This window comes from Delftia sp. SD018 (assembly GCF_017355445.1).
Lineage (GTDB): Bacteria > Pseudomonadota > Gammaproteobacteria > Burkholderiales > Burkholderiaceae_C > Comamonas > Comamonas acidovorans.
The window spans coordinates 1-55688 of the sequence record NZ_JADDRN010000021.1 but is presented as its reverse complement, the minus strand read 5'-3'; the positions used below and the strand labels follow the sequence as shown (position 1 = coordinate 55688).

At 64.7% G+C, this 55688-nt stretch carries 57 protein-coding genes (1 of these 57 running past the window's edge); 35 read left to right on the top strand and 22 right to left on the bottom strand.

Features of this window, described 5'->3' with window-relative positions:
- From INR38_RS20105 to INR38_RS20080, 6 genes are all read left to right on the top strand, one after another.
- On the top strand, positions 1 to 911 hold the 3' portion of the coding sequence (locus INR38_RS20105) for an aromatic ring-hydroxylating dioxygenase subunit alpha (protein ID WP_207443540.1). It extends 196 nt beyond the left edge of the window; 911 of the gene's 1107 nt are visible here — the last part of the coding sequence; the start codon falls outside the window, past its left edge; the stop codon is at positions 909 to 911.
- Positions 912 to 931: 20 nt separating this feature from the next.
- A complete protein-coding gene (locus INR38_RS20100) occupies positions 932 to 1552 on the top strand; it encodes a DapH/DapD/GlmU-related protein (protein ID WP_207443541.1) in 621 nt (206 codons plus the stop codon).
- A gap of 61 nt (positions 1553 to 1613) precedes the next feature.
- Positions 1614 to 2297 (top strand): inositol monophosphatase family protein, encoded by a 684-nt coding sequence (locus INR38_RS20095; RefSeq protein WP_185070676.1) that lies wholly within the window; start codon positions 1614 to 1616, stop codon positions 2295 to 2297.
- Entirely contained in the window at positions 2245 to 3777 is a 1533-nt protein-coding gene (locus INR38_RS20090; protein ID WP_207443542.1) for an N-acetylneuraminate synthase family protein, read from the top strand. Before INR38_RS20095 ends, INR38_RS20090 begins: the two co-directional genes overlap by 53 nt.
- A gap of 22 nt (positions 3778 to 3799) precedes the next feature.
- A complete protein-coding gene (locus INR38_RS20085; RefSeq protein WP_207443543.1) occupies positions 3800 to 4537 on the top strand; it encodes a hypothetical protein in 738 nt (245 codons plus the stop codon).
- A gap of 48 nt (positions 4538 to 4585) precedes the next feature.
- Positions 4586 to 5845, top strand: coding sequence for a WavE lipopolysaccharide synthesis family protein (locus INR38_RS20080; protein WP_123695330.1), 1260 nt, complete (start codon positions 4586 to 4588; stop codon positions 5843 to 5845).
- Positions 5846 to 5899: 54 nt separating this feature from the next.
- Here the strand turns inward: INR38_RS20080 and INR38_RS20075 are convergent, their stop codons facing one another.
- From INR38_RS20075 to INR38_RS20050, 6 genes are all read right to left on the bottom strand, one after another.
- Positions 5900 to 6424, bottom strand: coding sequence for a UDP-3-O-(3-hydroxymyristoyl)glucosamine N-acyltransferase (locus tag INR38_RS20075; RefSeq protein WP_347566764.1), 525 nt, complete (start codon positions 6422 to 6424; stop codon positions 5900 to 5902).
- A gap of 88 nt (positions 6425 to 6512) precedes the next feature.
- Positions 6513 to 7658 carry an aromatic ring-hydroxylating dioxygenase subunit alpha gene (locus INR38_RS20070; RefSeq protein ID WP_123695326.1) on the bottom strand — a complete coding sequence of 382 codons (1146 nt, stop codon included), beginning with the start codon at positions 7656 to 7658 and terminating at the stop codon, positions 6513 to 6515.
- A 29-nt stretch (positions 7659 to 7687) separates the two neighbouring features.
- Positions 7688 to 8434: an SDR family oxidoreductase gene (locus INR38_RS20065; RefSeq protein ID WP_123695324.1), complete on the bottom strand. Its 747-nt coding sequence runs from the start codon at positions 8432 to 8434 to the stop codon at positions 7688 to 7690.
- On the bottom strand, positions 8431 to 9192 hold the full coding sequence (locus INR38_RS20060) for an SDR family oxidoreductase (RefSeq protein ID WP_123695322.1): 762 nt from the start codon (positions 9190 to 9192) through the stop codon (positions 8431 to 8433). The genes INR38_RS20065 and INR38_RS20060 overlap by 4 nt, the downstream gene beginning before the upstream one ends.
- Positions 9189 to 10226: a ketoacyl-ACP synthase III gene (locus INR38_RS20055; protein WP_123695320.1), complete on the bottom strand. Its 1038-nt coding sequence runs from the start codon at positions 10224 to 10226 to the stop codon at positions 9189 to 9191. Before INR38_RS20055 ends, INR38_RS20060 begins: the two co-directional genes overlap by 4 nt.
- A gap of 5 nt (positions 10227 to 10231) precedes the next feature.
- The gene (locus tag INR38_RS20050; RefSeq protein WP_034366508.1) at positions 10232 to 10456 is read right to left on the bottom strand and encodes an acyl carrier protein; all 225 of its coding nucleotides are present in this window, start codon (positions 10454 to 10456) and stop codon (positions 10232 to 10234) included.
- Positions 10457 to 10823: 367 nt separating this feature from the next.
- On the opposite strand from INR38_RS20050, the gene INR38_RS20045 reads away from it, so the two are divergent.
- From INR38_RS20045 to INR38_RS20020, 6 genes are all read left to right on the top strand, one after another.
- Positions 10824 to 13607, top strand: a complete 2784-nt coding sequence (locus INR38_RS20045) for a tetratricopeptide repeat protein (protein ID WP_242699137.1) — start codon at positions 10824 to 10826, stop codon at positions 13605 to 13607.
- Positions 13608 to 13856: 249 nt separating this feature from the next.
- The gene (locus tag INR38_RS20040) at positions 13857 to 14708 is read left to right on the top strand and encodes a flagellin domain-containing protein (RefSeq protein WP_071953708.1); all 852 of its coding nucleotides are present in this window, start codon (positions 13857 to 13859) and stop codon (positions 14706 to 14708) included.
- Between the two features lie 292 nt (positions 14709 to 15000).
- Complete coding sequence (locus INR38_RS20035; RefSeq protein WP_071953707.1) at positions 15001 to 15873, top strand: flagellin domain-containing protein; 873 nt, start codon at positions 15001 to 15003, stop codon at positions 15871 to 15873.
- A 174-nt stretch (positions 15874 to 16047) separates the two neighbouring features.
- Positions 16048 to 17475: a flagellar filament capping protein FliD gene (gene fliD, locus INR38_RS20030; RefSeq protein ID WP_313238516.1), complete on the top strand. Its 1428-nt coding sequence runs from the start codon at positions 16048 to 16050 to the stop codon at positions 17473 to 17475.
- Positions 17476 to 17579: 104 nt separating this feature from the next.
- Positions 17580 to 17993, top strand: a complete 414-nt coding sequence (fliS, locus tag INR38_RS20025) for a flagellar export chaperone FliS (protein ID WP_071953706.1) — start codon at positions 17580 to 17582, stop codon at positions 17991 to 17993.
- 2 nt (positions 17994 to 17995) lie between these two features.
- Positions 17996 to 18295, top strand: a complete 300-nt coding sequence (locus INR38_RS20020) for a flagellar protein FliT (RefSeq protein WP_012202553.1) — start codon at positions 17996 to 17998, stop codon at positions 18293 to 18295.
- Positions 18296 to 18439: 144 nt separating this feature from the next.
- On the opposite strand, the gene INR38_RS20015 is transcribed toward INR38_RS20020, so the two are convergent.
- The 12 genes from INR38_RS20015 to flgB all read right to left on the bottom strand — a co-directional run bounded on the left by INR38_RS20015 (position 18440) and on the right by flgB (position 30554).
- Positions 18440 to 19732, bottom strand: a complete 1293-nt coding sequence (locus INR38_RS20015) for an HDOD domain-containing protein (RefSeq protein ID WP_207443545.1) — start codon at positions 19730 to 19732, stop codon at positions 18440 to 18442.
- A gap of 21 nt (positions 19733 to 19753) precedes the next feature.
- Complete coding sequence (flgL, locus tag INR38_RS20010) at positions 19754 to 20953, bottom strand: flagellar hook-associated protein FlgL (RefSeq protein WP_071953705.1); 1200 nt, start codon at positions 20951 to 20953, stop codon at positions 19754 to 19756.
- 23 nt (positions 20954 to 20976) lie between these two features.
- A complete protein-coding gene (gene flgK, locus INR38_RS20005) occupies positions 20977 to 22941 on the bottom strand; it encodes a flagellar hook-associated protein FlgK (protein ID WP_063327632.1) in 1965 nt (654 codons plus the stop codon).
- Positions 22942 to 22955: 14 nt separating this feature from the next.
- Positions 22956 to 23918, bottom strand: a complete 963-nt coding sequence (flgJ, locus tag INR38_RS20000) for a flagellar assembly peptidoglycan hydrolase FlgJ (protein WP_034398047.1) — start codon at positions 23916 to 23918, stop codon at positions 22956 to 22958.
- On the bottom strand, positions 23915 to 25063 hold the full coding sequence (locus tag INR38_RS19995) for a flagellar basal body P-ring protein FlgI (RefSeq protein ID WP_012202558.1): 1149 nt from the start codon (positions 25061 to 25063) through the stop codon (positions 23915 to 23917). Before INR38_RS19995 ends, flgJ begins: the two co-directional genes overlap by 4 nt.
- Positions 25064 to 25083: 20 nt before the next feature.
- The gene (locus tag INR38_RS19990; protein ID WP_207443546.1) at positions 25084 to 25791 is read right to left on the bottom strand and encodes a flagellar basal body L-ring protein FlgH; all 708 of its coding nucleotides are present in this window, start codon (positions 25789 to 25791) and stop codon (positions 25084 to 25086) included.
- Between the two features lie 175 nt (positions 25792 to 25966).
- A complete protein-coding gene (gene flgG / locus INR38_RS19985; protein WP_013800362.1) occupies positions 25967 to 26749 on the bottom strand; it encodes a flagellar basal-body rod protein FlgG in 783 nt (260 codons plus the stop codon).
- A 177-nt stretch (positions 26750 to 26926) separates the two neighbouring features.
- The gene (locus INR38_RS19980; RefSeq protein WP_013800363.1) at positions 26927 to 27667 is read right to left on the bottom strand and encodes a flagellar basal body rod protein FlgF; all 741 of its coding nucleotides are present in this window, start codon (positions 27665 to 27667) and stop codon (positions 26927 to 26929) included.
- A 29-nt stretch (positions 27668 to 27696) separates the two neighbouring features.
- Positions 27697 to 28968, bottom strand: coding sequence for a flagellar hook protein FlgE (gene flgE / locus INR38_RS19975; protein ID WP_013800364.1), 1272 nt, complete (start codon positions 28966 to 28968; stop codon positions 27697 to 27699).
- Between the two features lie 40 nt (positions 28969 to 29008).
- Positions 29009 to 29671 (bottom strand): flagellar hook capping FlgD N-terminal domain-containing protein, encoded by a 663-nt coding sequence (locus tag INR38_RS19970; RefSeq protein WP_012202563.1) that lies wholly within the window; start codon positions 29669 to 29671, stop codon positions 29009 to 29011.
- A gap of 34 nt (positions 29672 to 29705) precedes the next feature.
- Positions 29706 to 30110: a flagellar basal body rod protein FlgC gene (gene flgC, locus INR38_RS19965; RefSeq protein ID WP_012202564.1), complete on the bottom strand. Its 405-nt coding sequence runs from the start codon at positions 30108 to 30110 to the stop codon at positions 29706 to 29708.
- 30 nt (positions 30111 to 30140) lie between these two features.
- Complete coding sequence (gene flgB / locus INR38_RS19960) at positions 30141 to 30554, bottom strand: flagellar basal body rod protein FlgB (RefSeq protein ID WP_013800365.1); 414 nt, start codon at positions 30552 to 30554, stop codon at positions 30141 to 30143.
- 234 nt (positions 30555 to 30788) lie between these two features.
- Here flgB and flgA point away from each other — a divergent pair, with 234 nt between their 5' ends.
- The 3 genes from flgA to INR38_RS19945 all read left to right on the top strand — a co-directional run bounded on the left by flgA (position 30789) and on the right by INR38_RS19945 (position 32400).
- Positions 30789 to 31553, top strand: coding sequence for a flagellar basal body P-ring formation chaperone FlgA (gene flgA / locus INR38_RS19955; protein WP_013800366.1), 765 nt, complete (start codon positions 30789 to 30791; stop codon positions 31551 to 31553).
- 78 nt (positions 31554 to 31631) lie between these two features.
- On the top strand, positions 31632 to 31952 hold the full coding sequence (flgM, locus tag INR38_RS19950; RefSeq protein ID WP_012202567.1) for a flagellar biosynthesis anti-sigma factor FlgM: 321 nt from the start codon (positions 31632 to 31634) through the stop codon (positions 31950 to 31952).
- 76 nt (positions 31953 to 32028) lie between these two features.
- Complete coding sequence (locus INR38_RS19945; RefSeq protein ID WP_207443547.1) at positions 32029 to 32400, top strand: hypothetical protein; 372 nt, start codon at positions 32029 to 32031, stop codon at positions 32398 to 32400.
- Positions 32401 to 32858: 458 nt separating this feature from the next.
- On the opposite strand, the gene fliE is transcribed toward INR38_RS19945, so the two are convergent.
- A complete protein-coding gene (gene fliE, locus INR38_RS19940; protein WP_013800367.1) occupies positions 32859 to 33176 on the bottom strand; it encodes a flagellar hook-basal body complex protein FliE in 318 nt (105 codons plus the stop codon).
- A 177-nt stretch (positions 33177 to 33353) separates the two neighbouring features.
- Between fliE and fliF the strand changes: the two genes are divergently transcribed.
- The 13 genes from fliF (at position 33354) to fliR (ending at position 44960) form a co-directional block, all read left to right on the top strand.
- Positions 33354 to 35063 (top strand): flagellar basal-body MS-ring/collar protein FliF, encoded by a 1710-nt coding sequence (fliF, locus tag INR38_RS19935; protein WP_207443548.1) that lies wholly within the window; start codon positions 33354 to 33356, stop codon positions 35061 to 35063.
- A gap of 27 nt (positions 35064 to 35090) precedes the next feature.
- Positions 35091 to 36086, top strand: coding sequence for a flagellar motor switch protein FliG (gene fliG / locus INR38_RS19930; protein WP_012202571.1), 996 nt, complete (start codon positions 35091 to 35093; stop codon positions 36084 to 36086).
- Positions 36079 to 36990 carry a FliH/SctL family protein gene (locus tag INR38_RS19925; protein ID WP_123695308.1) on the top strand — a complete coding sequence of 304 codons (912 nt, stop codon included), beginning with the start codon at positions 36079 to 36081 and terminating at the stop codon, positions 36988 to 36990. Before fliG ends, INR38_RS19925 begins: the two co-directional genes overlap by 8 nt.
- On the top strand, positions 36980 to 38422 hold the full coding sequence (gene fliI / locus INR38_RS19920; protein ID WP_099732396.1) for a flagellar protein export ATPase FliI: 1443 nt from the start codon (positions 36980 to 36982) through the stop codon (positions 38420 to 38422). The genes INR38_RS19925 and fliI overlap by 11 nt, the downstream gene beginning before the upstream one ends.
- A 65-nt stretch (positions 38423 to 38487) precedes the next feature.
- Positions 38488 to 38952, top strand: coding sequence for a flagellar export protein FliJ (fliJ, locus tag INR38_RS19915; RefSeq protein WP_012202574.1), 465 nt, complete (start codon positions 38488 to 38490; stop codon positions 38950 to 38952).
- 3 nt (positions 38953 to 38955) lie between these two features.
- Complete coding sequence (locus tag INR38_RS19910) at positions 38956 to 40467, top strand: flagellar hook-length control protein FliK (protein WP_207443549.1); 1512 nt, start codon at positions 38956 to 38958, stop codon at positions 40465 to 40467.
- A 253-nt stretch (positions 40468 to 40720) separates the two neighbouring features.
- Positions 40721 to 41296 carry a flagellar basal body-associated FliL family protein gene (locus INR38_RS19905; RefSeq protein ID WP_012202576.1) on the top strand — a complete coding sequence of 192 codons (576 nt, stop codon included), beginning with the start codon at positions 40721 to 40723 and terminating at the stop codon, positions 41294 to 41296.
- Between the two features lie 18 nt (positions 41297 to 41314).
- A complete protein-coding gene (fliM, locus tag INR38_RS19900) occupies positions 41315 to 42319 on the top strand; it encodes a flagellar motor switch protein FliM (RefSeq protein ID WP_012202577.1) in 1005 nt (334 codons plus the stop codon).
- A complete protein-coding gene (gene fliN / locus INR38_RS19895) occupies positions 42309 to 42740 on the top strand; it encodes a flagellar motor switch protein FliN (RefSeq protein WP_013800372.1) in 432 nt (143 codons plus the stop codon). Before fliM ends, fliN begins: the two co-directional genes overlap by 11 nt.
- Positions 42741 to 42750: 10 nt before the next feature.
- Complete coding sequence (locus tag INR38_RS19890; protein ID WP_012202579.1) at positions 42751 to 43086, top strand: flagellar biosynthetic protein FliO; 336 nt, start codon at positions 42751 to 42753, stop codon at positions 43084 to 43086.
- The gene (fliP, locus tag INR38_RS19885) at positions 43079 to 43864 is read left to right on the top strand and encodes a flagellar type III secretion system pore protein FliP (RefSeq protein ID WP_012202580.1); all 786 of its coding nucleotides are present in this window, start codon (positions 43079 to 43081) and stop codon (positions 43862 to 43864) included. The genes INR38_RS19890 and fliP overlap by 8 nt, the downstream gene beginning before the upstream one ends.
- Before the next feature lie 26 nt (positions 43865 to 43890).
- Positions 43891 to 44160, top strand: coding sequence for a flagellar biosynthesis protein FliQ (gene fliQ, locus INR38_RS19880; RefSeq protein ID WP_012202581.1), 270 nt, complete (start codon positions 43891 to 43893; stop codon positions 44158 to 44160).
- Between the two features lie 29 nt (positions 44161 to 44189).
- Positions 44190 to 44960, top strand: coding sequence for a flagellar biosynthetic protein FliR (gene fliR / locus INR38_RS19875; RefSeq protein WP_012202582.1), 771 nt, complete (start codon positions 44190 to 44192; stop codon positions 44958 to 44960).
- A 48-nt stretch (positions 44961 to 45008) separates the two neighbouring features.
- Here fliR and INR38_RS19870 read toward each other — a convergent pair whose 3' ends face one another.
- Positions 45009 to 45638: a response regulator transcription factor gene (locus tag INR38_RS19870; protein ID WP_012202583.1), complete on the bottom strand. Its 630-nt coding sequence runs from the start codon at positions 45636 to 45638 to the stop codon at positions 45009 to 45011.
- A 39-nt stretch (positions 45639 to 45677) separates the two neighbouring features.
- A complete protein-coding gene (locus tag INR38_RS19865; RefSeq protein ID WP_207443550.1) occupies positions 45678 to 46826 on the bottom strand; it encodes a response regulator in 1149 nt (382 codons plus the stop codon).
- 119 nt (positions 46827 to 46945) lie between these two features.
- Between INR38_RS19865 and INR38_RS19860 the strand changes: the two genes are divergently transcribed.
- The 7 genes from INR38_RS19860 (at position 46946) to INR38_RS19830 (ending at position 53486) form a co-directional block, all read left to right on the top strand.
- Positions 46946 to 47392, top strand: a complete 447-nt coding sequence (locus INR38_RS19860) for a hypothetical protein (RefSeq protein ID WP_012202585.1) — start codon at positions 46946 to 46948, stop codon at positions 47390 to 47392.
- 52 nt (positions 47393 to 47444) lie between these two features.
- On the top strand, positions 47445 to 47807 hold the full coding sequence (locus INR38_RS19855) for a response regulator (protein ID WP_012202586.1): 363 nt from the start codon (positions 47445 to 47447) through the stop codon (positions 47805 to 47807).
- Between the two features lie 39 nt (positions 47808 to 47846).
- Positions 47847 to 50045, top strand: coding sequence for a chemotaxis protein CheW (locus INR38_RS19850; protein ID WP_202759432.1), 2199 nt, complete (start codon positions 47847 to 47849; stop codon positions 50043 to 50045).
- A 115-nt stretch (positions 50046 to 50160) separates the two neighbouring features.
- Entirely contained in the window at positions 50161 to 50649 is a 489-nt protein-coding gene (locus tag INR38_RS19845) for a chemotaxis protein CheW (RefSeq protein ID WP_012202588.1), read from the top strand.
- A gap of 26 nt (positions 50650 to 50675) precedes the next feature.
- Positions 50676 to 51566, top strand: a complete 891-nt coding sequence (locus INR38_RS19840; RefSeq protein WP_013800375.1) for a CheR family methyltransferase — start codon at positions 50676 to 50678, stop codon at positions 51564 to 51566.
- Between the two features lie 33 nt (positions 51567 to 51599).
- On the top strand, positions 51600 to 52337 hold the full coding sequence (gene cheD / locus INR38_RS19835; RefSeq protein ID WP_012202590.1) for a chemoreceptor glutamine deamidase CheD: 738 nt from the start codon (positions 51600 to 51602) through the stop codon (positions 52335 to 52337).
- A 15-nt stretch (positions 52338 to 52352) separates the two neighbouring features.
- A complete protein-coding gene (locus INR38_RS19830; protein ID WP_013800377.1) occupies positions 52353 to 53486 on the top strand; it encodes a chemotaxis response regulator protein-glutamate methylesterase in 1134 nt (377 codons plus the stop codon).
- A gap of 80 nt (positions 53487 to 53566) precedes the next feature.
- On the opposite strand, the gene INR38_RS19825 is transcribed toward INR38_RS19830, so the two are convergent.
- Entirely contained in the window at positions 53567 to 55444 is a 1878-nt protein-coding gene (locus tag INR38_RS19825) for an ATP-binding cassette domain-containing protein (RefSeq protein WP_043822552.1), read from the bottom strand.
- Between the last annotated feature and the right edge of the window lie 244 nt (positions 55445 to 55688).

Sequence of the window (55688 nt, the reverse complement as noted above, 5' to 3'; positions counted from 1 at the left end):
GCAACCAGTGCGCCCACCGGCAAGCTCCTTTGCAGATGGAGGAATATGGCTGCCGCCGCCTGGTCTGCCGCTACCACGGCTGGAGTTACGACAATACGGGCCACGTTCATGGCCTGCCGGGTGAGCATCGCCTCTACCACTACGACGATGCACGGCGTGGGCAGTTATGCCTCGATGAATTCGCTGTCCACTGCATCGGCAATCTGTTGTTCGTCAATCTCGATGCAGACCCACTGCCGATAGAGCGTCAATTTGGACCGGCATTGCTGCAATCCCTTGCCGACAGCAGCGGGCATCTGTGCGGGCAGGCCATCCATTGCGCGATGCCGGCGGCCTACAACTGGAAGCTCAACTTTGAAAATGTCCTGGACTACAACCACGTGCCCTTCGTCCATCCGCAGTCTTTCCGGCCGCTGATGGAAAAGGGCGCGTTGCACGAACTCAGTGTCGCATCCGAGGCTGACCCGGCGCAGGAGTTCGATCTGCAGGACCTGAGTTTCCTGCGAGAGACCTCACTGAAGCTGCCTCGCAGCGCTTGGCATGGATCGGTGGACCGCTTTGGGGACAAGGATGTCTACTACAACTACTTTCTCTACCCCAACACCAACTTCATCTCGGTCGGGGGCTACTTCTTTCTGATCCAGCAGTTCGACCCCGTGGCGCCAGCGCGCACGGATGTGCGCTTCACTCTTGCCACCGCGCGGCCGCACCAGCGTATGGCAGCGATGCCGGCCATTCTCTGGGAGCACATGAAGATCGAAAAGCGTGTGCTGGACGAAGACAGGGTGATCCTGGAGACACTGCAGCGCGGGCTGCATGCAGCAGGTCCGGTGGCCCGGCATGGCGCCTACGAAGTGCAACTGCACCGAGTGGCCATGGCCTACCGCCAACTCATGGGGCGCTCGCAATGACGCAGGCACCACCTTTCGCAATGGCCCTCATGGGTCACGGCGCCTTGTTCGATGACATTGCCGCCTGTGCGCCGGCACTGACGGCGGGCGGCCTGCTGCGCTTGATGCCTTTGTCGCCCGAGGGAGCGGTCGCCGACCAGGCCATGGCACTGCTGGAGGGACAGGATCCTGAGGGGCTGCGCATCTTCACCGCCATCGACGAGCAGGCCCTGAACCATGAGCGCCTGGATGCCTACGCAAGGCTTCGCCTCAGGGGCTTTCGCGCGCTGAGTCTGCGCCATCCTTCGGCAACGGTGGCCGATGGCGTGCGCATCGGGGAAAACTGCTGGATCGGGGCGCGCGCCGTCATCGCCCATGGCGTGCAGATTGGCAACAACACCGTCATCGGCGATGCCGCGCGCATCGAGGCAGGCGCGCGGCTGGGCTCCAACGCATGGGTCGGCCCGGGTGCCAGCATCGGCCGAGGTACCGCGCTGGGCCCGCACAGTGTGGTTGCGAGCGATGTGCACATCGCTGCGGGGCTGCAGATAGGTCGCCACTGTGTCATCGGCATTGCCGGCGCGTACACCCAATCTCTGCCCGATGGCAGTTTCATCGATCCGCTGTTTCCTTCGCCGGTCAGGATCTATGGCGCCGCCTGAAGCCGTGGAGCAAACCTGTTCTGTGGGCGCGGCACTGAACTCCCACGAGGGAAAGATGCGTATGAATATGCGAGCCTTGCTCGAAGACGCTTGCGATGTGATCCAGTCGGCCCTGCCGGCCATCTTCGAAAGGCGCTACAGCATCCGGTACAAGGAAGATGGCAGCCCGGTGACCGAGGCCGACATCTTCATTGAACGATTGATCGGAGACTGGCTTCGGCAGCGGCTGCACGGGGTGGTTTTTGTCGGCGAGGAATCGCATGACCACCGCGCCGTGGACATGGGTGGCTACGTGGTGTTGATGGACCCCATCGATGGGACCGAGAATTTTTGCTCCGGCCTCAAGGAATGGGGCTCCTGCCTGAGCGTCTGGGCAGGCGGGCAGCACCTGGGCAGCGCCCTGATGCTGCCAGAGCTGGGTGAGCGCCTGATCACGGGCGACAAGGTGATTGCGCGCCAGTCACGGATCACGGGGTTTTCCTCGTCATTCGACGAATCCATTCTCCAGGGCATCCGGGAGGCTGGCGAGTACAGAGTGACCGGATGCGCGGTATACAACCTTCACAGCGTCATCACGGGGTCGTTCAAGAGATTCATCAATCCGAAAGGCGCCTGTGCCTGGGATTTGATGCCCGGGCTCATGCTGGCCTTGGAAAATGGTTGCACAGTGTTCGTAGACGATGAGGTATTCGATGGGAAATTTCTCCAGCCAGATAGAAAATATCGTATCGACATACAGCGATGACAATATATTCATTCTGGGAAAAGGCTCCTCGGCCGATCTGGTGGATACCGGGCTGCTCAAAAAATCGCTGATCATCGCCGTGAATGATGCGGAGCAGATATGCCCGGCAGATATCACGGTATTCAGGGAAGAATGGGCGGGTGATGCCATCGTGGCCCAGGGATGCCGTTCGCATGCCTATGTGACTTCATTGCCGGGGTTTGCACCGGCGGGGCGAAAGGTCATCCATGTTCCGCATGTGCCGTTGACGCAGGAATCTTCGGAACTCCTCATGCAGCGGTTCATGAGTGTTCCCGTGGTGATCGAGGATATATTGCTGCTGACCGCGTTGAAGATCGCCCGTGAAGTGGCGGGTATCCGGCGGCGTCGGCAGAATGTCTACTTTGTCGGTTTTGATTTCGACGCCTCGGCTGGATACAGCAAATCGATTGCGCATGATTATTCTCCTCAGGGCGAAGAGCAAAAATCCATTCGTATTTCTGTTCAGGAGTTCTATTTCATCAATGCGCTGTATTTCCTGAGGGATTCCAATGTGCGCATGTTGCATGTGGGAAGCCGGCCTTTCAGTGCGCTGACCCCGCAGGATCTCAACCAGAGCCTGGGAAAGGCGGGTTCTGGGCGCAATGGCTACGAAGTGGCGATCGTGGCGGAGCTGACCACCAATCACTTCGGGGACCGCGGCCGGCTGGAGCGCATGGTGCGGGCCAGCAAGGCGGCGGGCGCCGACCTGGTCAAGGTGCAAAAAAGGGATGTGCAGAGTTTTTATACCCGTGAGCAGCTGTCATCCCCTTATGTCTCTCCCTTTGGCAAGACCTTTGCGGACTACCGCCATCAGATCGAGTTGGGCAGGGAGGATTTTTGCTATCTGGACCAGCTCTGCCGCAGCCTCGACATGGGATGGTTTGCTTCCGTGCTGGATGAGAAATCCTTCCACTTCATGCTGGAGATGGATTCGGAAATGCCCATGGTGAAGCTGCCATCCACGATTTCAGAGCACCATGATTACCTGAAATATGTGGCGAAAAACTACCGTGGCGCGGTGGTTCTTTCCACGGGCATGACCGGTGCAGATTATGAGCAGTTTGTGCTAGAAACATTCAAGAGTTGCGAGCGACTGTACCTGCTGCAATGCAATTCGGCATATCCCACGCCACTGGAAGATTGCAATGTGGCCGTGGTGCAGCGGTACCGTGAAATGGCACGAGCTGACCCCAGAATCATCCCCGGCTACTCCAGCCATGACATGGGATGGAAGGCCTCAGCCCTCGCGGTAGCGGCGGGCGCCAGGATGGTGGAGAAGCACGTCAAGATGGGGAACACGGAGTGGGCGCATTTTGATGCTGTGGCGGTCGATCTGTCCACGCCCGCATTCAAGGATTACGTGGATCATATCCGGGAAGCCGAGATGATTCTGGGCTCTGGTGTGAAGAAAATCAACCAGAGTGAGCACCATAAATATTTCACAAAAAACACTGCCTGATCGCGCTTTTAGGAGATCGAAATTGAACAGCACCCATGAATTATGGGCCGTGGTGCCTGCCAGAAGTGGTTCCAAGGGCTTTCCTGGAAAGAATATCGCACAACTCAATGGCCTGCCTTTGCTTGCGCATTCCATACTCTTTGCAAAGAGCCTGCCCTTTGTCAGCAAGGTCGTTCTCTCCACGGACAGCCAGGAGTACGCCGAAATTGGCGAAAAATATGGGGCCTATGTTCCGTTTCTGCGCTCTGAAAGTGCATCCGCAGACCTGTCCATGGAGGAAGACATCCTGCTGGACCTGTCAGTGCAGGCGAAGTCGAGAGATATCGAACTGCCTCGCAGCATGCTCTGGCTGAGGCCTACGCATCCCTTGCGCGAACAGGCGGCATTTGTGGAGGCATACGGGAAATTCATGTCGGGAAATTACAGTTCGGTTTGCGTGGTGACGCCAGAAGATCCGCGAATATTCAATGTGCGCAATGAATGTATTCACCCTATAACCTCTGATTTTCAGGGAAGATCCATGATCCGGCGACAGGATTGTGCGCCTGCATACCGGATATTTTCGGGTGAGTTCTTCAATATGCCCGATGGATTCGATCCCCATTTTCTGGGGGACAGGATCGGCTATGCCGCACAGACACGTCAGTGCAGGTTTGATATAGACTATCAAGAGGATCTCGATTATCTGAACTATTTGCTGTCCACGCAGGCCGGGCGCCAGCGTTATGGACATCTGGTTCAGCGGGGCGATGGGGTATGACAGTTTTTGCTGTGGAGAATATATTGGAAATGCATGGGGTGAAACCGCATGGCTGAAATAATTGGTTCATTGGAAAGAGTTCTGCTCAGATATCCGGATCTGGACATCGCCAATCTGCGTGTCGTGGGCTGGGGTGCGGGAGAATTCTTCAAGAAATACTATCCGCTGATCAGCAGTCGTATACAGCTTGAATATACGGTTTGCCCCTGGCAGGAAAATCAGGGCAAGGTTTTCAATGGCGTGGAGGTCAGATCTCCCGAAGCCTTGATGAATGAGGATCCAGAGAACACCCTGATTCTGGTGTTTTCATACGATTTTTCGGAGCGATTGAGCGAGATCACCTACGGGGAGTTCCGGAAGTTCAAGGTAATGCGTGCGGTGGAGCTGGATGTGGGAGATGTGCCCCTGATGGACGAGCTGCAGGAACGGCAGCGCCTGATGGACGGTCTCAGCATGGCGCGAAGCCTCAAGGGCACGCCGAAAGCCGGTATTTTTGTACAGGGTCTGGCCTTTGACTTCACGCCCCAGGTGCTGGCGTGGAACCGCATGCGATTTCCTTCGGCCTACCAGTGCATGGTGACCTGGGACCATCAGCCCAGGGAACTGCTCGATCGCTGCCGTCCATGGCTGGATGCGCTGATTCTGGTGGGACAGCCGGTAAACAAGGGACGGCACAACACCAACTATATTGCGCGGTCCGCCCGCCTCGGCGTGGAGCATCTGGCGCAAAAAGGCATCGAGTACGCCGTGCGTTGCCGCAGTGACAATCTCCTGACGGGCTCCAGCATCCATGAGGCCATCCAGCATTTTTTTGCTGGTGGACGCAACAAGGGAAAAATAGCCATCGATCTGCGCTCAGGCTGGCGCCACGTGCCTTTCCATTTTTCCGAAAAGACCATGCTGGCGCGCACGGAAGATATGGTGAGGCTGTGGTCCGTGCCGGAAGACCGCCTGTCCGAGGCGGATATCGAGCATTCGGCCGGCATGCATTTCCAGAAGCTGGCCGATGTCACCATGGAAAGCTATCTGTGGAAGTCCTATGCAAGGAGCCTGGGATTTGCCGCCGAGACGCTGAAGGATTCCTATCGTTTTGCACATGACCGTCTGCTGCCGATCAACTCCCGGCTGGACTGGTTTTCGTACAAGTTCATACCCCTGTTCAACGTGAAGATGGCCAGCGAGATGTGCTTTCGGCAAAGCGATTGGGACGAGATGATGCAGGATCAGGAATTTGCCTTGCAGCGCGCCAGCGACATCAGTGCCCTTGATGTGTCGGTACGGGAATTCTGGCAACGCAAAATCGACTGACGCAACAGGCGCGCGGCCGGACACGGCAGGCCGGCCCTGCGCAGGGCCTGTCCTTCACGATCCGTAGGTGCGGATTGGTTCGTCGTAGCGGGGATCGAAAACGGTTTTGCCGGCGATGTCCGTGTCATAGCGCCGGGGCCAGCCCAGTTCGCACTCGCTGCCGATGTGGATGCGCGGTGCGATCAAGGCCCCGCTGCGCAGGGTGCACCGCGCCGAGATCCGTGCGCCATCTCCCACCATCACGCCAGGCTCCAGCCAGCAAGATGACTGGACGTCCACACCGTTGCCGATATTCGTGGCAGGCAGCAGGACGCAGTTGGAGTCGATGCGGCTGCCGGACCCGATGATGACGCCATCCGCCACGAAGGTGTTGGCTCCCACGCTGACGTCGGCGGCCAGCATGGCGCGTGGGCTGATATAGGGGTCAAGCCGCAGCCCCCGTACCTGGGCGGCTGCCATGAGTTCCATGCGCTTGAAGTTGCCAAAGCGCTCGTCGAAAGCAATGAAGGCCGTCCCCTTTTCCGGTGAAAGCGCGTCCAGAACGCCCAGATCGAACTCGTAGAGGGCGTCTTGCTGCACATGGATCCTTTCCACCTGCAGTCCGGGGCAGGCCTGACGCCAGGCCTCACAGGCCACGTCCAGGAAGGCGCTGGCGCCAATGATCCATTTACAGGCCATTGCCATCCTCCATCAGGTGGCTGTACCAGCGTTCCACCAGGCGGTTGTCGCCTTCGTAGGCGCCTTGCGTCGCAATGGGGGCGTCGGGGTGCAGGGAAGCCTGGACTTTTTCCATGATGTCCACATCCTCTGCAAGCACCAGTTTGCTGGCATGCATTTCCGCCAGAAGCACGGCATGGGAATACGTGAAAGCCTGCTTCTTGCGGGCCGAGAAGCGATAGACCTCCATGCTGGTGGTGTCCGGTGTCAGGGGCGTGTGGTATTCCAGAATGAAGGAGTGGCCCCCGTTGGCGCTGGCGATGTGAAGGTTGGGGTAGGCCAGCCAGTTGTAGTAGGCGTCCTCTGCGCCCCAGCGTTGCACCAGGTCATGCCAGCCGAATCGCTGCATGCGGCTGATGTGCGCATCCATGCCGCCTTTGCTGAGGCGGCGCAATTGCTGGCGCAATCCCTGCTGGCTGGTGTCCTGCAGCGGCTTCGCTGTCTCGGCAAGCAGCGACTCGTTCACCTGGGGGGCGAAGGTCACGGTCTTGGCCAATGTCCCCGGATGAACGAATCGGGCGTGGTTGGCGTCGCGCAGGTTCTCGTAGGCGAGCTTCCAGTTGTACTTCCCGTGCCATGTGGTCACCATGACTTCGCTGTCATAGGCTTCGGAGCTGCTCTCCAGTGAAGCGATGAATTCCGGGGAAAACTGTTCTTCCAGTGGAAAGGGGTTGGGGTCCAGGTTGACGAACAGCAGGTTACCGACCGTGCGCAGTGCAAACTGGCGAAGCTTCAGTCCGCATCGTTCCTCACTGCTGAAGCGATAAAGGGTATCGCCGTCAGGAATATGCTCCACCTGGCCCTGTTCCCCATAGCGCCACGCGTGGTAGGCGCAGACCAGGGGACGCCGGCCCACGGGCCCGGTCTGCAGGGGAGCGCTGCGATGCAGGCAGACGTTCTCGAAGGCCCGCAGTTCACCGTGGAAGTTCTGGATGACCACCGGAATGCCGGCAATCTTGCGGGTGAGAAAGGCGTTGTGCTCCGACACCAGCATTTTGAGCCCCGCAAACATCCAGACCTTGCGGAATATCTTGCGTTGCTCACGTTGGAAGATGTTCTCGTCCAGGTAGCAACCGGGATACATGCGTGAGCGCATGGCTCCTCCTTCAACGGGGTGCTGATATGTCAAAGAACGACGCCGCCGTCCATGACCAGGCTGGTGCCGGTGACCCAGCGGCTGGCATCGGACAGCAGATAAATGGCGGCATTGGCCACATCCTCAGGCTTGCCAAGACCCAGGGGGTGCCGGGCCTCCTGCGCCTGAAGCTGTTCGTTCTGCCCCGCATCGCCCCACATGGGCGTTGGTACGACCGAGGGAGAGATTCCGTTGACCCGCATGCGATGCCGGGCCTGCTCCACAGCCAGACAACGGATGATGCCCAGCAGCCCCGACTTCATCGCGGAGTAGGGTCCCACGCCACGCGTGCCGATGTGGGCCGACGTCGAGAGCATGAAGATGATGGAGGCTGCGGGCGCCAGCTTGTTCGTGATCAGAAGCTGCTGGGTCAGCATGACGGGTGCCAGGAAATGTATGGCATACATCTCCGTCATGAGGGACTCCTGCAGCTGGCGTATGGGGCTGAGCATCTGGCGGCCTGCGCAGTGCACCAGGCCGTCGATCCGCGGCGTTGCCTGGACCAGGGCCGTCCTGTCCTGCGCATCGGTCAGGTTGGCTTCGATCTGCTGGTGGCCGCTGCCTTCGAGCAGGTCGAAGGTGCCCTGCAGGCGCTGGCGGTCACGCCCCGTGGCGATGATGCGGGCACCGCGCCGGGCGCAGGAAATGGCAATCTGCCTGCCCAGGCCCGATGAAGCGCCGGTGACCAGCACGGTCTTGCCCTGCAGGGAAAATGGGTCGTGCGCAGCTTGGGTCATGCAAAGACATCCATGGGAACCGTCAGGCCGCCGTCAATAGTGAAGTAGTTCCGGGTGATCCATCGGCTGGCGTCGGACAGATAGAAGACCGCTGCGAGTGCGACGTCCTGCGGCTCTCCCATGCCAAGCGGGGCGAGCTTGGCGTATTCCTCGGTATCCACGCCTCCTGCGGACAGTCCGTCCAGCATGGGGGTACGCACATATCCCGGTGCAAGGCAATTGGCGCGGATGCCTTGTTTGGCAACCTCCAGGCCCAACGAACGCATGGCGCCGAGCAGGGCTGCCTTGCTGGCCGAGTACCCGCTGCTGGCCAGTGGCCCGATGTGGGATGCCACGGCGCTGATGAACACAATGGAGCCGTGGGGCCGGATCAGACGCTTGGCCAGCAATTCCTTGGTCAGCAGGATCGGGGCGTATGTGTTGTGCGCGAACATCTCTTCCAGATGGGCTTGCTTGACCATGCGCAACGGCACCAGCTTAGAGATGCCGGCTGCGTGGACCACGCCATCGATCGAGCCTGCCTGGGCAGCAAGCGCACTGATGTCCTGTGCCTGGGTGAGATCGGCGACCACGCTGACATGGCCATCGCCTGCGAGCAGGCCTGCCGTGTGGGCAAGGCGCTCTGCATTGCGGCCCGTGATGATCAGCGTGGCGCCCTGGCTGGCGCAGGAGATCGCTGTTTGGTGGCCAATGCCCGACGATGCACCCGTCACGAGGATGCGCTTGCCTGCCAGGGAGAAGGGATCGTTGGCGGTCATGCTTCGGTCATTGCAGGAAAGCGTGCCTTGTCCACGTCCACGATGGCGGTTCCCCAGGACAGGCCCACGCCGAAGCCACTCAGCAGCAGCCGCGCCTTGGCGCCATCCAGCTGTTCATGCAGCCGTGCGGTGAGGGTGACAGGCAGCGAGGCGCCGCTGGTGTTTCCCAGGTCATGCAGGGTGCTTGGAACCTTCTCCGCGGGTAGGCGCAGCTTCTTGCGAATGGTCTCGTTGATCAGCCGGTTGGCCTGGTGGAATATGAAGTGGTCGATCTGCTCCTTGTCCACCTGGGAGTACTCCAGCAGGCGTTCTACGGCAGGCGGCACACGCTGGGTGGAGAAGCTCAGCACCGCCGGCCCGTCAAGCACCAGGTCGGCGGGCAGGCGCAGGAAGCCATGCTCATCGCGCTTGGGAATCACGTGTTCGATTCCGTAGGGCTCGCGGTGGCCGCCAGCGGGCAGCATGATGGCCTTGTAGCCGCTGCCATCGCTGTTGAGGTCGAAATACATGGGAGGCGCACTGGCGTCGAACTCCAGCGCCGTGGCCGTGCCGGCGTCCGAGAACAAGGGGTCCATGATGGTCGCGGATTTGTCTCCCACCAGCACCAGGCCTTTTTTAAGGCCTCCTGCCGAGATCATGCTGCCCAGCATGTGCAGCCCGAACGGGTAGCCAGAACAACCCAGATTCACGTCGAAGGCGATCGTGCCGTGCGCCAGTCCCAGCCGGTCCTGCAGGATGATGGCCGTGGCGGGGATCAGATAGTCGGGCGATTGCGTGACGACGATCAGGACGTCGATTTCGTCGCGCTGCCACTGCAGTTCATCGAGCAGCTTTTCCGCGGCCACGAAGGCCAGGTCCGAGAAACACTGCCACTCCGGGCAGATGCGCCGGGTATGGATGCCGATGTTGCGTACCAGCCGTTCGCGTTCGGAGCGCTGCGAGGGCGGGCAATCCTCCAGATTGGAGATCTCGCGCCGGGGTATGCAGCTGGCCATGCCCGCAAAGCGGACGTTGTGCAGAGTGGACAGCGCCATGGTGTTTATCCCAGCAGCTTGTAGAGATCGGTGATGGTCGAGCAGTTCTTGAGATCGTCGCCCGTGATGGTCTTACCGTAGTCGACGTCGAACATGACGATCACGCCCAGCGCGGCCAGCGAGTCCCACTCGGGCAGGCTCCTGAGTTCGGTGTCAGGGGTGACTGCTACGGCTTCCTGGAAGTCCACGGCGGTCAGAAAGCTTTCGATGAATTGGTCAATGGAGGGCATGGGATATGTTCCTGAAAAAGAGCTGCGCACCTGCCTATGAGGGCAAACGCTTCGATGAATTTTCGCAGAGCCCTCCTGCGCCGGAAGGTTGGAACTGTAGGTAAAAGCGGGGCCTGTTCCGATGCTGCGAGAGGCGATTGTGTCCGTGCGAAGCCGGGGATGATGGCATACAGCCACGTGGCGTGCTTCCTGTTTTGTAGCAGCTGGTGACCGGTCCGTCTGGCAAAGGTGGAAGAAATGCGGTTTGCGCCCGCTTATCCGGGGGCCGTGGCTGCCGGCTTGCCTGCACGATGGCGGCATTTGTGCGGGTGTCGGCCTGGGTGCCGGGCCTGTGGTGGGGCGCCTGCCCGCAACCTTGATGACCAAAATGAATACAACCGAGCTTTTGCAGCATGCCCGCCAGTTGCACGACCAGTGGAATTTCGAGCAGGCACAGGAGGCCTATGCCCAGGTTCTCGAACAGGCTCCCGGCCATGCCGAGGCCCTGCATGGCATGGGGCTGCTGCTGGGGCTGCACCAACTGCGCAGTGCCGAGGCGCTTCCGTATCTGGAGGCGGCCATCGGTGTGCGGCCTGCAGACTTCAGCTATTGGCGCCTGTACATCCACATGCTGATCCGCGAGAGCCTGCTGGACATGGCCATCTCGCTGATCGACGTTGCCCGGGCCAACGGCATGCAGGAGATCGCTCTGGAGCAGCTGGAAAAGGATGTGGCCCTGGTGCAGGGCGCGCAGGCCGCGGCTTTTTTGGAAGAGCAGGCCGCGCGTTGGCCGCTGGGGCCGGCCGAGCCCGAGATGGCACCTGCTGCCGGCGATGGCCGAGGCCGTGTGCCCGAGGCGCAGCTGCGCCTGCTGATGCAGCTGTTTGCCCAACGCGAGCATGCCGAGGTCAGCCAGCTGGCGGGTTCGCTGGTGCGCCAATATCCCAAAAGCGGCCTGGTCTGGAAACTCAAGGCGGCGGCCGATCACGCGGGGGGCCGCATCGAGGCCGCCCTGCAGGCAGCGCGTCAGGCGGCCAGCCTGCTGCCGCGCGATGCCGAGGCGCAGTTCAACCTGGGGGGCATCTGCCTGCAGGCAGGCTACGCGGCCGAGGCCGAGCGGGCAATGCGTGCGGCGTTGGCGCTGCGGCCGCATTGGACCCAGGCCTTCGCACATCTGGGGGATGCCTTGTGCGCCCAGGACCGCATCGAAGACAGTCTGCCTTGCTATGTGAACGCACTGCTGCTCGATCCTGAGGATGTGGACACCTTGTCCCGGCTGACTGGCGCATTGCAGAACACCGGCAGGCTGCAGGAGTGCGCACAGTTCCTGGTGCTGCTCATGCAGCAGCGGCCCGAGGATCTGCGCCTGTGCCTGGCCAGTGCCCGTGTGCTGGGACAGGCGGGTTGGGCATTGCAGGCTGAAACCGCGTATCGCATGGCCCTTCAGATCAAGCCTGAGAGCCTGGAGTTGCTGTTGCAGCTTGCGCTGCTGCTGTGTGCGGGCGGTCGGCTGGAAGAAGCCGAAACCTGCCTGAGCAAAGCACTGCAACTTCGCCCCGACAATGTGGTGCTCCACTGCGAGACCGCCTTCACGTTGTTCGCCCAGAAGAAATGGGCACAGGCGCTGGAACTGCTTGAGCAGGCACTGCGAATCGAGCCCGGCAGTGCCCGCGCCCACATGCTTCGCTGCCAGGTGCTGCTGGAAACACATGACCTGCCCCGGCTCGATCAGGCCCTGTGCGAGGCGTTGGAACGCCTTCCCGGTGACCGCGAACTGATGTTTCAGCGCGCTGCCTACTGGGACCGCTGCGGTGATGCCCTGCGCCATAGGCAGCAACTCGACGATCTGGTGAGGCTGCACCCGGACTACAAGCCCGCCTACAGCGCAAGGCTGTTCGCCATGCTCCATTCGCCTGATGCCAGTGCAGACTCGGTGGGGCGTGCCAACCGGGAATATGGCGCGCTCATGCGGCAGCGCATGGCGGGGCGGCATGAAAACGCCCGTGATCCAGGCAAGACATTGCGCGTGGGTTTTGTATCCGGTGATCTGCGCAGCCACGCGGCGGCCAAGTTCTTTCTGCCGGTAATGCGGGAGCTGTCGCGGCGTGATGATTTGGTGTGCGTTGCCTATTGCAACAACGAGATCCACGACGGGGTCACCAAGGAATTCCAGGGACTGTTCCAGCTATGGCGCGGTATCCGGGATATGAATGTGCAGTCGATGGTCAATCTGGTGCAGGCCGACGGTATTGACATCCTATTTGACCTCAGCGGCCATACGCGGGGGCACAGGCTGGATGTATTCGCAGCCCGGCCCGCGCCGCTGCAAGTGACCTGGATAGGCAACCCCGGCAGCACTGGGCTGGAAACCATGGACTACATCGTGCTCAGCGACCTGATCCTGGAAGATGGGCTGCTCAAGACCCAGCTGACGGAGCGGCTGATGCGTGTTCCGCTGGCCTATGTCTTCGACGGAGGCATCCACCAGGAGCCCGTGGCACCACTGCCGGCGCTGCGCAACGGGCATCTGACGTTTGGCTCCTTCAACCGTTTGTCCAAGATCAACCGCAAGGTGGTTTCTGTCTGGGGTGAGGTGCTGCGCGCCCTGCCCACGGCGCGGCTGAAGATCGCGGCCTGTCCCCGTTCCGGTCCTCCGCAGCACCTGCGCGACTGGCTGGCCCAAGAGGGCGTGGCCGCGCAGCGCGTCGATTTTGTGGAGCAGATGGGATTCGAGCACTATCTGCAGGCCCACCATGACATAGACATCTGCCTGGATACCTTGCCTTTTACGGGCGGAGTGGTCACCAACCACGCCCTGTGGATGGGCGTGCCCACGCTGACGCTGATGGGGGAGCTGCTGGCGGGGCGGCAGTCAGCCGAAGTGATGGCTCGTGTGGGCCTGGACCAGGGCTTTGCAGCGCGGGACCTGGCGCAATTGCTGGACCAGGCTACGTTCTGGCAGGCACATTTGCCGCAGCTGCAGCAGATACGCCAGGGGCTGCGCGCACGCCTGCAGGACCTGGAGCCGCAACAGGCGGACATCGTGGCGCGCTCGGTGGCGATGGGGATGCGCCAGGCCTGGGCCCGCTGGTGCCAGGGACAGGAGCCTGTGGATCTGCGTGTCTCCTATGAGGATCTGGGTCTGGCCGCTCCCGTGGCGCCCGTTTTGTAACAGCGAATCAGGCACGGCGCGGATGGGCCATGCCGCGCGGTGCAAAAAATCTTGTGAAGTCCCCCTAAAGTTCGCCGGGGCAGCTCCGAAAACCAACTCAGCAGAGGGACAAAAAGTCCTGAGCCCACCAAAAGCCGCGTAATTCGATGTGAAAGCGGCCGATGGTCGGATTGGGCCGCCGCCGCCCGCCTTGCGATAAGCGAGGGCACCGTGGCGGCGACGTAACTGACTTTACTAGGAGTTGTCACCATGGCCATGTCTATCAACACCAACGTGCAATCGCTGAACGCCCAGCGCAACCTGGCTACTTCGCAAAGCTCGCTGTCCACCACCATGCAGCGCCTGTCCTCCGGCCTGCGCGTCAACAGCGCCAAGGATGACGCCGCTGGCCTGGCCATCGCAGAACGCATGAATGCCCAGGTCCGCGGCATGAACGTGGCAGTGCGCAACGCCAACGATGGCGTGTCGATGGCGCAGACTGCTGAAGGCGCCCTGTCCAAGGTGACCGACGCTCTGCAGCGTATGCGTGAACTGGCTGTGCAGGCCCGTAACGGCACCAACGGCGCCAAGGACCAGGTTTCGCTGAACAAGGAATTCGTCGAGCTGGGCAAGGAAATCGACCGCGTGATCAAGGGCGCTGATTTCAACGGCAAGAAGATCCTGAGCACCGATGCCGGCGCCATCAACTTCCAAGTGGGCGCCAACACTTCGGCCAACGATTCGATCACCGTCACCACGAGCAATCTGGGCACGAACACCGATATCGGCAACATCACCAGCGCTTCGATCGGCTCCGACGCCACCACGGCCCTGACCGCGACGGCCCTGGCCACCGTGATCAGCAACCTGGACACGGCCCTGGACACGGTCAACTCCGAGCGCGCCGTGCTGGGTGCCACGCAGAACCGCTTCGAGGCCGTGGTCTCGAACCTGCAAGTGGCTTCCGAGAACACCGCTTCGGCCCGTAGCCGCATCATGGATGCCGACTTCGCTTCGGAAACCGCCAACCTGAGCCGCTCGCAGATCCTGCAGCAAGCCGGCACGGCGATGGTGGCCCAGGCCAACCAGCTGCCCCAGGGCGTTCTGGCCCTGCTGCGCTGATCGTAGTACGAGTCCGGCTGCCTTCCCAAGCAGGAGGCGGCCGGAATTCTCCAGACCCCAGGCATCTGCCTGGGGTTTTTTATATGGCCGAAAGAGTGGGCGAAGAGGGTGTTCGAAGGGTGAATTGGCGTCCGATCATGGGCTTTATCGGCGCTTTGGCGCAGGGGCTTTTCCGCACAATCGTTGGCATCAGATAGGCAGAGCTGGAAGTCCTGGCGTGCTTTCTGGCGTTCTGGCGGCTTGGGGTCGTCGAACGGTTGGCCATTGTTCATGCCTAACGAGGAGCTGCCCCATGGCATCCATCATCAACACCAATCTTGTTTCGCTTAACGCCCAGCGCAATCTCAGCACATCCCAGTCGTCGCTGAGCACGACCATGCAGCGCCTGTCTTCGGGTCTGCGTGTCAACAGTGCAAAGGACGACGCGGCGGGTCTGGCCATTGCCGAGCGCATGAACGCTCAGGTACGCGGCATGAATGTGGCCATGCGCAATGCCAATGACGGCATTTCCATGGCGCAGACGGCCGAAGGCGCGCTGGGCAAGCTCAGCGACAACCTGCAGCGCATGCGTGAGCTGGCCGTGCAGGCCGCCAACGACACCAACGGCACGACGGACCGTGGTTCGCTGGACAAGGAGTTCAAGCAACTGGCCCAGGAAATCGCCCGTATCGTCGGCAGCACCAGCTTCAACGGCCGCCAGCTGCTGGACAACAACAATGCCACCGTGTTCCAGGTGGGTGCCAATACCGGCGCCGACAACCAGATCACGATCATGGCCGTCAACCTGACGGGCACAACGCCCGGCGGCCTGGCCATTACCGGCGGCACGCCGCCCTCCCTGGGTGGAGCCCTGGGCTCGCTGCTCGGCGCGGGCAGCTCGGCCCCTGATGCCCGCCTGTCCATGGCTGCCATCGACACCGCCCTGGATCTGGTCAACAACACACGCGCCACCTTCGGTGCCGCACAGAACCGCTTCGAGGCCGTGATCTCCAACCTGCAGGTGGCTGCAGAGAACACCGCATCCGCACGCTCGCGCATCATGGATGCCGACTTCGCTGCCGAAACCGCCAACCTGAGCCGCACGCAGATCCTGCAGCAGGCCGGCACAGCCATGGTGGCCCAGGCCAACCAACTGCCCCAGTCGGTGCTCAAGCTGATCCAGTAAGAGGGAGCCAGGGGGGCTTTTGAGCCTGGCTGCGCGGGGCGTGGCCAAAAAAGCCTCAGGTTCCAGAAAAACCGGTCGATAAGATACCGGGGAATGCCCTCGGGCATTTGGTGTGCGTGTTCGCAAGGACGCGCTCTGCGCCATGGCGCGGAGGTGTTCTGCACTTAGAAAGGGATGGTCATGGCCACCTTGAGTTCAGCTGGCATCAGCGGCAGCGGCCTGGACGAGACGATGATCGCCAAACTGGTGGCCCTGCAAAGGCAGTCACTGGTTCCGCTTCAGCAAAAAGCGTCTGTCCTGGATTCCAAGATATCCACGTTCGGGCAGATCAAGTCCCTGATGTCCACGCTTCAGGACGCGGCCACTTCCTTGGCCGACGCTGATACGTGGCGTTTATCCAATGCCACCTCGACCAATACAGCCGTGACTGCCACGGTGACGGATGCCAATGCACTGCCCGGATCTTCGGTGATCTCGGTGACGCAACTGGCGCGCAGCCAGTCTGTGGCGACCGGTGTCATGCCGACGGCCACCCAGTTCGGGGCTGGCAAGCTCACCATCACCATGGGCAGCTGGGACAAGACTGGCGACCAGTTCAGCAATCCCGGCACTCCCGTGGAGATCGATATCGCGGCCGGTGCCAAGCTGGAAGACGTGGTCCAGGCCATCAATAGCAAGGGCACGGGCGTGGTGGCGTCGGTGCTCAAGGATGCCCAGGGTGAACGCCTGGTGCTGCGCTCGCGTGCCACGGGTGCCGATGCCGGCTTCACGGTCGGTGCCAGCGGCGATTCCAGCCTGTCGGCCCTGGCCTTCAACGGCAAGGCAACCACGGGCTCCGTGGCGCAGTACGCCCAGAATGCCGAGATCAATGTCAACGGCATCACGGTGCAATCGACCACCAACGAGTTCAAGCAGACCGTGCCTGGCCTGAACATCACCGTGAACCAGGTGACGGCGGCGGCCACCCCGGTGACGGTGACGGTGTCCTCGGACACTGAGGGCATGAAGAAGAAGATCCAGGCCTTCATGGATGCCTACAACGGGCTCAATGACGCGCTGGCGAGTTCGACCAAGTACGACGCCGAAAGCAAGGCGGCCGGCGTGCTGCAGGGGGACTCCACCACGGTGGGCATGACCAACAGCCTGCGCAGCGTGGTCTCGGGTACGGTTGCTGGCGGCGCGGACACGCTCAAGCGCCTGTCGGACATGGGCATACAGATCCAGAAGGGCGGCAAGCTGGCCTTCGGTACGACGGCCAGCGACAAGACCAAGCTGGACGCAGCGCTGAAGGACCCCGAGTCCATGAGCAAGATGTTTGCCGCGGTGGGAACGGACGGGCAGCCTGATACACAGGGCCTGGCCGCGCGCATGAAGGATTTCACGCGCAAGGCGCTGGAATTCGATGGCACCTTCGACACCAAGAGCAAGAGCCTGCAGGAGCTCAAGAAGAGCAACGGCAAGTCCCAGGACCGGATCAACGACCAGGCCGATTCGCTGGAAAAGCGCCTGCGTGAGCAGTACGCGTCGCTGGACAAGAAGATGAGCGGCTACTCGGCGCTCAGTGCCTACATGAATCAGCAGGTTTCCCAGTGGAATAAATAAATAGGAGCCATGCGGAGCGGCGGTCGTGTTTTCTGTAACCAATGCCCGGTGCCTCTAAATTTTCAGGCATTGCAGCCGAAGAACAAGACATCAAGGAAACGAACATGTACACATCGCTCAACCGCCGTGCTGCAAGTGCCTACGCCCAGGTCGGCGTCCAGTCGTCCGTGGACGGCGCATCGCCCCACCAGCTGATCCAGCTGCTGTTCGATGCGCTCGAAAAAGCGCTGAACGCGGCCAAGGGAGCCATGCAGCGTGGCGACATCGGCGAGAAGGGTGTGCAGATCGGCAAGGCCGTGCGCATTCTGGAAGAAGGCCTGAAGGCCTCCGTCAATCCCGATGAAGGTGGCGAGCTGGCCCAGAACCTGATTTCCGTCTACGACTACAGCATCACCCAGCTGACGCTGGCCAATCTGCGCAACGACACGGCGCTGCTGCAAAGCGCGCAGGATGTGCTGGCTCCGATTGCCCATGGTTGGCGCGACATCGCCAACACGCCAGCCGTTGCCGGGACCTAGAAATGGAGCTGACATTGATTGACTTTTACCGTGCCATAGAAGACAGCAGCGCCAAGATGCTGCAGGCCGCACAGAACAAGGATTGGGAGGGGGTGACGCGCTACGAGGGCACCTGTGCCGTGCTGATCGAGCAGCTGCGGCTCAAGTCGCATGACGAGCCGCTGGCGCCCGATCAGCGCAAGGAGAAGGCCCGCATCATGCAGCGCATCCTGCGCAACGATGCCCAGATCCGCACGCTGGCCGAGCCCTGGCTGGCGCAGTTCGAGCACATGTTCGACGGCCAGCCCCACGCCATGCATTGAGCAGGGCAGATCGGCAGGAGCTGCATCCGCAGCCTTCCTGCCGGACACAAAAAAAACCGCCTGATGTTCAGGCGGTTTTTTTATGGGCGGAATCTGCGGATGCCAGCGGCGGCTGAGGCTTCCCACCCGGCCGCTGTGGACTGATCAGGCCGCAGGCGCAGGCTGCACCTGCAGTTCGCTGAGCATGCGCAGCAGGATGCGGTTCACGTCCTCGATCTCGAAGGCGTGTTCTTCGCGCAGCTGGCGAATCGGTGCGGGATCGTCTGACTCCAGCGCAATGGCCATGAGCAGGGCCGGCGCGTAGGGGCCGGTGCGCGTCACTGCGGCGTCGAAGACGCGCTCGGATACGGGAATGCGGCGCAGCGCGGTGGGCAGGGGCTCGCCCAGCAGCTGGTCCAGCTGCGAGAGCAGGCCCAGCAGATAGACCTCGCGCTGCAGGTCGTGGCTGATGCCGGCCTCGATCAGTCGCTCGGTCAGGCTGGCGCGCAGCCGGATGGCGGTGCGCACGGGCACCAGGCTGGGCTCGGTGCAGGCGTGGGGCAGCTGGTCGGACAGCCAGCGCTGCAGCGTGCCGTATCCCAGCATCACCAGGCCGCGGCGCAGAGAGTCCACATTGCCCCGCAGGCCCAGGGCTGCGGAGTTGGTGTAGAGCATGAAGCGATAGGCCAGGATGGGGTCCTCGCCCAGGATCTGCTCGAAGGCCTCGATCGATTGCTCGGCATCGACGGCGCGCATCAGTGCGAGCACGGTGTCGCGGCTGGGCAGGGCGGCGTGATGGCGCTGGGCATGCAGCGTATCGGCCACGGGCCAGCCGGCGATGGCGCCCGCATGGAAGCTGTCCAGGCACAGATCGGTCAGGGCCAGGCTGTCCAGCCCCTCGTACATCTGGCCGCCCAGCAGTTGCAGGGGCGGCAGGGTGGGTGTGGGCCTGGAGGCCTGCTTCAGGGCCTGGAGCTTGGTCGGTGCCTGGGCTGCCTGGGCGGCCTGTTGCAGCGCAAGCGCTGTCTGGTTTTGCATGCCCGAAGCGCCTTCGGGCGGCAGGTGCAGCAGGCTGCTGGCAAACCAGTGGGCGGCCTGGGCGTCGGGCACATCGGACAGCGGCCCGCGCCACACCAGCATCAGGCCGCGCGCATGCGCCTGGCGCACCAGGTCGTAGATGGCGGAGTCCTGCAGCCAGTCGCCGCGCACCTCGATCCAGGGGCTGCCCTTGGAGGCGTTTTCCAGCAGGTCGCACAGCACCTGGCGCGACTGGGGCGACAGCAGTACCGGCGGCGACTGCGTGCCCCAGGTTTCGCGCAGTATGCGCAGCAGGTGGGCCACGTCGGCCTGGACGCCGGGTTCCTCGTGAAGATAAAGCTGCACGCCCGCCAGACGGCGGGCCTGGTTCCAGAGCGGCCTATAGCCGAGGGTCAGAGAGCTCAGGACGGACTGGACCATGGATGCATGCGCGGGTGGCTATCAGTTGATGAAGTTGAACAGTGACAGTTTCTGGATCGAGGCATAGGACTGCAAGGCAGCCTGCATGCCCACCTTCTGCATGTCCACATCGGAGAGGGCCTTGATCATATCGATGTCTTCGGCCCGCGAACGCGCTGCTTCCTGCTGGTCCGCCTGGTTCTTCATGTCGTCTTCAAGGCGGTCGGCGCGGTTGAGCTGGTCGCCGGCGAAGCTGCGCATGGCCTGGACACGGCTCATGCCGGCATCGAGTTCATTGAGGCCGCGGCCCAGCGCCTGCTGCATGGCGCCGGCATCGGTGGCGCCGTTCTTCACGCCCGCGATCACGTTGTCCAGCACGCTGAACAGGTCGGTGCGCTGGCTGGGGCCCAGCGTGAAGCTGTCGCCCGTGGCCAGGTTGCCCGAAATCTTCATCGACATGCCGCCCACGGTGATGCTGTCGCCGGCCGTGTAGGGAACGGCCGCACCGGTCGTGCCACCGGAGGTGACGGTGTAGCTCAGGGCGCCCGTCGTGGCGTCCTTGGTGAAATTCAGGGTGTAGCTGGCGCCCGTGATGGCGCTGGGGTCCGACACCGTGCCCAGGTCGGCATAGGCCGAGCTGCCCGTGGGCGACTGGCGCGACACGGCGAAGACGCCGTTGCCCGTGGGCACGTTCATCCAGGTCGCAAAGCCGTCCAGCGCCAGCGGCAGGCCGTTCTCGCTGCCCGTGGCCTGGCCTGGCTGCAACTGGGAGTTGGCGCCGGGGGTGTTGTTGACAAGAGGATCTTCCTTGCTGCCCAGCCCGCGGAAGATGGGCAGGCCGTTGGAGTCCTTGGCATTGGCGTAGCTCAGCACCTGGTTGCGCAGGCTCTCGAGCTGCTGCACCAGCGCATCGCGCGCCTTCTGGTCATAGGAGCCATTGCCGGATTGCAGGATCAGGTCGCGGAAGTCCTTGAGCGCGTCCTGGGCCGTGCCCAGCTTGGATTCGCCCTGGGCCATCACATCGCGCTGCAGGCCCAGCACGCGCTGGTCGTTTTCCGAGCGGGAGATGCGCGTGAGTGCGCGTTCGGCCTGTGCGGCGGCCACGGGGTCGTCGCTGGCGCGCACCACGCGCTTGCCGGAGGTGGTCTTTTCCATCAGGTCCACCAGACTCGTGTTGCGCGAGTTCAGGTTGTTGATGGTGCTTTCGTACATGTTGGCCGTGCCAATGCGGGAGATGCTCATGGTGGAATGCTCCTGTCCTGTGATCAGCGGCCTACGGTCTGCAGAACGCTGTCGAAAATGCTTTGCGCGACCTGCAGCATCTTGGCCGAGGCCTGGTAGGACTGCTGGTACTGCAGCAGCTTGGCGGCCTCTTCGTCGAGGTTCACGCCCGAGACGGCCGTGCGGTCCGCCTCCAGGTTCTTGGCAATGGTCTCGGACAGCTTGGCCGCGTACTGCGCGCTCTGCGTGCGCGTTCCGACCTGGGCCATGGCGGTGGAAAAGCCGTCGCTCAGCGTGGTCGAGCCATCGAAGAGCTTGCTGTCGCGCAGGGCCAGGAAGGAGCTGGCATTGCCCGCATCGCGCTGATAGGCGGTGCCGTACTGTGGGTCGGTGGCCTTGCCCAGCGTGACCTTGTCGCTGGTGGTTCCGTTGATGGCGGGCGTGCCGGTGATCTTGACCTGCAGGCCCGGTGCCAGCTGGATCGGCTGGCCGGAGGTGTAAAGGCCGGTTGCGGGAATGCCGCCTGCGGGTGCCGGGGTGATGGTGTATTCCAGCTGCCCGGTGGCGTTCTTGCTGAACGACACCTCGGCGCCGGCAAAGCCTGCCAGGTTGAAGCCGGCACTGACCTGGATGCCGCCCATTTGCAGGGTCGCATCGCCCAGAGACTTGATGCTGGCCGCCACGGGGTTGGCCACGGCCAGGTCGTTGGGCGAGTGCACGGCGGCCTGGATGTCGTGGGCGCCCGCCGCCATGGGGCGGAACAGCACGGTGTTGCCCGACACGCCTTCGGCCTTGAGGTCGAAGCGCAGGCCGTCGATCTCCTTGGAGCTCAGGTCGGTCATGTCGGTGAAGTCCGTGACCTTGCCGTCCGACAGGCGGATGACCTTGCCTGCTGGTGCCGTGCTGCCGAAGACGATCTGGTAGTCGGATGCCTTGAGCTGGCTGGAGTCGACCACCGTGGTCGTCGGCGTGGTGGCGCCTGTCCACTGCGCGCCCGTGGTCGAGCCGTTGCTGACCATGGACAGCTTGAACAGATTGCTGCCGCTTTGTCCCGACAGCGTCAAACCCAGGTTGTTTTGCTCGTTCAGCGAGTCGCCAATGGCCAGGGCCATGCGGCCCAGCAGGTTGCGGCCCTCGGTCAGGTCGCTTCCCTGGAACTGCAGCAGGCCGGCGATCTCGCCGCCACCCAGCATGGAGGGCGTCAGTTCCACGTTCTGGCCGCCGGGCTGCTGGAAGTACAGGGCCATCTTGCCGCTGCCCGGGAACTCGGTGGCTTCCTTGAGCGTGAGCTGTGCGGAATTGGGTCCCAGCACCAGCGGCTGGCTGCCGCCCACGAACAGGCTGATGCTGCCGTCGTCCGCAGGGATCTGGCTGGTCTGCACGTATTTGTTGATGTTGCGCACCAGCTGGTCGCGCTGGTCCAGCAGGTCGTTGGGCGTCTGGCCCGAGGCGATGGAGCGGCTGATCTGCGCATTGAGCGTGGCCACCTGGCCGGCCAGGCTGTTGACCACGGTCACATCGTTGCCCATCTGCTGCTTGGCGCTGTAGTCCAGCTCGTCCAGCTGGGCCGATGCCGAGCGAAAGCGCGCCGCCAGCTCGTTCATGCGCGTGAGCACCACCTGGCGCGCCGACGGGTCGGTGGGCGCACCGGCCACGTCGCCGAACGAATTCATCATGTCGGTGATCGCCGCGCCCAGGCCGGTCTTGCCGCCGCCGAACACTTCCTGCATCTGCGCCAGCGAGGTGGCACGTGCCGAGTCGGCAGCCGACACGGCGCTGGCCGTGGCTGCCTGGCGGTTGAGCAGGTCATTGAAGTTGCGCAGGATGGTGTTCACATCCACGCCATTGCCGATGTAGCCGCTGCCCATGTTCTGGCCCGGCGAGGTCTGGAAGGCCACGCTCTGGCGCGAATATCCGGCCGTGTTGACGTTGGCGATGTTGTGGCCTGTGGTCTGCAGGGCGATCTGGTTCGCCATCAGGGCGCGGGACCCGACGTTCAAAAGGCTCATGACGTGTTCTCTGGTTAGGCTTGGGCACGTGCCGCGCTCTGCACGGCGCTCTGGATGGCGCGGCTGAGCTTGCTGGCGTATTCGGGATCGGTGGCGTAGCCGGCTTTCTGCAGCTCGGTCGCATAGGCCAGGGCGGAGTCGGTCTTTCCCATGGCTTTCTCGTAGCGCGGATTGCTGGTGATCAGGCGCGCGTAGTCGCGGAAGGACTCCTCGTAGGAGTCGTAGGCGCGGAACTTGGCCGTGACCTTGCGCGCCACGCCGTCGATGTATTCGGTGGTCGTGACCTCGGCGACCTTGCCCGTCCAGCCCTTGCCGGCCTTGATGCCGAACAGGTTGTGGGCATTGCTGCCATTGGCATTCTTGATTTCGCTCTTGCCCCAGCCGGTCTCGTGTCCGGCCTGGCCCAGCATGAAGGCGGCCGGAATGCCGCTTTCCTGCGCCACGCGTGCAGCGGCGTCGCCATGGTGGGCGACGAAGTTGTCACGGCCCTTGGGCGCGGGCGCGTAGGCGTTGACGGACTGGGCCGCGCTGCTGCGGCTGCCGCTCCAGGCAGCTGTGGTGCCATTGGCGCTGCCGGCCGTGCTGCGCCAGGCGATGCGGCTCATGCTCAGTGTGGAGGGCACGGAGATCTCTGCATCCTCGGCGGCTTCCGAGCCCATGGTGCGGGCCAGCTGTCGCGTGATGGCATCCGACAGGCCGCCGGGCTGGCCCGACATGGCCACCGACAGCTGCTGGTCCAGCATGTCGGTGCTGAGGTTGCCCTGTGCGCTGTCGAGCAGGCCGGACTTCATGGTGGCCTCGCGCATGCTCTTGATCATCTCGCGCATGAACAGCGATTCCAGCTGCTTGGCGGTTTCCTTCGCGGCCTGCGGACTGTTCTCGCCGGCCGCGAATTTGAGTGCGTTGAGGGACCGGGCGTCGGCCGCCAGCGCATTGCTGGCCGCAGTCTGCGATCCGTTGGGAAGTGCGATGCTCATATCACCTCCAGTTCGGCGTTGAGGGCGCCTGCTGCCTTGATGGCCTGCAAGATGGCCAGCAGGTCCTGGGGCGTGGCGCCCAGCGTGTTGAGTGCGCGCACCACGTCGGTCAGTTGCGGGGAGCCGGGCATGTTGATGATGTTGCCGGGCTCCTGCTTGATCTGGATGTCGGACTTCTGGGCCACCACGGTCTGGCCCTGCGAGAAGGCGCCGGGCTGGCTGATCACCGGCGTGGTGCTGATGGTGATGGCCAGGTTGCCATGCGCGATGGCGCAGGGGCCCAGGGTCACGGCCTGGTTGAGCACGATGGAGCCCGTGCGTGCATTGATCACGACCTTGGCCGAGGGCTTGGAGGTCTCGATCGGCATCTCCTGGATCTCGGCGATCATGCGCACGCGCGATCCCGGGTCCTGGGGCGCGGACACGCGCACGGTGCGCCCGTCCAGCGCCTGTGCCACGCCCTGGCCCATGCGCTGGTTGATGGCGCGCACCACCTTGTCGGCGGTCTGGAAATCGGTGGCGTTCAGGCCCAGCGTGATGCTGTCGCCTTCATTGATCGGGGTGGGTACGGCGCGCTCGACCTGGGCGCCCTGCGGCACGCGGCCTGCGCTCAGGTGGTTGATCTGTACCTTGGAGCCGCCGGCCGAGGCGCCGGCGCCGCCGACCACGAGGTTGCCCTGGGCCAGCGCATAGATCTCGCCATCGGCGCCGCGCAGCGGCGTGGCCACCAGGGTGCCGCCCTTGAGCGACTTGGCATTGCCCACGGAGGAGACCACCACGTCGATGGCCTGGCCCGGCTGGGCAAAGGCCGGCAGTTCGGCGGTGACGATCACGGCCGCCACGTTCTTGAGCTGCAGCTGGCCCGAATTGCCTGTGGCGGGCAGCGAGATGCCCATCTGCTCCAGGTAATTGGCCAGGGCCTGCTTGGTGTAGGGCATCTGGGTGGTCTGGTCGCCCGTGCCGTCGAGGCCGACCACCAGACCGTAGCCGGTCAACTGGTTGCTGCGCACGCCCTGGATGGCAGCGACCTCTTTGATGCGTGTTGCATGCGCCGGCAGGGTCAGCATGCTGGCGCCGAGGGCGGCTGCAACCCAGAAGGGGCGCTGCGCTTGGCGCAATGTCAGGAGCATGGACAGTACTTTCATGCTGTCCATTCTCCGGAGAATCAGAACGGCATAACGTTCAAAAAGAACCGGGACAACCAGCCAATTGACTGCGCTTCCCCGGCCTGTCCGCGGCTGCGCGATTCCACGCGCACATTGGCCACCTGGGTCGATGCGACCAGGCTGCCGGGCTGCATCGTGCGCGGGTCCACCGTGCCCGTGAAGCGCAGCACATCCACGTTGTGGTTCACGCCGATCTGCTTTTCTCCGGCGATCACCAGATGGCCGTTTGGCAGCACATCGACCACCGTCGTGCTGATGGCGCCCGTGAACGTGTTGTCGCTCGACGTCGAGCCCGAGCCCGTGTAGTCGTTGTTGTTGTTGAAACCGATGTTCGAGCGGTCCTTGAGATTGGCCAGCGCATTGCCCGAGAACAGCGGCAGCGCGGAAATCCCCGCCGTGGTCTTGTTGGAGCGCTTCAGGCCCGAATCCGACTTCTGGCTGGCCGTCACGCGCTCCACGATCTGCACCGTCACCATGTCCCCCACCAGGCGCGCGCGCCGGTTCTCGAAACCGGGACGGTAGCTGGCGGCATTGAACAGGCTGCCCGTAGGGCTGCCCGCCACGGGCGCGGCCGGCATCAGCACCGGAGGCGCAGTGGACGGCATGTCCACCGGCGGCGGGTCATTGAGTGTCGTGCAGCCCGACAGGACTGCCGCCAGCGCCAGGCACGTGCTCGTCGCGGAAAGGGAGAAGGTTCGTTGGGTCATGGCGATGTTCCCGGGTTCAATGGTTCATGGCTGCGCATGCAGACCCCACCCTCGAGAACTGGCATGTCCCAGCCCAGGGACACCGAGGAAGGGCCGCCCCGCACCGAGGGTGTCGTCCCCCTCCCGCGCAGCGAGAGAGGGGGAAGCGGCGAAGCCGCTCAGGGGGAGAGATCGATTACAGCTGCGCCAGCTTGGCCAGCATCTGGTCCGAAGTCGTGATGGCCTTGGAATTCATTTCATAGGCGCGCTGGGTCTGGATCATGGTCACCAGCTCCTGCACCACGTTCACGTTCGAGCCTTCCAGGTAGCCCTGCTTGATCATGCCCATGCCGTTGACGCCGGGCTGGCCCTGCTGGGGCTGGCCCGAGGAAGCGGTCTCGGTGAACAGGTTCTGGCCACGCGGCTCCAGGCCGGCCGGATTGATGAACTGGCTCATGGCGATATTGCCCACCTGCTGGGGCGCAGCCTGGCCGGCCATGGTCACGCTGACCACGCCCTCGGGGCTGATCGACACCTTGGTCGCGCCCTGGGGAATGGTCACGCCGTTGGCGATGGGCATGCCGCTGGCAGTCACCAGCTGGCCCTGCGCATCGACCTGGAAGGAGCCGTCACGGGTATAGGCCGTGGTGCCGTCGGGCATGTTGACCTGGAAGAAGCCGTTGCCGTCGATGGCCACGTCCAGCGCATTGTTGGACTGCTGCAGGGCGCCCTGCAGGAAATTGCGCGAGGTGGCCACCGTGCGCACACCCAGGCCCAGGTGCAGGCCCGTGGGCAACTGGTTCTGCTCGGTCGTCTGCGAGCCGGACTGGCGCAGGTTCTGGTAGATCAGATCCTCGAACACCGCGCTGGCGCGCTTGTAGCCCGTGGTCGAGACGTTGGCCAGGTTATGGGAAATCACGTCCAGCTGGGTCTGCTGGGCTTCCATGCCGGTCTTGGAGATGAACAGTGAATTGATCATGGCGTTTTCCTTCAGTTTTCCGTGGCGACTTGCGCCGTCTCAGCGTTTGAATCCTTGGCACATCGCGCGGGACTGGCACGATCCAGGCCAGGGACGCCTAGCAAGGGCCGCCCTGCAGCGAGGGCGTCGTCCCCCTTCCAGGGGGAAGCGGCGCAGCCGCTCAGGGGGTGATCTGTCTCAGCCGTTCATGCTCAAGAGTTGGCTGGCCGTCTTGTCATTGGTTTCTGCCGTCTGCAGCAGGCGCATCTGGGTCTCGAACTGGCGGGCGGCGGCAATCATGCCGACCATGGTCTCCACCGAGTTCACGTTCGAGCCTTCGATGGCGCCGGACAGCAGGCGTGCGTTCTCGTCGTTGGGCAGCGGATCGCCGTCGCCCGTGCGGAACAGGCCGTCATTGCCGCGCACCAGCGCGGCGTCCTCGGGCGGCGTGGCCAGCTTGACGCGGCCCACGGCCACGGGCAGCTGGTTGCCGGTCTTGGCGGTCAGCGTGCCGTCCGAGCCCAGCGTGATCGTGGATTCGGGGGGAATGTCGATGGGGCCGCCGCCGTCGGACAGCACGGCCTGGCCGTTGCTGTTGACCAGCTGGCCCTCGGGGGAGACCTCGAACACGCCGTTGCGTGTGTAGGCCTCCTGGCCATCCAGGCCCTGGACGGCGAACCAGGCGCGGCCCATGGCCATGGCGTCCAGTGCGCGGCCCGTGCGCTGGGTGGGTCCGGGCGTGTCCACGTAGCCGGAGGTCGCCTCCAGCGCGAACACGCGCGTGCCCGCGCCGCTGCCCTGCAGGGGCACAGAGCGGAAGGTGGACATTTCGGCCCGGAAGCCGTTGGTGCCGGCATTGGCCAGGTTGTGGGCCAGCACGGACTGACGCTGCGCCGCTGCGTTGGCGCCCGTCATGGAGGTGTAGATGATGCGGTCCATGCCGGCTCTCCTGACTCAGTTCTTGGCTATCAGCGCAGGTTCACCAGGGTCGAGAAGACCTGGTCCTGGGTCTTGATGGTCTGGGCATTGGCCTGGTAGGCGCGCTGCGCGGTCATCATGTTCACCAGCTCGGCGGTCAGGTCCACGTTGGAGTCTTCCAGCGCGCCCGAGCGCAGCGAGCCGAAGGTGCCCGACTCGGCCGTGCCGTTCAGGGCCGGGCCCGAATCCGAGGTCTCCACCCACTTGTTGTCGCCCACGGCGCCCAGGCCCTGGGTGTTGGTGAAGGCGGCCAGGGCCAGCTGGCCCTCGGTGCGCGTCACGCCGTTGGAGTAGGTGGCCACGATGGAGCCATCGTTGCCGACATTGATGCCGGTGAGCGCGCCTGCGGTGTAGCCGTCCTGCTTGAGGCTGCTGACCGCGAACTTGGAGCCGAACTGCGAGACGTTGGAGAAGTCCAGCGTCACGCCCGCCGTGCCGTTGATGGTGCCGGGCGTGGGCGCGTTGGGGTTGCTGCTCTTGATCTGCGCCGTCACGGGGCTGCCGCTGGTGATCTTGCCGGAGGCATCGAACACCAGGGTGGTCAGCAGGGTGGCGACCTTCGGGGGCGATGCCGTCGGATCGTCCAGGCCGTCGTAGACCTTCCAGGTGTTGGCGGCCGTGTCCTTCTCGAAGTACATCTGCACCGGCGTGGGCACGCCCTGGCTGTCATAGACGTTGATCGAGGTGCCATAGGTGGCGCGCGGCGTGGCGGGCACGGGCGGCGTGGCGGTGGAGTTGCCGGCTGCGGGCGTGGCGCGCGCATCGAGGTTCAGCGACACGTCGATCTTGGTCGTGGTCTTGGCAGCGATCGGCTGGCCCGAAGGAAAGACCATGGGCACGGGCTGGCCGCCGGCCAGCACCTTGCCCGTGGTGGCGTCCACGGGGTAGCCCATGACGTTGTCGCCCTGCACGGTCTTGAGGTTGCCCTGCTTGTCCAGGCCGAAGTTGCCGGCGCGCGTATAGGCCGTGCTGCCGTCGGGCTGGCGCACGACGAAGAAGCCGTTGCCGTTGATGGCCACGTCCAGGTTGTTGCCCGTGGTGGTGATCGGGCCCTGGCGGAACTGCTGGGTCACGGCGGCCACATTGACGCCGATGCCGCTGTTCTGGCCGCTGGCCGAACCCACGGCGCTGGCCACGGCCTCGGCGAACTCGGCGCGCGAGGACTTGAAGCCCGTGGTGTTGGCGTTGGCGATGTTGTGGCCGATCACGTCCAGGTTCTTGCTGGCGGCGTTCAGACCCGAGAGGCCTTGTTGGAATCCCATGGTGTGCTCCTGCGATGTATTTGGGTGGATGGTGCGGGGGTCAGTACACGGCCTTGACGGAGGCGTAGGCGACGTTGGTGCCGTCGTCCAGCTCCAGCGTCAGCTTGCCGTCGGTGGTGCCTGTGGCGAGCACCGCATGGGGCGACAGCGTGGTCGAGGCCACGACCGTGTCGGCATTCGTGGCCTGCACCGTGTAGCGCAGCTGGCTGGCGTCGCCCGTGTACTTGCTGCCGTCCCAGGTGAAGTAGTTGCGGCCAGCGGTGCCGCTGCCCAGCTCGACGGTGTCCACCAGCTCGCCGCTGGCGGTGGTGATCTGCACCTTCACGTCGGCGGCCGGGCCTTCGAGGTCGAAGGCAGCCGTATAGGACTTTTCCTTGCCCACGCCCAGGGTGTTGCCTTCGGTCAGCACGGTGCGGCCGATCATCTGCGTGCCCTGCAGCACCTGCATGGCGGTGAACTGGCCGGCCATGCTTTCCATGGTCTTGTTCAGCTGCTGGATGCCGGTGACGGTGTTGATCTGCGCCATCTGCGAGGTCATCTGCGCGTTGTCCATGGGATTCATGGGATCCTGGTTGTTCAACTGCGCGACCAGCAGCTTCAGGAAACGGTCCTGCGCCGCCGCGGGGTCGGTGGTCGAATTGCTCGTGGCGGACTTGTTGTTGATGTCGGCCGTGCTGGCGACGCTGCCTGCGCCATAGATCATGGGAGTGGCTCCTGGAAAGTGGTGCGGACGGGGCTCACTGGCCCATCTGCAGGGTTTTGAGCAGCAGCGACTTGGTCGTGTTCATGACCTCGACGTTGTTCTGGTAGGAGCGCGAGGCCGAGATCATGTTGACCATCTCGTCCACGGCGCTGACGTTGGAGTGCGTCACATAGCCTTCGGCATCGGCCAGCGGGTGCTGGGGGTCGTGGATGCGGCGGCCGGGCGTGTTGTCCTGGCTGATGGCGCTGACGCGCACGCCAGAGGAGCCTTCCTCGCCCATGGCCACGGTCTGGAAGACCACCTGGCGCGCCTGGTAGGCCTTGCCGTCGGGGCCGGCCACGGCATCGACGTTGGCCAGATTCGAGGCCACGACGTTCAGGCGCTGCGATTGGGCGCTGACGGCACTGCCGGAGATGCTGAAGATGGAGAACATGGACATGGGAAAGCTCCTGTGGTCTGTGGCGCCGGCTTACTGGCCCTGGATGGCCGACAGCATGGTCTTGGCCTGGCCGTTCAGAAAGCGCAGCGTGGCTTCGTAGCGCACGGCGTTGTCGACGAAGTTGGCGCGTTCGCGGTCCAGGTCCACGGTGTTGTTGTCCATGTTGGTCTGGGCCTGCACCGAGTAGCCGAGATGGCTTTGCGCGCTCTGCCCCGAGGCGGCGGCAGGCAGGGGAATGTGTCCGCCCTGGCTGACGCTGGCCAGCGTCATGGGCGAGGGGCCGGAGGTAACGGCCGTCAGCGCCTCGCGAAAATTGAAGTCGCGCGCCACATAGCCCGGGGTGTCGGCATTGGCGATGTTGCTGGCGATTGCACGCTGGCGCTCGGCGCGCAGCACCAGCGCCTTGCTCTGGAAGTCCAGTCGTTCAGTCATCTTGTCGAGCATGTCGGCCTCGCCCTCTGGGATTTGCGGTGATCGGTTGACGAAATGGCGGCAGCCCACGGACTGCGGCATGCGTCGATTATGGAAATCGGGCCCGAACGCTAAAGCGCGAAGAAAGCGCGTTTGCCTGCGCAGTTCGGCGCTTCGGAAAAGAGCGCTCGCCCTATATTTGCTGGCATCGCTCCAGGTGTACCACCCATCCTGACGGGAGGCCGGAGCAAGTCAGGAGCCACAGCCATGCCGAACTTCAGCACCGCCCATTCGCCATCCGCCGTCCGAGCCCTCGCTCGCGCCGCCGCATGCGCTGCGCTTGCCGCTGGAGCGTCGCTGGCAGGCCCTGCCTTCGCGCAAAACGCTCCTGACGGTGCAGCCCAGCTCAGCCAGATCGGCCAGCGCTTTGCCGACGAGGCCCTGCAGCAAGGCATGGCCGGCGCGGGCGCCTTGCCCCTGCGCATGGAAGTGCAGATGGGCCAGCTCGATCCCCGCCTGCGCCTGGCCGCCTGCGCCAAGGTCGAACCCTATTTGCCCGCAGGCTCGCGCCTGTGGGGCCGTACCCGCCTGGGTCTGCGCTGCCTGCAGGGCGCCGTGGCCTGGAATGTGTTCCTGCCCATCACGGTCAAGGCCTGGGGGCCGGCCTGGGTGCTGCAAAACGGTGTGCCTTCGGGCCGCCCGCTGTCAGCCGACGATGCCGTCCAGGCCGAAGTGGACTGGGCCGAGGAATCGGCCGCCGTCTACGCCAACCAGCAGGACTGGGTGGGCCTGGTGGCCTCCCGCCCGCTGGCCGCAGGCCAGGCGCTGCGCCAGAACATGCTGCGCACGCCGGCCCTGTTCGCGGTGGGTGCCGAAGTGCGCGTTCTGGTCAACGGTGGTGGTTTTTCCGTCACATCGTCGGGCAAGGCCATGTCGGCCGCCGGCGAAGGCCAGACCGTGCGGGTTCGCATGGATAATGGCCGGCTCATCTCCGGGGTGGTGAATCCCGAGGGCGTGGTGCTGGTCCAGTAAAAAAACCTCAAGTTTTGTTCCAGGCAGTCGAAAGCTAGGCACAGCGCCTCACGCCGCCAGGGCGATTGGAGAATCAAGATGAAGATAGGTCAAAAACCGGAACTGCCCGCCGCTGCCTCCCAGGCCGCCGCCAAGCAGCCCAAGACAGCCAGCACCATTGCCACCGAGGAATCCTCCGCCCAGGCCCAGCCTGCCAAGGCGGCCGGTGTTCCCGTGTCGTTCTCGACCTCGGCCCGCGCACTGGACCAATCTGGTCGCGCCACGGCCGATTTCGATGCCAACCGCGTCAAGGAAATCCGCGAAGCCATTGCCAACGGCACCTTCCGCGTGAACGCCGACGCCGTGGCCGACAAGCTGCTGGCCAACTCCGAAGAATTCCTCTCGCACTCGCGCGTCTGAGCGCGGGTTCGGTTCTTTCTCGGTTTTTTCCTTCCGGCGCGAGCACGCGCTTTCTTTTTTCAGCAAGGCCTGTCCCATGACTCTCAGCGAGATGCTCGATTCCCTGGACGCGGTGGTCCGGATGGTGTCCGCCTCGCTGCAATCGAAGGATGCAGTCGCGCTGGAGCAGTCCAGCACCCGGCTGCGCGATGCCATGGCGGCGTTCTCCGAACTGGCCCGGCGCTTCAGCGCGGCCGACTGGACGCAGGAGCTGCGCGAACGCGCCCAGTCGCTGGGCGAGCAGATGGCCATGCAGCGCGACCAGCTGGCACGCATGGCCGTGGTGGCCCAGAGCCAGGCGGCGGCGCTGATTCCCCAGACTTCGGACCAGGCCACGTATGGACGCGACCTGTATGGACATCCCCATGCCGGACCGGGCAAGGCGCGCATCTACCACTCGGCCAGCTGAAGCCGCGTCCCTTTTCTCTCTCTCTCTCTCTCTCTCTTCTCTCTCCTCTTTCTTCCCGCTGCCCAACCCTCCGGCATCCGTGCCCGAGGGTTTTGTCTTTTCCGGGCTGGGATTCGGTTGAATGAGTCTGCGCAGCGGGCGCAGGCACGGCTGGAGCTTGGGCGTATCCATCCATGCGCGGGATGAGGCTGCGCTTGGTCAAAGAGGTGGAGGCGGGGGAATGCTGGATGGCCGTGCGCAGGAAGGGCGGCCAGGAATGAGGGACGGCCAGAGGCCAGATCCGGGGAAAACGAAGCAAGGACCCTGAAGACGGCAAGATCCGAAATGCGCGGAAATGACGCTGCCGTGCAATGGCAAGCGCAATGCAAGCGCAATGGCGCGCGCAAATCCCGTTCGGTCTGCGGTTTGCGGTCTGCGATCTGAGGAGGCAAAGAGGGTCCGGCCAGGGCCGGACGTCCTCACACCTGCATGTTCATCACGTCGGTATAGGCCTGCACGAGCCGGTTGCGCACCTGCATCGTGGCCTGGAAGCCGATCTGCGCCTTTTGCATGGCGATCATGGTTTCCTCGAGGCTGACGGCCGGGTTCTCCAACTGCACCTCACGCTGCAGCTGGCTGGAGTTGTTCTGGGCTGAACTGACGGACTGCAGCGCGCCTTGAAGGGCCTGGCTGAAGCCGCCAGCCGCCACTTTGGTCGATGCGTCGCCTGCGCCCACGCCTTTGGGGAGCTGGGTGCCGTACAGGGGAGAGGTGGTACTGGGGATGCGAAGGTCCATGACACATTCCATCGGAGTTAGCAAGATGACGAGATCGTAGGGCGGCAGGGTTTTCGCATCGCGGCAAATAGACGGCCAAACGGCGCGCTTATCGGGCGAATGTGAAGCGGCGGACTTCGAATAATCGACAGCACGCTAGGGTCCTGTGTGTGCAGGGCTCGAACACCTGGAACCAAGATGTCTGCTGTCGCTGAAATCCCTGTCCCTCAAGCCACTCCCGTGCCCCAGCCTGCCTTGCAGCAGCGCTGGACGGCCATGGACCGTGGCGCGCGCCTGCGTTGGGGCGCGATCGCCGTGCTGCTGGTCGTCGCCCTGGGTGCGGCGGCCATGTTCTACCGTCAGCCGGACTACAAGGTGCTGTTCTCCAACCTGAGCGACAAGGATGGCGGCGCCATCGTCGCCCAGCTGTCGCAGATGAACGTGCCTTACCGCTACACGGAAGGCGGCGGTGCCATCCTCATCCCGTCCGACCGCGTGCACGATGTGCGCCTGAAGCTGGCCACCCAGGGCCTGCCCAAGGGTTCGGTGACGGGTTTCGAGCTGATGGAGAACAGCAAGTTCGGCATCACCCAGTTCCAGGAACGCCTTAATTTCCAGCGCGGCCTTGAAGGCGAGCTGACGCGCTCCATCCAGGCCCTGGCCGCCGTGCAAAGCGCACGCGTGCACCTGGCCCTGCCCAATCAGAACGGCTTTTTCCGCGAGCAGCAAAAGCCCTCGGCCTCGGTGCTGCTGAGCCTGTACCCGGGCCGTGTGCTGGACCGCACGCAGATCGCGGGCATCGTGCACCTGGTGGCCTCCAGCGTGCCCGAGATGGCGCCCACGGCCGTGAGCATCCTGGACGACTCGGGCAAGCTGCTGTCGCAGTCGCCCGACGGCAACGCCAACGCCGTGGACATGCAGCAGCTGAACTACACCCAGCAGATCGAGCAGCAGTACGTGCGCCGCATCCTGGAGATCCTGGAGCCCGTGGTCGGCAAGAACAATGTGAAGGCGCAGGTCTCGGCCGAGATGGATTTCAGCCAGACCGAATCGACTTCGGAGCAGCACCGCCCCAACCAGTCCTCCGACGCGGGCGTGGTGCGCAGCCAGCAGGTGGTGGAGAGCACGGGCGAGCAAAAGCCGCCCCAGCCCACGGGCATTCCCGGCGCCACCAGCAACCAGCCGCCCCAGAACGCTTCCGCGCCCGTCAACGGCGCCAATCCCGCGCCCCAGGCGGCCGACGGCCAGAACGCCGCCCGCGCTGCCAGCAAGCGCGAGTCCATCACCAATTACGAAGTGGACAAGACCGTGCGCCACACACGCGGCAGCACGGGCAGCATCAAGCGCCTGACGGCCGCCGTGGTCATCAATGCGCCCCTGGTGGCTGCCCCTGCGCCGGCCGCTGCCGGTGCGGCCGGTGCGGCAACCGATGCAGCCACCGTCGCTGCCGCCGCACGCGGCCTGACGGCGGCGCAGCAGGCGCAACTGCTGACCCTGGTGCGCGAGACCGTGGGCTACAGCGCCGAGCGCGGCGACTCGGTCAACCTGGTCAGCACGCCCTTTGTGCAGGACGAAGTGCCCGCCGATGTGCCGCTGTGGCGCCAGCCCGAAGTGCTGGCCATGGCCCGCAGCCTGGGCGTGCCCATCGGCCTGGCCCTGTTCGGCGCCATCTTGCTGCTGGGCCTGGTGCGACCCATGCTCAAGGGCCGCAAGACGGTGGCCGTGGGCGGACAGCTCAATGCCATCGAAGGCGAGCAGCTGGACCGTCCGGCGCTGGCTGCACCCGCTGTCGATCTTTCGCCCACGCAGGAGCAAGTGCGCCTGGAGCAGGCGCGCCAACTGGCCAAGCAGAACCCGATCGCGGTGGCCAACATCGTCAAGACCTGGATCAACGGCGAGGCCACCTGAGCCTCTCAAAACACGGATTGCTGAGATATGGACGAACGAGGCCTGAACGACGCCGCCATCTTGCTGGTCTCCCTGGGCGAGGAGGAAGCGGCCGAGGTGTTCAAGCACCTCACCCCGAAGGAAGTGCAAAAGCTCGGCGAGACCATTGCGCACATGCGCGGTGTCTCGCGCGAGAAGGTGGACTTCGTCATCAACCGCTTTGCCGATGACGCGGCCGCGCAAAGCCTGCTGGTGGACGACGCCAGCGGCTATGTGCGCTCGGTGCTCAAGCGCGCCCTGGGCGACGACAAGGCGGCGCTGCTGATCGACCGCATCCTGCAGGGCGGCGATGTCTCCGGCATCGAAAGCCTCAAGTGGATGGACCCGCTGTCCGTGGCCGAACTGCTGCGCGGCGAGCATCCGCAGATCGTGGCCGCCATCCTCGTGCACCTGGAGCACGAGCAGGCCGCTGCCGTGCTGATGCAGCTGCCCGAGCGTTTCCGCAGCGAAGTCATGCTGCGCGTGGCCACGCTGGAAGGCATTCAGCCGACCGCGCTCAAGGACCTCAACGAGGTGCTGTTCCAGGTGCTGGCCGGCGGCGACAAGATCCGCAAGACCTCGCTGGGCGGCGTCAAGACGGCGGCCGAGATGATCAACAACCTCGGCGGCAATGCCGACGTGGCCGTGCTGGACACCATCCGCAACTACGACCCGGACCTGGCCCAGAAGATCATGGACAAGATGTTCGTGTTCGACGACCTGGTCAAGCTGGACGACCGCTCGGTGCAGCTGGTGCTGCGCGAGGTGGTGTCCGAGACGCTGATCATCGCGCTCAAGGGCGGCTCGATGGAAGTGCGCGACAAGATTCTGGCCAACATGTCCATGCGCGCCGCCGAGTCGCTGCGCGAGGACCTGGAAGGCCGCGGCCCGATGCGCCTGTCCGAAGTGGAAGCGCAGCAAAAGGAAATCCTGAAGGTGGTGCGTCGCCTGGCCGAAGAAGGCCAGATCACCATCGGCAGCGGTGCGGAAGACAGCTATGTCTAACGGCATGAACTCGCGCTTCATCCCTTCCGAGGAGATCGACGAGCGCCAGGTGGTGCAGTGGCGCTTCGGCGCCGTGGACCACATGGGCGGCCTGAAAAGCCTGCCCAGCCTCGCGGGCCTGCCGGACATCCAGGGTGCGCCCGCCGCATCCGGTGCCCAGGCTGGGCATGGCGGCGCGGGCATGGCGCGCGCGCCTGCCTCCTCGTCGGGCTTTCACAGCCTGTCGCTGCCCGGCCGCTCCGATGCGCCCCGGCTGGAGGCCGACTCCATGGTGCTGGATGTCGAAGCCGACACGCCGGGCGCCCCGGCCTCCACCGCCCCCGCAGTGGATGAGGAACAACTGCATGCCCTGCTGGAACAGGCACGCGCCGAAGGCCATGCCGAGGGCCTGGAGCAGGGCCGCCAGGAAGCCCAGCAGCAGTGGCAGCAACACATGGATGACTATGTCTCCGGCACGGGCCGCGAGACGGCGCAGCGCGTGGACGCGCTGCTGTCCGGCCTGGATGCCGGCTTCAAGCAGCTGCAGACGGATGCAGCGCAGGAACTGCTCAACCTGGCCTGCGACATTGCGCGCCAGGTGGTCCGCCAGGAGCTGCGCAGCCAGCCCCAGGCCCTGTTGCCCGTGGTGCGCGAGGCGCTGGACATGCTGGCCGCCGACGGTCGCGCCGCCACCGTGCGCCTGAACCCCGCCGACTTCGCCGTGCTGGACGAGGCGCTGCGCGCCGAGCATGGCGCCCAGTCCAAGGTGCAGTGGATCAGTGACGCCTCCGTCGCCCAGGGCGATGTGCGCGTGGAATCGGGTGGCGCCCAGGTCGATGCCGGCATGGACAAGCGCTGGCGCCGCGCCGTGGCCGCGCTGGGCCTGGTCTCCACCTGGTATGACGGAGAACGCGATGCCGGTTGACGCCCCGCTGGCCGACGCGGCCAAACTGACCCCCGAGCCTGCCGCCAGGCCCTGGCAGCAACTGCTGTCCAATGCCCGCGCCCGCCTGCAGGGCGACATTCCCCTGGAAACCCACGGCACGCTCACGCGCCTGACCGGCCTGGTGCTGGAGGCCACGGGCCTGCAGGTGCCCGTGGGCTCGCAGTGCTGGATACGCCAGCAGGGCCAGGACCCGGTGCTGGCCGAGGTCGTCGGCTTTGCCGGCGAGCGTGCGTTTCTCATGCCTGCGGGCGACATCCAGGGCCTGTCCAGCGGCGCCATCGTGACGCCGGCCGAACCCTTTGTCGCACCGCTGCGCTTTGGCGACGGTGTCGAGCCGCCCGTGTCCCTGGCGGCCGGCGTGCTGCGCCTGCCCATTGGCAGCGGCCTGCTGGGCCGTGTCGTGGATTCGCAGGGCCAGCCCCTGGACCATGGCGGCCCGCTGGCCGACGTGAGCGCCGATCTGCTGGATCGCAACCCCATCAACGCCATGGACCGCGACCCGGTGCGCGAGACGCTGGACACCGGCGTGCGCTCGCTCAACGCCCTGCTCACCGTGGGCCGGGGCCAGCGTCTGGGCCTGTTCGCGGGCTCGGGCGTGGGCAAGTCCGTGCTGCTGGGCATGATGGCGCGCTACACCCAGGCGGACGTGATCGTGGTCGGCCTGATCGGCGAACGCGGCCGCGAGGTCAAGGAATTCGTCGAGGACATCCTCGGTGCGCAGGACCGCAGCCGCGCCGTGGTCGTCGCCGCCCCGGCCGATGCGCCGCCGCTGCTGCGCATGCAGGGCGCCGCCTATGCCACGGCCATTGCCGAGCATTTCCGCGACAAGGGCCAGCATGTGCTGCTGCTCATGGACTCGCTCACCCGCTATGCCATGGCCCAGCGCGAGATCGCCCTGGCCATTGGCGAGCCACCGGCCACCAAGGGCTATCCGCCGTCGTGCTTTGCCAAGCTGCCGGCCCTGGTCGAGCGCAGCGGCAACGGCCTCAACGGCGTGGGCTCGATCACGGCCTTCTACACCGTGCTGTCTGAAGGCGATGACCAGCAGGACCCTATTGCCGACGCGGCGCGCGCCATTCTGGACGGCCACGTCGTGCTGTCGCGGGCGCTGGCCGAGTCGGGCCACTATCCGGCCATCGATATCGAGCAATCGGCCTCGCGCGTGATGCACAACGTGGTCTCGCGCGAGCACTTCGAGCTGGCACGGCGCTTTCGCGCTGTCTATTCGCGCTACCAGAAGGGGCGGGACCTGGTCCAGGTCGGCGCCTACATGGCGGGCTCGGACCCGCAGATGGATGAGGCGATACGCCTGCAGCCGGCCATGGCGGCCTTTCTGCAGCAAAGCATGTTCGAGTCGGCTTCCATGGACGAGAGCATCTCGGGCATGGCTGCCGCACTCGGTGGGCCGTGACGCGGCGACGCGGCACTGCCAAAACGCGACCAACGCGATAACGAACACAGGGAGGAAACCCCGGTATGTCGTCCTTGAATGCCTTGATGGTGGCCATCGATGCCGCGTCGCGCAAGCGTGACGAGGCGCGCCAGGCGGTGCAGGAGCGCCTGCGCTCGCAGCAGGCCGCGCAGACGCAAATGGAGCAGCTGCAGCACTATGTGCAGGAAATGCAGACGCGCTGGGGCGCGCAGGAAAACCAGTCCGTGCAGCCCGAGGTCATGTTCCACCAGTACCAGTTCATGGACCGCCTGCAGCACGCCATCGGCCTGCAGACGCGGGTGCTGGCCGACCTGGCGATCCGCCTGGAGGCCGCGCAAAAGGCCTTGATGGCCTGCGAGCTGCGGGTCAGCAGCCTGCGCAAGGTCGTCGAGGTGCGCCGCCGCGATCTGGCGCTGAGCCAGATGCGCCGCGAGCAAAAGGAGACCGATGAACGAGCGGCCATCCAGTTTTTCCGTCGCAGCTTCGGGCTGACATTCCAGGAGGCTTGACGCATGTCCACCAACCAGATCGAACAGCGCGCCGATGCGCGCAGCGCCATGCAGCGCGCCATGGAAGGCGTTCGCTCCGCGCGCGGCACGCAGCCGCCCTCCAACGACCAGGCCGCAGGCTTTTCTTCGTTGCTGGCAGCGATGGACGGCATTGGCGGATTGCCGGCGCTGGCCTCGGGCGCCCTGGGCCAGGCCTTGGGCGAGGACGGCAGTGCCGCTCTTTCCGCGCTGTCCAGCCTCAAGGGCGCAGCCAAGGACGGCCTGAAGGATGCCGCAGACCTGCTGGCCGATCCCGGCCTGGCGCAGAGCCTGCTGCAGCAGCCGCAACTGCCGCTGCAACCGCAGGCGGAGCCGACCGATATGACCACCTCGGCGCAGGCCGATGCCATGGCGCTGGCTGCCAACGGCCAGGCGCCCTGGCTCAGCCTGGTCGGGCAGACCGCCCATCTGGACGGCAAGGGCGACCGCGACATGCTGCAGGGCGTGGCGGGCGACTGGCTGTCCGGCCGGGGCAGCGCCGCCATGATGGCCCTGCGCCAGGAGCAGGGCGCCGTGGCGCACGCGGCCTTCCTGGCACCGCAGTCCGCAGCCGGTGATGCCGCGGGCACGGCGCTGGCCACGGCCAGCGCCAATGCTGCGGCCCTGGCTGCCGCTGCGGACCCCAATGCAGCCGGGGCACTGACCGATGGCGCTGCGCGCAGCACCCAGGCACAGGCCCAGGCCGCCGATGTGCTGGCCGCCGTGCAGTCCGATGCGGCACTGACGGCCGCCGCCGCACGCACGGCAACCACCGCCCAGGCCACGCATGAACACACGCCCCAGGCCCTGGCGGGCGGTGTGCGGCAGGACGTGGCCCTGGCGTCGGGCATTGCGCTCAACGGCATGGCCGCAGTGCGGCCCGAAGAATGGCGCGGCCTGTTCGAGCGAGCCCGTGAAGGCGGCACCGCCTCCACGGAGTCGGCGGCGAACGGACTGCACGGCGTTGCGGCTGCCGTGGGCGCCGCGCATGCCGGCCAATCCCTGGGCCAGCAGGCAGCCGGCCAAAATGGCGCGGCCTTTGCCCAGCCCGACGCCCAGGCCCAGCCGGGCAACTCCACCGAGCGCGAGCAGCAGGTGTCCGAGCAGGTGGCCTTCTGGGTCCACAACAAGAACCAGAACGCCTCGCTGTCCGTGGAGCATGAGGGCCGGGCCATCCAGGTGCAGGTCAGCCTGCAGGGCAACGAGGCCCATGTGCGCTTTGGCGCCAGCGAAGCCCAGGCGCGTGACTGGCTGGGCAATGGTGCCGACCAGCTGCGCGAGCTGCTGCAGGCCCAGGGCCTGCAACTGGCCGGCGTCAGCGTGGATGCGGGCGGCCAGTCCGGCAGCGGCGATTCGGCAAGACAGGGGGCGGACGCCCAGGCGCGCCAGGGCCGCGTGAGCGCCATGGTCGATGCCGCCGGCGTCACGGGCGGCAATGGTGCCGCACAGGCCGGCGGTGGCCGTGCGGCAGCGGGCGGGGTGGATCTGTTCGTCTGATTCTTCCTGCGCTTCTTGCGGGGCGGCGCATGCGCCGTTTCAGGGTTTTCACAACAGGCCGGGTGGCGACAAGCTGCCCGGCCTGTGGCGTTTGAGGGCCATCAAGCCAGCGAGAAACCGGGGTTTCATGCGCTTATTCAGGCCATGGTCCGGGGTCCAATCGCCGAATAATTCCTGCCATGGGCCTGCTGCGTCATGGCGCCGCGCATGAAGCGCGTGCGCGTGGCGGTCCCGCTCACCCAGAGGAATTCCAGTGTCTGCCACACCCAATGCCGCCAACAATGCAGCTCCCGCCCCGGCCAAGGGCAAGAAGCTGATCGTGCTGATCGTCATCATTGCCGTCCTGGCCATAGGCGCAGCCGCTGCCTTCATCCTGCTGTCCAAGCGCCACAGCAGCGGCGATGAGGAAGAGGGCAGCGCCAGCAAGGCGGCCGTGACCGTGCCCACCTTCCTGCCGCTGGACAACCTGGTGGTCAATCTGTCCGATACGGGCGGCGACCGCTTCGTGCAGATCGGCATCACGCTGGAGCTGGCCGACGAGAAGACCGCCACCACGGTCAAGCAATACCTGCCCAGCATCCGCAACGGCATCCTGATGCTGGTGTCCCAGCGCACGGCCGAGGAGCTGCTGGAGCGCGAAGGCAAGGAGCGCCTGGCAGCCGACGTGCTCAACGAAGTCTCGGCCCCGCTGGGCTACGGCAACCAGGCCAAGGCCAAGAAGCGCAGCCGCGACGAGGATGCCGAGGACGAAGACGGCGAGCGCCGCCGCTCCTCCGCTGGCAAGAACCCGGTGCGCCGCGTGCTCTTCTCCAGCTTCATCATCCAGTAACCGGGGAGGCCAGGCGCCATGAGCGATTCGTTTCTCTCCCAGGAAGAAGTCGATGCCCTTTTGGAGGGTGTGACCGGCGAGAGCCAGAAATCCACGACCGAGGAGGTCGAGGCGGGCATCATCCGCCAGTACGACATCTCCAGCCAGGAGCGCATCGTGCGCGGGCGCATGCCGACGATGGAAATCGTCAACGAGCGCTTTGCCCGCAACTTCCGCATCGGCCTGTTCAACTTCATCCGCCGCAGCCCCGAAGTGTCTGTGGGCACGGTGTCGGTGCAGCGCTACAGCGCCTTCCTGCGCGAGCTGGTGGTGCCCACCAACTTCAACATCGTCGCCATCCGTCCGCTGCGCGGCAGCGGCCTGGTGGTCTGCGACCCTTCGCTGGTGTTCGGTGTCATCGATACGTTGTACGGCGGCACGGGCCGGCTGCAGACGCGTATCGAAGGACGTGACTTCTCGCACACCGAGCAGCGCGTGATCAACCGCCTGGTCAACGTGATCTGCGAGGAATACAAGAAGGCCTGGCACGGCATCTATCCGCTGGAGCTGGGCTACCAGCGTTCGGAGATGCAGCCGCAGTTCGCCAACATCGCCACGCCCAGCGAAATCGTCGTGTCCACGGCCTTTCAGCTGGAGATCGGCGACATCTCGGGCTCCATCCACATCTGCATGCCCTATGCAACGCTGGAGCCCATCCGTGATGTGCTGTATTCCTCGACACAGGGCGACTCCATCGAAGTGGACCGCCGCTGGGTCAAGGTGCTCAAGCGCGAGATCCAGGCCGCCGAGGTGACCCTGGTGGCCGAACTGGCACGTGCCGACGCCACGGTGGAGCAGCTGCTGGCCATGCGCCCCGGCGATTTCATCGAACTCGACCGCGAGCCGCTGATCCGCGCCTCCATTGGCGGCGTTCCGATTTTCGAGTGCCAGTACGGCACTCACAACGACAAGTACGCAATCCGCGTCGAGAACTGCCTGCGTGGCGCCGACGCTGGCTGGATGGGAGAAAACAATGGCAACTGAAGATACGCAAAAGCCCGCTGGCGATGATCCGTTCTCGGGCTGGGCAGAGGCATTGGACGAGCAGCGCGAGCGCGACGCCAAGCTGGAAGAGGAGCAGGGCGGCCCGCTGACGGGCGAGCCCGTGCGTCCCTACGCCGGTGGCGGCGATGTGCCGGTCAACGACATCAACATGGTGCTGGACATTCCGGTGCAGCTGTCGGTGGAGCTGGGCCGCACCAAGGTGCCGATCAAGTACATCCTGCAACTGGCCCAGGGCTCGGTGGTCGAACTCGACGCACTGGCCGGCGAGCCCATGGACGTGCTGGTCAATGGCTACCTGATCGCCCAGGGCGAGGTGGTGGTGGTCAACGACAAGTTCGGTATCCGCCTGACCGACGTGGTCACGCCGTCCGAGCGCCTGCGCCGGGTCAGCCGTGGCTGAGAGCGCCGGCATGGGCCCGCTGTGGCCGACCCTGCTCACGGTGGTGGCCCTGGTCACGGCCATGGCCGCTCTGCCCTGGCTGCTGCGCCGCTTCCAGCAGCGCACGGCTGCGCTGCGCGGTGCCGCCGGCCTGCAGTCGCGGGTGCTGGGCGCCGTGGGCGTGGGCCCGCAGCAGCGGGTGGTGACGGTGGAAGTGGGCGAGGGCGCGCAGACCGTGCGTCTGGTGCTGGGCGTCACGGCGCAAAGCATCCAGTGCCTGCATGTGCTGCAGGCTCCGGCCCCTGCTGATTTTTCGGCTGCGATGGCGCAAGCGCGCAGCCTGCCTGCGGACGGTGCGAATGTCTGAATATTCCTGCAAGCGCCCGGCGCGCACGCTGAGCCAGGCCGCTGGCGCCGCAGCGCTGGCGCTGTGCTGCGCCACGCCCCTGGCTTCCTGGGCACAGGGCGCGCCCGCCAGCCTTCCGCTGGTCATCGGCCAGGGCAGTGGTGGCACCAGCTTTTCGGTGCCCATCCAGACCCTGCTGTTCTTCACGGCGCTGTCCTTCCTGCCGGCCATCCTCTTGATGATGACGGGCTTCACCCGCATCGTCATCGTGCTGTCGCTGATGCGCCAGGCGCTGGGCACGCAGTCGGCGCCGCCCAACCAGGTGATCATCGGCCTGTCGCTGTTCCTGACGCTGTTCGTCATGGGCCCCACCCTGGACCGCGTGTACCAGGAGGCCTACGTGCCCTACACCACGAATGCTGTGACCTTCGAGCAGGCCATTGAGAAGGCCGAGGCGCCCATGCGCGACTTCATGCTCAAGCAGACGCGCCAGTCGGACTTTGCGCTGTTCGCGCGGCTGGCCAAGCTCGATGCAGGCGTCACCAGCGAGACCGCACCGCTGCGCGTGCTGGTGCCCGCCTTCGTGACCAGCGAGCTGAAGACCGCGTTCCAGATCGGCTTCATGATCTTCATTCCCTTCCTGGTCATCGACATGGTCGTGTCCTCGATCCTGATGTCCCTGGGCATGATGATGCTGTCGCCCGTGCTGGTGGCCCTGCCGTTCAAGCTCATGCTCTTCGTGCTGGCCGATGGCTGGAACCTGCTCATAGGCTCGCTGGCGGCCAGCTTCGCCGTCTAGCCCCGCTCTTTTTTGGAAATCCTTCCATGACCTCCCAATACGTGCTCACCTTCGGCCGCGAGGCACTGACCTTGTTGCTCATGATCTCCATGCCCGTGCTGGGCGTGGTGCTGGCCGTGGGCCTGGCCGTCAGCGTCTTCCAGGCGGTGACCCAGGTGCATGAGGCCACGCTGGCCTTCGTGCCCAAGCTCATCTCCGCCGTGCTGGTGTTTGCCATAGCGGGCCCGTGGATGCTGAGCACGCTGGTGGACTTCATCCGCCGCACCATCGAGACCATTCCGCAGGCGGTGGGCTGAGCCCTGCGCCGCGCACTGGAAACGCCACTGTGATCACCTTCAGCGAAGCCCAACTGGTGGCGTGGCTGTCGCCCGTTCTCTGGCCGTTTCTGCGCGTGCTGGCCATGTTCTCCGTGGCCCCCGTGTTCTCGCAGCGCGTCATTCCCATGCGGCTGAAGATCGGCCTGGCCTTTCTGGTCGCGGTGTGCGCGCAGCCCGTGCTGGGCGACCAGCCCGTGATCGGCATCAACTCGCCGCAGGCGCTGGGCACGCTGATTCAACAGGTCGGCGTGGGGCTGGCCGTGGGCTTTGCCGTGCGCCTGGTGTTTGCCGCCGTGGAGGTGGCGGGCGAGGTGGTCGGCCTGCAGATGGGCCTGAACTTCGCCAGCTTCTTCGATCCGACCACGAATGCCCAGCTCAGCGCGGTGGCGCGCTTCATGGTCCAGATTTCCACGCTGCTGTTCATCGTCATCAACGGGCACCTGCTGGTGCTGATGGCCGTGCTCAAGAGTTACGAGGCGTTTCCTGTGGACGGCAGCTTCCTGCAGGCCATCAACCAGATGCGGCTGCACGAGATGGGGGCGGCGGTCTTCGCCAGTGCCTTCTGGATCGCCCTGCCCATGGTCGCCATGCTGCTGTTCGTGAACCTGGTGCTGGGCATCATTTCGCGCGTGGCACCGCAGATGAACATCTATGCCGTGGGTTTTCCGGTCACGCTCACCGTGGGCCTGACGGGATTGATGGCCACGCTGCCGCTGCTCGAGCAGCCCCTGGTCGCCTTGCTGCAGCGCGGCATTGCGGTATTTGGCACTTCAATGTAAGCAGTTGTGAAAAACAACAGATTTACAGGCCTGTCGGCCGCAAAAGCCTCAGATCAGCTGGTTGTGGATGGCGTAGGCCGTGAGTTCGGCATTGCTGCTCATCTGCAGTTTTTCCAGCACGCGCGCCCGGTAGACGCTGACGGTCTTGGGGCTGAGCATCAGCTCGGTGGCGATGTCGGTCAGCCGCTGCCCGGCCGCGATCTTGATCAGGGTCTGCAGCTCGCGCTCGGACAGGCTTTCATGGGGCACCTGGGGGGCGGGCTGGGCCAGGCTGTCGGCCAGCATCTGGGCCACTTCGGACGTCAGGTACTTGCGCCCCGTGGCCACGGTACGCACCGCCTCGATCAGCAGCACCGGGTCGCCTGCCTTGTTGGCGTAGCCCTGCGCGCCCGCCTTCAGGCAGCGCAGCGCGTACTGATCCTCGGGGTACATGGAGACCATGAGCACCTTGATCAGCGGATGGGTTTCGCGCACGCTGGCCAGGGCTTCCAGGCCACTGCGGCCGGGCATGTTGATGTCCAGCAGCAGCACGTCGCAGGTGGCGGTGCGCAGCTGTTCGCGCAGCTCGGCATAGCTGCCTGCTTCGGCGGTGACGCTGATGTCCACTGCCTCGGCCAGGGTGTCACGGATGCCCCGGCGCAGCACCGCATGGTCGTCGCACAGCACCACGTGGATCAAAGTCGGCCTCCTGGAAAAAGGGTCACGCCGCCATGGCGTTCAGCATTCATTGCCCGGGATATTAGGGCAAGTGCCGCCATCGTCCAGCGGAATGGAGACGATGACCGAGGTTCCTCGCCCGGCTTGACTGCTGACATCCAGCCAGCCCTGAACGGTGCGCGCACGCTCGCCCAGACCGCGCAAACCGAAGGATTCGGGCTTGTCGCGCGCGCCTTCGGCCAGGCCCACGCCGTCGTCCGTCACCTCCAGCGTGAGAAAGCCTTCGCGGTCCGAGAGATCGATGTCCACATGGCGTGCCTGGGCATATTTGCCGACGTTGGTCAGCGCCTCCTGGGCCGTGCGGTAGGCCACGACCTGGATGTCGGGCGCGATGTCCATGCTCTCGCGGCTGCTGCGCACCCGGGTGGGCACGCCCGTGCGGCGCTCGAAATTCTCGGCCAGCCACTGCACGGCGGCCACCAGTCCCTGGTCCAGCACGGGCGGGCGCAGGTTCATCATGATGCGCTGGCTTGCACCCAGCGCATGCTCCAGCATTTCCAGCGCGGCCAGCGCATGCTCGCGCAGCCCGCCCTCGGGCGCATTGCGCGCAATCCAGGCCACATCGAACTTCACCGAGGTCAGCGAGCCGCCGATGTCATCGTGGATCTCGCGGGCAATGCTGGCGCGCTCGCGCTCGGTGGAGGTCTGCAGGTGCTCGGTCAGATCGGCCAGGCGACGCTCGGACGCCGCCAGCTCGGCCGCCGCGCGGCGGCGCGCCAGGCGGGCCTCGTGCACTTCCAGCGCATGCGAGACCACATGGGGCAGGCGCGTGATGTGGTCCTTGAGCAGGTAGTCGCTGATGCCCTCGCGCATCACGTCCACGGCGGCCGACTCGCCGATGGCGCCCGACAGCAGCACAAAGGGCGGATGCCCGGGCTGGCGGCGCACCAGCTCCCAGGCGTCCAGCGCCGTGAAGCCGGGCAGGTGGTAGTCGGCCAGGATGAGGTCGAATGCCTGGTTCTGCAGCGCGGCTGCGGCATCATCGAGCAGGTCGACCGCGACAATCTCGCAGACCAGTCCGCCGCGCAGCAGGCTCAGCCGCGCCAGCGCCTGGTCGGCCGCCGAATCCTCGATGTGCAGTATGCGCAAGGGCTTGTGCGGTGGTCTGGCATCCCCGAGGGCGCTATCATGAGATACATTTTGGAACATAAATGCAAGTGGTCGTGTATATCAAGGGATGCGCTGCATTCCTGGGGACGATTGACAAGGGCTGGCCATGCTGCAGAGCATGGCGAACATTGGGCTGAAACGCTGGTGGTGGAGTAACAATGCAGTCAATGCACAAGCCTTCGGGCGAGCCTGCCGTCCCCATGCCCGTCATGGTGGCCGCAGACCTGCAGGATGCCTTGCTGGTGGCGATGCGCGATCTGCAGCGCCTGGAAGGCCTTCTCAATCATGCAACGCAGAACCTGCTGGACCGTTTCGACGAGACCCACGGCCAGCTGGCCGGTGAGGCGCTAGGCGCCTTGCCCGAGCTGGACGCCGCGCGGTCCACGCTTCGGTTGGCGGTGACCGAGTTGCAGTTTCACGACATGTCCTCCCAGTTGATCGCCCATATTACGAAGATTTTGCAAGGCTGCGCGTTCCAGTTGGCCGCAGCCACCATGGGCGTGGACGAGGGGGAGGACGATTCCCTGGGCCTGCCGGCGATACCCGACCGGCCCAATCCCGTCACGCAAAGCGAGATGGATGCTGGCTCGGTCGAGCTGTTCTGACCACTGACCATGCACTCTTCTACCTTTTATTGCCCGTCTGTTGGAGCTATACATGCGATCGATTCTGGCTGTTGATGATTCCCCCTCGATGCGAAAGATGGTGGCGTTCACCCTCGCAGGGGCGGGATTTCGCGTTGTGGAGGCGGTTGACGGCGTGGATGCGCTCGAGAAGGCACAGCTCGAACAAGTCGACCTGGTGCTGGCCGACCAGAACATGCCGCGTCTGGATGGCATCGGTCTGACCCGCAAGCTGCGCGAAGACCCCAAGTTCCAGAACACGCCGATTCTCATTCTCACCACCGAATCCAGCGATCAGATGAAGCAGGCCGGACGCGCCGCGGGCGCCACGGGCTGGCTGGTCAAGCCCTTCGATCCAAACCGTTTGATCGAAGTCATTCAGAAAGTAATGCGTTGAGCCGATAAGTACGGGCAACAGGAAACAGCAGGACCAAAGATGGCGGATCTACACCAGGATGGGGCAGGAGCGGGCGCAGACTTCGACCTGAGCCAGTTCTATCAAATCTTCTTCGAAGAAGCGGCCGAGAACCTCGACCAGATGGAGCAGATGCTGCTGAATCTGGATCTGTCAGCGGCCAATGACGAGGAACTCAACGGCATCTTCCGATGCGCGCACTCGATCAAGGGCGGGGCGGCCACCTTCGGCTTTGCCGACGTGACCGAGCTGACGCACCGCATGGAGTCGCTGCTGGACCGGCTGCGCCGGCACGAGATCACACCGATTCCGGAGATGGTCGATGTGTTGCTGGAGTCGGCTGATGCCAGCCGCAGCCTGCTGGCACGCCACCAGGCCGGCAACGAGGGCGAGGCCCTGTCCACCACGGATCTGGTGGCACGCATCGAGACGCTGGCGGAAGGCCGCAGCGCCGTACCTGCAGCGGCAGCGCCGGCTCCCGCACCGACCCCAGCTCCAGCCCCTGTGGCTGCGCCGGCGCAGGCTCCGGCCCCGGTTGCTGCAGCACCTGTCTCGGGCGGCGCCGTCGGCACGGCACCCAGCAGCGGCGGACGTTCGCTGCATATCCTGATCGGTCCGCTGGAGCGCCTGGAGATGGCCGAGGCCATCAAGGAGCTGTTCCGCGACATTCCCGGTCTGGGACGCATCGAGGACCTGGCCTGCGATCAGCCGCAAAGCCGCCTCTTTGACGTGCAGACCTCGTCCACCGACGACGACCTGCTCGATCTGTTCGCCTTCCACGTGGCCAAGGAGCAGGTCCGCATCACGGCGGCCGGAGCCCCTGCCGAGGCAGCACCCGCAGCGGCGGCGGCGCAAGCCCCGGCCGCTGAAGAGCATGCGCACGACCCCGATGCCGCCCTGGCCTCGGCCGCCATTCCGCCTGCCGATGAGGCCTATGGCTTCTTCAACGGCGCACCCGGCATGCCCCAGGCCGATGGCGCGCTGGCCATCCAGCCGGCCGGCGCCGTGGCCAAGCCCGCCGCCAAGACGGCGGCCCAGACGCAGCAGGCGCAGATGGAGTCCACCAGCATCCGCGTGTCGGTGTCCAAGGTCGACCAGCTCATCAACCTGGTGGGCGAGCTGGTCATCACCCAGGCCATGCTGGCGCAAAACAGCCATGGACTGGACGCATCGGCCTACCAGCAACTGCTGGCAGGCCTGGCCGACCTGGATCGCAATACGCGCGATCTGCAGGAGTCGGTGATGTCCATCCGCATGATTCCCATGTCCACCGTGTTCAGCCGTTTCCCGCGCATGCTGCGCGACCTGGCCGGCAAGCTGGGCAAGAAGATCGACCTGATCACGCTGGGCGAGGCCACGGAGCTGGACAAGGGACTGGTCGAAAAGATCACCGACCCGCTGACCCATCTGGTGCGCAACAGCGTGGACCACGGCATCGAAATGCCCGAGGACCGCCTGGCTGCCGGCAAGTCCGAGCACGGCACGCTGACGCTGGCAGCCTCCCATCAGGGCGGCTCCATCGTCATCGAGGTGCGCGACGACGGGCGCGGCATGAACCGCGAGCGGATTCTGCAGAAGGCCCGCGAGCGCGGCATGGATGTCTCGGACAACATGCCCGATCAGGAGGTCTGGCAACTGATCTTCGCGCCGGGCTTCTCCACGGCCGACGTGGTCACCGACGTGTCCGGGCGCGGCGTGGGCATGGACGTGGTCAAGCGCAATATCGCGGCGCTGGGCGGCTCGGTCGAGATCGAGTCCACCCAGGGCAAGGGCATGCGCGTGGCCGTTCGTCTGCCGCTGACCCTGGCCATCATGGATGGCATGTCGGTCGGCGTCAGCGACGAGGTCTACATCCTGCCGCTGTCCTCGGTGGTCGAGTCCTTCCTGGTCAAGGCCGAAGACGTGAACACCGTGGCCAACGGCACGCAGCTGGTCAAGGTGCGCGACGAGTACATGCCCGTGTTCGCGCTGGAAAAGACCTTCCGCGTGCCGCGCAGCGACACCAGCCAGTCCAGCAACATCATGGTGGTGGTCGAGTCCGACGGCAGCCGCGTGGCCCTGCTGGTCGACGAGCTGCTGGGCCAGCACCAGGTGGTGGTCAAGAACCTTGAATCGAACTACCGCAAGGTGCCCAACGTTTCGGGCGCCACCATCCTGGGCGATGGCACGGTGGCGCTGATTCTGGACACCGGCGCGCTGGTGCGTCGTGCACGCCACTGAACGGGACAGGGATACCTGACCACAATCGACGGCGCCGCAGGCAGTGCCTGCGCGCCGCCAAGAAACCATGGCCTGCGCCACCACGGCGCGGGTCCGACAGTTGAGGAGCTGAGCAATGAGCGTGATCGCTAAGACCGCAGAAGGCGTCGCCACCGGCGCGCGCGAGTACCTGACCTTCCGCCTGGACCAGGAGGAATACGGCATCGACATCCTGAAGGTGCAGGAAATCCGCGGCTACGAGCCGCCGACCCGCATCGCCAATGCGCCGGAATTCATCAAGGGCGTGGTCAATCTGCGCGGCACCATCGTGCCCATCGTGGACATGCGGCTGAAGTTCAACTGCTCCCAGGTGGAATACAACAGCTTCACCGTCGTCATCATCCTGAACCTGCGCAACCGCGTGGTGGGCATCGTGGTGGACTCGGTCAGCGACGTGATGGAACTGGCTCCCGAAGCCGTGCGCCCCGCGCCGGACATCGAAAGCGCCATCGACAGCGGCTGCATTCTGGGCCTGGGTTCCGTGGGCGAGCGCATGCTCATCCTGCTGGACATCGAAAAGCTCATGAACAACGTGGACATGGGCCTGGTCGCCTCGGTCGACTGAGACCCGTTCTTGCACTGAGCGCCCTCATGCGATCCGGCTCATCCAATGCGGCACTGGCCGCACGTCCCGTCGCCGACGACGGGGATGCCAACGGGCCCCTGGCCCAGGGGCGCGAATTCGAATGGTCGTCGCGGGACTTTGCCCGCGTACAGGCGCTGATCTACCAGCGGGCCGGCATCAGCCTGCACGATGGCAAGCACGCCATGGTCTACAGCCGCCTGTCGCGGCGCCTGCGCGAGACGGGCTACGACAGCTTCTCCACCTACCTGGACTGGCTGGAGTCGCAGTCCGACGGCGTGGAGTGGCAGGAGTTCGTGAACGCGCTGACCACCAATCTCACGGCGTTCTTTCGCGAGCAGCACCATTTCGAGATCTTTGCCCAGCATCTGCGCAGCAAGCCGGCCGGCACGGCCTGGAAGGTCTGGTGCAATGCTGCCTCGACCGGGGAAGAGCCTTACTCCATCGTCATGACGGCTCTGGAAGCGCTGGGTGCCACGCCCAGCTTTCAGCTGCAGGCCAGCGACATCGACTCGCGCGTGCTGGACACGGCATCGGCCGGCGTCTACCGCGCCGAAAGCATCAAGGGCATGAGCGCCGAGCGCCTGCACCGCTTTTTCCTGCGGGGCAAGGCCGGCAACGCGGGCCTGGTGCGCGTCAAGCCCGAACTGCGCCGCCTGGTGGAGTTTCTCAACGTCAACCTGATCCGTGACGACTGGCCGTTCCGCGACCCCTTCGACGTGGTCTTCTGCCGCAACGTGATGATCTACTTCGACGCGGCCACGCAGCGCCGCGTGCTGGAGCGCATCCACCGCGTGATGAAGCCCGGTGGCCTGTTGTTCGTCGGGCATGCCGAGAACTTCAGTGAATCGCGCGATCTGTTCACGCTCAAGGGGAAGACCGTCTATGAGCGCCGCTGACGCAGGTCCTGCCGCACGCCAGGGGGTGCTCCCATGATCGGAGACCGCCCTGCCTTCGCACCGCCACCGGCGCCCTCGGAGCGTCGCCGCATGCCGCGCATCAACAGCTATACCGCTGCAGACTATCCGGCACCGGGCGATCCGGTGCCGCGTTCCTCGCTGGAGCAGCTCAAGCGCCAGCAGCGCTACCCTGGCGAGGCTTCGTTCTTCTATTACGACCCGCATTTCCAGCACAACGCCGTCAAGGTGCTGCCCGGCGAATACTTCGTCTCCAACGAGGACGTGATCCTGGTCACCGTGCTGGGCTCTTGCATCTCGGCCTGCATCTGGGACCGCACCATGCGCGTGGGCGGCATGAACCATTTCATGCTGCCCGACGGCGACTCTGCCGATGCATCGGGCCGCTACGGCTCGTACGCCATGGAGTTGCTGATCAACGAAATGCTCAAGCTCGGTGCCCGGCGCGAGTCGCTGCAGGCCAAGATCTTCGGCGGCGGGCAGGTGATGCACAACTTCACCACCATGAACGTGGGCGAACGCAATACCGCCTTCGTCACGCAGTACCTGCAGACCGAACGCATCCCCATCGTCTCGGAGGATGTGCTGGATATCTACCCTCGCAAGGTGGTGTTCTTCCCCGCCAGCGGCAAGGCCATGGTCAAGCGCCTGGCACATGCCCATCCGGAGGAGCTGGTACAGCAGGAATTCACACGGGGCAATGCAGCCGTCGTGGCACGCAATACGGCAGGCGGCTCGGTCGACCTGTTTTGAGGAAGGTTCAAAGGAATGGACAGGAAAATCAGGGTGATCGTGGTGGACGACTCTGCGCTGGTGCGCAGTCTGCTGTCCGAGATCATCAATCGCCAGCACGACATGGAATGCATCGGCTCGGCCAATGACCCACTGATCGCACGCGAAATGATCCGCGAGATGAATCCCGACGTGATCACGCTCGATGTGGAAATGCCGCGCATGGATGGCATCGACTTCCTGGGCCGGCTCATGCGCCTGCGTCCCATGCCGGTGGTCATGATCTCCACGCTGACCGAACGCGGCGCCGAGGTCACCATGCGTGCACTGGAGCTGGGTGCCATCGACTTCGTGGCCAAGCCGCGCGTGGGTGTCTCCAACGGCCTGCAGGAACTGGCCGCGCAGATCGTGGACAAGATCCGCGTTGCTGCCGTGGCCCAGGTACGGCGTCTGCCGGTCGCTCCCCGCAGTGCAGCCTCTGCCGCAGGCAGCGCGGCAGCGCCGGTCGCTTCCTCTGCAGGTTCGGCCGTGCCGCGCCAGGCTGCACCGACGTCGCTGCTGGGGCGGCTTTCCACGGAGAAGCTGGTTGCCATCGGCGCCTCCACGGGCGGCACCGAGGCCATCCGCGAAGTGCTCACCCATCTGCCGGCCGACTGCCCGGCCATCGTCATCACCCAGCACATGCCGCCGGGCTTCACCACCAGCTTCGCGGCCCGGCTCAACAGCCTGTGCCAGATGACCGTGAAGGAAGCGCAGCACGGCGAGCGTCTGCTGCCCGGTCATGCCTATATCGCCCCGGGTGGCAAGCATTTCTCCGTGCAGCGCAGCGGCGCCAACTATGTCGCCGTGGTCGATGACAGCCCGCCGGTGAATCGCCACAAGCCTTCGGTCGAAGTGCTGTTCAAGTCGGTGGCCGCCTGCGCGGGCCGCAACGCCTACGGCATCATGCTCACCGGCATGGGCGCCGATGGTGCGGTCGCCATGCGCGAAATGCGCGATGCAGGCAGCTACAACCTCGTGCAGGACGAGGCCAGCTGCATCGTCTTCGGCATGCCGCGCGAGGCCATCGCCCACGGCGCTGCCGACGAAGTGCTGCCCCTCAACCAGATCGCCGCCGCCTTGCTGGGCAAGCTGCGCATAGGTTCGGACCAGGTGCACCACCGCATCTGAGCGCAACGGCCCGCTCTGGCGGCCTCCATGAAAAAAAAGAGCGCATGGCGCTCTTTTTTTTTGTCAGTTCGACACGGTGCTTACTCGGACAAGGCGCTCCAGCGCTCCAGTGCCTCCATCAGCTGCTCATCGATCTCGCCATCGCGCTGGTGCAACTGAACGGCGCGGGAGTTGTCGTTGGCATACAGCGAGCCGTCGGCCAGGGACTCGCGAATGGATTTCTGCTCCGCCTCCAGAGATGCAATGGTCTCGGGCAACTGATCGAGCTCGCGCTGCTCCTTGTAGCTGAGCTTGCGCTTGGGCTTGCTGTCGCTGCGCACCGCCGTCGGCTTGGCCTCTTCCTTGGCAGGCTTGGGCTGTGCAGCCTCGGCCAGATCCTGGCTGCGGCGCGACTGGTCCAGCCAGTCCTGAACGCCGCCTTCGTATTCGCGCCACTTGCCCGGCCCTTCCCAGGCAATGGTGCTGGTGACCACGTTGTCCAGGAAACTGCGGTCATGGCTGACCAGGAACACCGTGCCGTCGTAGTTCTGCAGCAGGTCTTCCAGCATCTCCAGCGTCTCGATATCGAGGTCGTTGGTCGGCTCGTCCAGAACCAGCACATTCGCGGGGCGGGCAAACAGGCGCGCCAGCAGCAGGCGGTTGCGCTCGCCGCCGGACAGTGAACGCACAGGAGAGTGAGCGCGTGCCGGAGAGAACAGGAAGTCCGACAGATAGCTCTTCACGTGCTTTTTCTGGTTGCCGATCTCTATCCACTCGCTGCCAGGGCTGATGAAGTCCTCCAGCGTGGCATCCATATTGATCTGGTGCCGCATCTGGTCGAAGTAAGCCACCTGCAGATTCGCACCCAGCCGCACGTTGCCGCTGTCAGGCGCCAGTTCGCCCAGAATCATCTTGAGCAGCGTCGTCTTGCCGGCACCGTTGGGCCCGATCAGTCCGACCTTGTCACCGCGCAGGATGGTGGCGCTGAAATGCGAGACGATCTGCTTGTCGCCAAAGGACTTGGCCACATCGGTCAGCTCGGCCACGATCTTGCCCTGGTAGCCATCGCCCCGGCCCGAGGCAATGTCCATCTTCACCCCGCCCAGCACATCACGGCGGGCAGCGCGGTTGGCCCGCAACTGCTCCAATCGGCCAATGCGGCTCTGGCTGCGCGTGCGGCGCGCCTCCACGCCCTTGCGGATCCACACCTCCTCCTGGGCCAGCAGCTTGTCGGCCTTGGCGTTGATCACGGCTTCCTGGGCCAGCTGATCTTCCTTGGTTTGCTGGTACTGAACGAAATTGCCGGGATAGGAGCGCAGCGTTCCACGATCCAGCTCAACGATGCGCGTGGAGACGCGGTCCAGGAAGGAGCGGTCGTGGGTAATGGTCACCACGCTGCCCTTGAAGTTCAGCAGCAGCTCCTCCAGCCACTCGATGGCATCCAGGTCCAGGTGGTTGGTAGGCTCGTCCAGCAGCAGCACGTCAGGACGGGCCACCAGCGCCTGGGAAAGCGCAACGCGCTTCTTCATCCCCCCGGACAACGTGCCCACCAGGGCGTCGGGATCCAGGTGCAGCCGCTGCAGCGTCTCTTCCACGCGCTGCTCCCAATTCCAGGCGTCATAGGCCTCGATCTGGGACTGCAGCGCATCGAGATCCTCGCCCTCGCCACCCGCCAGATAGCGCTCGCGCACGGCGATCACCTCGGCAATGCCGGCGGACGCCGACTCGAAGATCGTCTGCTCGGGCACAAGCACCGGCTCCTGCGCCACATAAGTAATGCGGATACCGGATTGCGTCTGGACCTGGCCGTCATCGGCCTTGGCCAGTCCGCCAAGAATCTTCAACAAAGAGGACTTCCCTGCGCCGTTTCGACCGATCAGGCCCACACGTTCGCCGCTCTCCAGGGAAAACTGGGCGTGGTCGAGAAGCGCCACATGCCCGAACGCCAGTTGGGCGTCTATCAAAGTAATCAATGCCATCGTGCGCGCATTATCTATGCGGGCCCGATTCCTGGTGCAGGCAGCAAGGCCTCCCCGCCCGGAGCCTGCCCGCAGGGCAGGCTCCGGGCCGGTTTCAGAGGGCGGGGCGCTGGCTTCTTCACGGGTCTGCAAGGAAGTTCACGAATTTCACGCCATCGGTAAAAACCCATGCTATAGTTCGATCCCTCGTCGCCACACTGCCTTGCAGACAGCGATGAGTCAGAAAAGTCTTGTAGACAGCACG

Bases quoted from the DNA above. Each gene is read 5' to 3' on its own strand.
- INR38_RS20015 (WP_207443545.1), bottom strand. From the start codon at position 19,732: ATGGTCCAGTCCGTCCTGAGCTCTCTGACCCTCGGCTATAGGCCGCTC.
- flgM (WP_012202567.1), top strand. From the start codon at position 31,632: ATGAAGATAGGTCAAAAACCGGAACTGCCCGCCGCTGCCTCCCAGGCC.
- INR38_RS20050 (WP_034366508.1), bottom strand. From the start codon at position 10,456: ATGCCCTCCATTGACCAATTCATCGAAAGCTTTCTGACCGCCGTGGAC.
- fliG (WP_012202571.1), top strand. From the start codon at position 35,091: ATGGACGAACGAGGCCTGAACGACGCCGCCATCTTGCTGGTCTCCCTG.
- INR38_RS20020 (WP_012202553.1), top strand. From the start codon at position 17,996: ATGGAGCTGACATTGATTGACTTTTACCGTGCCATAGAAGACAGCAGC.
- INR38_RS20070 (WP_123695326.1), bottom strand. From the start codon at position 7,658: ATGCGCTCACGCATGTATCCCGGTTGCTACCTGGACGAGAACATCTTC.
- INR38_RS19840 (WP_013800375.1), top strand. From the start codon at position 50,676: ATGCGATCCGGCTCATCCAATGCGGCACTGGCCGCACGTCCCGTCGCC.
- INR38_RS20100 (WP_207443541.1), top strand. From the start codon at position 932: ATGGCCCTCATGGGTCACGGCGCCTTGTTCGATGACATTGCCGCCTGT.
- INR38_RS19830 (WP_013800377.1), top strand. From the start codon at position 52,353: ATGGACAGGAAAATCAGGGTGATCGTGGTGGACGACTCTGCGCTGGTG.
- INR38_RS20055 (WP_123695320.1), bottom strand. From the start codon at position 10,226: ATGGCGCTGTCCACTCTGCACAACGTCCGCTTTGCGGGCATGGCCAGC.
- flgE (WP_013800364.1), bottom strand. From the start codon at position 28,968: ATGGGATTCCAACAAGGCCTCTCGGGTCTGAACGCCGCCAGCAAGAAC.
- INR38_RS20060 (WP_123695322.1), bottom strand. From the start codon at position 9,192: ATGACCGCCAACGATCCCTTCTCCCTGGCAGGCAAGCGCATCCTCGTG.
- fliM (WP_012202577.1), top strand. From the start codon at position 41,315: ATGAGCGATTCGTTTCTCTCCCAGGAAGAAGTCGATGCCCTTTTGGAG.
- flgK (WP_063327632.1), bottom strand. From the start codon at position 22,941: ATGAGCCTTTTGAACGTCGGGTCCCGCGCCCTGATGGCGAACCAGATC.
- fliE (WP_013800367.1), bottom strand. From the start codon at position 33,176: ATGGACCTTCGCATCCCCAGTACCACCTCTCCCCTGTACGGCACCCAG.
- fliD (WP_313238516.1), top strand. From the start codon at position 16,048: ATGGTCATGGCCACCTTGAGTTCAGCTGGCATCAGCGGCAGCGGCCTG.
- INR38_RS20065 (WP_123695324.1), bottom strand. From the start codon at position 8,434: ATGACCCAAGCTGCGCACGACCCATTTTCCCTGCAGGGCAAGACCGTG.
- INR38_RS20090 (WP_207443542.1), top strand. From the start codon at position 2,245: ATGGGAAATTTCTCCAGCCAGATAGAAAATATCGTATCGACATACAGC.
- INR38_RS19825 (WP_043822552.1), bottom strand. From the start codon at position 55,444: ATGGCATTGATTACTTTGATAGACGCCCAACTGGCGTTCGGGCATGTG.
- INR38_RS19890 (WP_012202579.1), top strand. From the start codon at position 42,751: ATGGGCCCGCTGTGGCCGACCCTGCTCACGGTGGTGGCCCTGGTCACG.
- flgA (WP_013800366.1), top strand. From the start codon at position 30,789: ATGCCGAACTTCAGCACCGCCCATTCGCCATCCGCCGTCCGAGCCCTC.
- INR38_RS19980 (WP_013800363.1), bottom strand. From the start codon at position 27,667: ATGGACCGCATCATCTACACCTCCATGACGGGCGCCAACGCAGCGGCG.
- INR38_RS19990 (WP_207443546.1), bottom strand. From the start codon at position 25,791: ATGACCCAACGAACCTTCTCCCTTTCCGCGACGAGCACGTGCCTGGCG.
- flgJ (WP_034398047.1), bottom strand. From the start codon at position 23,918: ATGAGCATCGCACTTCCCAACGGATCGCAGACTGCGGCCAGCAATGCG.
- INR38_RS19995 (WP_012202558.1), bottom strand. From the start codon at position 25,063: ATGAAAGTACTGTCCATGCTCCTGACATTGCGCCAAGCGCAGCGCCCC.
- flgL (WP_071953705.1), bottom strand. From the start codon at position 20,953: ATGAGCATCTCCCGCATTGGCACGGCCAACATGTACGAAAGCACCATC.
- fliF (WP_207443548.1), top strand. From the start codon at position 33,354: ATGTCTGCTGTCGCTGAAATCCCTGTCCCTCAAGCCACTCCCGTGCCC.
- INR38_RS19860 (WP_012202585.1), top strand. From the start codon at position 46,946: ATGCAGTCAATGCACAAGCCTTCGGGCGAGCCTGCCGTCCCCATGCCC.
- cheD (WP_012202590.1), top strand. From the start codon at position 51,600: ATGATCGGAGACCGCCCTGCCTTCGCACCGCCACCGGCGCCCTCGGAG.
- fliP (WP_012202580.1), top strand. From the start codon at position 43,079: ATGTCTGAATATTCCTGCAAGCGCCCGGCGCGCACGCTGAGCCAGGCC.
- INR38_RS19850 (WP_202759432.1), top strand. From the start codon at position 47,847: ATGGCGGATCTACACCAGGATGGGGCAGGAGCGGGCGCAGACTTCGAC.
- fliI (WP_099732396.1), top strand. From the start codon at position 36,980: ATGCCGGTTGACGCCCCGCTGGCCGACGCGGCCAAACTGACCCCCGAG.
- INR38_RS19910 (WP_207443549.1), top strand. From the start codon at position 38,956: ATGTCCACCAACCAGATCGAACAGCGCGCCGATGCGCGCAGCGCCATG.
- fliS (WP_071953706.1), top strand. From the start codon at position 17,580: ATGTACACATCGCTCAACCGCCGTGCTGCAAGTGCCTACGCCCAGGTC.
- INR38_RS19855 (WP_012202586.1), top strand. From the start codon at position 47,445: ATGCGATCGATTCTGGCTGTTGATGATTCCCCCTCGATGCGAAAGATG.
- INR38_RS20045 (WP_242699137.1), top strand. From the start codon at position 10,824: ATGAATACAACCGAGCTTTTGCAGCATGCCCGCCAGTTGCACGACCAG.
- INR38_RS19925 (WP_123695308.1), top strand. From the start codon at position 36,079: ATGTCTAACGGCATGAACTCGCGCTTCATCCCTTCCGAGGAGATCGAC.
- flgG (WP_013800362.1), bottom strand. From the start codon at position 26,749: ATGATCAATTCACTGTTCATCTCCAAGACCGGCATGGAAGCCCAGCAG.
- INR38_RS19845 (WP_012202588.1), top strand. From the start codon at position 50,161: ATGAGCGTGATCGCTAAGACCGCAGAAGGCGTCGCCACCGGCGCGCGC.
- INR38_RS20080 (WP_123695330.1), top strand. From the start codon at position 4,586: ATGGCTGAAATAATTGGTTCATTGGAAAGAGTTCTGCTCAGATATCCG.
- INR38_RS19945 (WP_207443547.1), top strand. From the start codon at position 32,029: ATGACTCTCAGCGAGATGCTCGATTCCCTGGACGCGGTGGTCCGGATG.
- fliJ (WP_012202574.1), top strand. From the start codon at position 38,488: ATGTCGTCCTTGAATGCCTTGATGGTGGCCATCGATGCCGCGTCGCGC.
- fliN (WP_013800372.1), top strand. From the start codon at position 42,309: ATGGCAACTGAAGATACGCAAAAGCCCGCTGGCGATGATCCGTTCTCG.
- INR38_RS20040 (WP_071953708.1), top strand. From the start codon at position 13,857: ATGGCCATGTCTATCAACACCAACGTGCAATCGCTGAACGCCCAGCGC.
- flgB (WP_013800365.1), bottom strand. From the start codon at position 30,554: ATGCTCGACAAGATGACTGAACGACTGGACTTCCAGAGCAAGGCGCTG.
- flgC (WP_012202564.1), bottom strand. From the start codon at position 30,110: ATGTCCATGTTCTCCATCTTCAGCATCTCCGGCAGTGCCGTCAGCGCC.
- INR38_RS20035 (WP_071953707.1), top strand. From the start codon at position 15,001: ATGGCATCCATCATCAACACCAATCTTGTTTCGCTTAACGCCCAGCGC.
- fliQ (WP_012202581.1), top strand. From the start codon at position 43,891: ATGACCTCCCAATACGTGCTCACCTTCGGCCGCGAGGCACTGACCTTG.
- INR38_RS20095 (WP_185070676.1), top strand. From the start codon at position 1,614: ATGAATATGCGAGCCTTGCTCGAAGACGCTTGCGATGTGATCCAGTCG.
- INR38_RS19970 (WP_012202563.1), bottom strand. From the start codon at position 29,671: ATGATCTATGGCGCAGGCAGCGTCGCCAGCACGGCCGACATCAACAAC.
- INR38_RS19865 (WP_207443550.1), bottom strand. From the start codon at position 46,826: ATGTTCCAAAATGTATCTCATGATAGCGCCCTCGGGGATGCCAGACCA.